The organism is Roseomonas alba (genome assembly GCF_019430885.1).
Taxonomy (GTDB): Bacteria; Pseudomonadota; Alphaproteobacteria; order Acetobacterales; family Acetobacteraceae; genus Neoroseomonas; species Neoroseomonas alba.
The window spans coordinates 114,116-169,380 of sequence record NZ_JAHYBZ010000005.1; the positions used below are offsets into that span (position 1 = coordinate 114,116).

The following is a 55,265-nucleotide window of genomic DNA, read 5'->3' on the forward strand; positions in this document are numbered from 1 at the left end:
GCGGCTCCGACCACGGTGGGCGCCCGGACCGGCACGACGCTGGCTCAGTTCAACGGCGGCAACACCCGGTCGATCAACGTCGGCATCGTGGGTATCCGCCTCGCCTTCTGATCCTTCGGGGTCGAAGCACCGGGGGCGGCAGGGGAAACCCTGCCGCCCTTCCTTTTTGGGGGGCAGCATCAGCCCTCGGCCTGTTTTCCGAAGGGGACCGGCCATGGCGGCCGCCGTCGATCTGCGCCAATGCGTCGCTCTGCATCAGGCAGGCCGGCTCGATGAGGCGATCCACTGCTATCGCCGCGCCTTGCCGCAGGACCGCGGCGGCATCCAGGTCAACCGCCTGCTCGGCCTCGCGCTGTTCGCCAAGGGTGAGGCAGCTCAGGCGCTGACGCATCTTCGTGCCGCGGTCGGCAAGGCACCGAAAGATCCCAATCTGCTCAATGACTTGGGCAATGTGCTGCGCGGCTTGGGCCGCCAGCCCGAAGCGGTGCAGGCCTTCCGCCGCGCCATCGAGGCGGAGCCCGGCTTCGCCTTCGCCCATTTCAACCTGGCCGACGGGCTGCTCGAGCTCGGCCGTCACAGCGAGGCGCTGGAAGCCTATCGCACCATCGCCGCCCGGCGTCTCCCTGGCATCGATGCCGATTTCCACAACAACCTCGGCACCTGCCTCATGGCACTCGACCGGACCGAGGAAGCACTGGCCGCATTCGAGGCAGCGCTGATCGCCGATCCCGGCCACGCTCCTGCCGCGGCACATCTGGGCGCGGCGCTGCAACGCCTCGGCCGCAACCGGGAGGCGGTCGGCTTCCTGCGCGATCGGGTCCAGAAGCGCGGCGCGACGATCCAGTTGCTGACAACACTGGGACAAGGGCTGCTGAACCTCACGGACTATGCGCCCGCCCTCGCCGTCTTCGACGAAGTGACCCGACGCCAGCCCGAGCTCGAACGGGGACTGATCGGCCGCGCCCTTGCGCTATCCGGCCTGCGCCGCTTCGAGGAAGCGCTGTCCACCATCGACCGTGCCGCCATGCGTTATCCGGCGTCGCGATCCGTGCAACTCGTCACCGGAAACATCCGGCTTGCGGCCAAGGATGCGGAGGGCGCAGTCGCGGCCTTCGCGCGCGCCGTGACCCTACCGCAGGGGCAGCACCCCGATGCGGCACAGGCCATGCTGTTGTTCAACCGGCTGCGTCTCTGCGACTGGACGGATTTTGCGGCAACGCGGGATGCCGTCCTCGCCGGAGCGGCCGATGGCAGGCTCCGCTTGCCGCCTTTTGAATCGCTCTGCATCGCCGATGATCCCGCCCTGCATCTGCGCAGCGCCACGACCCATGCGCGGGAGAACCAGCCCGTGCGGCGTTCGGCCCTGCCAGCGCGGCCCGATGGCGGGCGCATCCGCATCGGCTATGTCAGCGGGGAACTGCGCGAACACGCCGTCGGTCATTTGATGGCGCGGCTTCTGGAACTGCATGATCGCGATGCTTTCGAGGTGCATGCCATATCGCTCGGCAAGCTGACCGGCGACCCGGTGCAGACCCGTATCCGTGCCGCGGTCGAGCATTTCCACGACGTCTCGACCATGCCGGATGTGGCGGCGATCGCACATCTGCGCAGCCTCGATCTCGATATCGCGCTCGACCTCAATGGCTATACGGGGGATTCGCGCACTGCCCTTTTCGCTCATGGCATCGCGCCTGTGCAGGCGGTCTTCCTGGGCTATCCGGGGACCATGGGCGCGCCTTTCATGGACTATGTCATCGGCGATGCCGTGACCCTGCCGGAGGGCGCGGAGCGGTTCTACGCCGAGAAGCCGGTGCGCCTGCCCCACTGCTTCATGCCGACCGACAACCTGCGCGAGATCACCATTGCCGGGCTCACCCGCGCGCAGTTCGGCCTGCCCGAGGATGGCGTGGTCTTCTGTTGTTTCAACAACACCCACAAGATCCTGCCCGGTGCCTTCGACAGTATGATGCGTATCCTCGCCGCCGTGCCGGGCTCGGTGCTGTGGCTGCGGGAGGAGAACGCGCCGGCGACGCGCAACCTGAAGGCCGCAGCCGAGGCCCGGGGCATTGATCCGGCGCGGCTGGTCATGGCCGGGCGCGTTGATCACGCCGATCACCTGGGCCGACACGCCCTCGCCGACCTGTTTCTCGATACCCTGCCCTATAATGCTCACACCACCGCCTGCGACGCGCTCGGCGCCGGGCTGCCGGTATTGACGTGCCTTGGCCAGGCCTTCGCCGGCCGCGTGGCCGCGAGCCTGCTGTCGGCGGTCGGCCTGCCCGACATGATCGTCGACAGCGAGGACGCCTTCGAGGCGCGCGCCATTGCGCTCGCCGGGGACCGCGCCGCGCTGGCCGCAATCCGGGCGCGACTGGTGGCGAACCTTCCCGATTGCCCGCTGTTTGACACGCCGCGCTATGCACGGGGCCTGGAGGCCGCCTACCGGACCCTGCATGGGCGGCAATCCGCCGGCGGGCGGCCAGAAGCCACCGATCTGCGAGACATTTCAGAAGGCTGAAGCCTCATTTCCCCGGATCGCCTTTTCAGCGCCACGGTTCCAAGGCTACAACACGCCCCCATGACCCGTGCCGCCCCCCCTCGGCGCCGCCCAGCGGCCCTGTTCGTCGCTCTCGCAGCCGTCACCGTGATCGGTGCGTGCAGTGATTCGAACGAAGTCCGCAACGTTGGCCGGGACGAATACACCTCCCAGTCCGGACGTGATCGTGTGCGAGGCCGACTGACCGGCCAGGATGACGGCATCGTGTTGTTCGGCACGTCGCGGCCGCGCAACAGCGATAGCTCGGATGGCGGCAGCGGCGGCGGCGGGGCCGGGCTCGGGGTGAACGCCTATCTGTGGCGGGCCACCCTGGACACGCTGTCCTTCATGCCGCTGGCCTCGGCCGACCCCTTCGGCGGCGTGATCATCACCGACTGGTATTCGCCGCCGGGCACCTCGACCGAACGCTTCAAGGCGACGGCCTATGTCATGGGCCGGCAGCTTCGTTCGGATGGTGTCCGCATTTCGGTGTTCCGCCAGGTCCGGCAAGGCAACAACTGGACGGATGCGCTGGTGACCCCGGCTACGTCGGCGGAACTCGAGGACCGCGTTCTCGCCCGTGCCCGGGAACTGCGCAGCCAATCGACCGCGGGCCGCTGATCCGCCCCGACGGACGGCTCTATCCGGTTGACTTTCGGCGGCGCCGTTGGCGGACCTTGATGTATGGCGGTGTGTTCTTCCTGACCGATGGCGTGGCCGGCGTCAGGCCACAGCAAAGCCGTGCCGGCACGACGCCATCGTTGCCCCTGTCATAGACCGTCCTGCTGACGCTGCCGATCTTGCCCTTGAGGCCGATGGGCTTTGCGACACCGACGCGACGGCGCCAAAGCCTGTGAGGCCATTCTTGAGAATGGGCCGTCGAACCGGCTTCCGGCGCCATCCATCCCACCGTCGGCGTCTTTCGCCCGCGGCGGCCCTCGTCCGCTCGCGAGCATCCGAAAGGCCGTTAGGGCAGCAGCACACGATGCTGGCGCAGGAAATCCAGCAACGGCAGCAGCGGCAGACCGAGGATCGCGCTGTGTTCGCCCTTCACCTCATCGAATAGCTGCACGCCCGGTCCTTCCAGGCGATAAGCCCCGACCGACTGCGTCACGTGATCCGCCTCGATTGCCAGATAGGTGTCGAGAAACGCCTCGGAGAACGCCCGCATCCTGAGCCGTGGCCGGGCAACATGCTGCCAGATGCGCTGGCCATGACGATGACATACCACCGCGGTCACGAGTTCATGCGTCCGGCCACGCAACGCCAGGAGGTGGCTGCGTGCCGCAGCCACATCCACGGGCTTGTCGAACCAACGCCCATCGCAGACCAGAAGCTGGTCGCAGCCGACCACCAACGCATCCGGATCGCGGCGCGCGATGCGCTCAGCCTTGGCATCAGCGAGGATGAGCGCCGCATCGGCTGGCGGGATCGCCTCGACCTGGGCAGCCTCCTTGATCGCGGCCTCGTCCACCGCAGCAGGGACCGCCTCGAAGCGCAGCCCGGCGGCCTCCAGCACGGCCCGCCGCGCGGCCGAGGCCGAAGCGAGCACCAGACGCGGCTCAGCCGCCTGCCAACGGCTCACGCGCGCCCCGGGGATGCGCCGAGCACGGCCGCAGCAGGATCCTCCGGCGCAACGGCCATGGCCGCATCCTTCCGGCGGGCGTGCCAGGATTCCATCAGTTGCAGGATGGTCGCCGCAGTTTCCTCGATGCTGCGCCGGGTCACGTCGATGACCGGCCAACCGCGCGAGGTGCAGAGGCGCCGCGCCGCGACGATCTCGGCCTTCACGGCCTCCGGATCGATGTAATCCGTCGCATCCTGGCGGACGCCGCCCGCGCCGATGATCTTCAACCGATGCCGGCGAATGTCGATCAGCGCATTCATGTCGATATGCAATCCGATCACCGGACAGGGCGGGTTCTCAAGTGCCTCGGGGATCGGTGCGCCAGGCACAAGCGGAACGTTCGCCGCCTTGATACCGCGATTGGCCAGGTAGAAGCAGGTCGGCGTCTTGGACGACCGCGACACCCCCACCAGCACGACATCCGCATTGCGGATCCCCTGAGTGCCCTGGCCGTCGTCATGCGAAAGCACGTAATGCATGGCGTCGATGCGGCGGAAATAATCCGCATCCATCACATGCTGGGCCGCGCGCTTCTCCTTCGCCCGCTCGCCGATCGCCCCCTGCAGCAGTTCCATCACCGGATCGAGCGGCGAGAAATGGCTGACCCCAAGGCGCCCGCAGGTCTCCTCCAGGGCCAGGCGAAGGCTGGAATCCACCAGGGTGTAGAGCACCGGGCCCGGCTCATGCTCGATGCCTTCCAGCACGCGATCCAACTGCAGCCGCGATCGCACCAGCGACCAGCGATGATGGATGACGTGATGGTTCTCGAACCGCGCGAGCGTCGCGCGCGCGATCGAGTTCAGCGTCTCGCCGGTCGAATCGGAGACGAGATGAAGGTTGATCTGACGGTTCTGCATCGACGGAAGGATAGCGTGAATCACTGTGGATAACGGGGGTGGAATCCGGTGCCGGGACTCCCTGCGGGGACAACCTCTCTGGTTCGGTCATCCATCGTGATCATGGCATGGAATCCGTGACAGGGATGTGCAGGGTGTGGGTATCACGCCGAAAATGCCGACAGCCGCGCTTCCGGAAGGTGGATAGCCGGTGGACAAGTCTGTCGACACCGACGGGACGGGTTGCGTCCCCGTCATCCACAGGCCCTAAAGCCATCCCAATCTTTCTAAGATTCCTCTTTGCTTGTTTAACGGGGGGACATGGAACGCTCTGAACTCCCCGCCCCGGCCAAGCCCCTTCTGCGCGCCCTGACCGGGGAGGCGGTCTGGCCACCGCCCGCCTGGCTGATGCGCCAGGCTGGGCGCTACCTGCCGGAATACCGGGACATCCGCGCTCGCGCCGGGGATTTCATCACCCTCTGCACGACGCCGGAACTGGCAGCGGAGGTAACGCTCCAACCCATTCGCCGCTTCGGCATGGAAGGCGCGATCCTCTTCTCCGACATCCTGATGGTGCCCTGGGCGCTCGGTCAGCCCCTCCGCTTTGCCGAGGGCGAAGGGCCGCTGCTCGAACCGTTGCGCAGCGCCGAGGCCATTGCCGCGTTGAACCCGTCGGCAATCGTGGAACGGGTCGCGCCGATCCTGGAAACTGTCGCCCGTGTCCGCGCCGGTCTGGCGACCGAGGCGCCGCGCACTACCCTGATCGGCTTTGCCGGCGGCTGCTTCACCGTCGCCTGCTACATGCTGGAAGGGCGGGGATCAAAGGAGTTCGCGGCTGCACGTGGCCTCGCCTATGCCGATCCGGCGCTGTTCGGCCGGCTGATCCGGACGTTGCAGGAGGCCACGGTCGAGTATCTCGTCGCGCAGGTCGAGGCCGGCGCCGAGGCCCTGATGCTGTTCGATTCCTGGGCCGGCATGCTGTCACCGGGACAGTTCCGCCGCTGGGTGATCGAACCCACCGCCTCCATTACCCGTGCCCTGCGTCGCCGTTGTCCGGGCGTGCCGCTGATCGGCTTCCCGCGCCTCGCCGGGCCGCTCCTGGCCGATTACGCTGCGCGGGCCGGTGTCGACGCAACGGCCATGGATACGGCGATGGATCCGCGCTGGGCAGCGCAGGCCGTGCCACCTGGCATGGCCTTGCAGGGCAATCTCGATCCCCTGGCGCTGGTGGCCGGCGGGGCAGCACTGGAGGCTGAGGCGCGGTCCATTCTCGCCGCGATGCGGGGTCGGCCCTACGTCTTCAACCTGGGCCATGGGATCGTACCGCAGACGCCGCCTGAGCATGTCACTGCGTTGATGCGGCTGCTGCGGTCGGCCTGATCCGCGGCGGTGGAACTGAGAGGGGTTTTGACCCCCTCAGACTCGCCCCACCAAAGGCCGAAAGGCCTTTGGAAACTAATGGCGGGTGCTCGACTTCAGAGGCAGGACAAGCGGTGCCGTGCCAAGCAGTGCTTCCGCTAGCTTACCGATCAGTGCGGGTCGCGCGCGAACGCTGACGTCGTGCACCCAGGAACACCCCGATGACAGCGCCGATCAGCCCGCCCATCGGCCCCAGGGCAAACACTGCGCCCATGGCGTAGGCGCCCTCGAACTGGCTCACATGGGCGAGTTCGCCATAGATCAGGGCACCGCCGCTGGTGACGATCCAGCCGAGCGCGAAGCCGAGCACCACTCCAAGCAGGATCCACATTCCTCGCCGCTCCTCGTGTCGGGCGTGTAGCGACATGCTGGCGCCTGATTGCCGCGTCTGCCAGCGCAGCATCCGGTTCCAGGGCGACGATCAACCACGTGACGCCATTGGCCGCGGCAGAAGGGGTAGCGAAATCACCAGCAGCCCGTGCCGGCGTGCTGCTGACATGCAAGCACCGGGATGACGGTCCAGGCGATCAGTCGCTCTCGACCGTGGCGAAGGGCGGCTTGAGCCACAGCGCTTCCTTCACCTTGCCCTGGACAAAGGCTGCATGGGCCGCAGCGCGTTCCTCCGGCACGGTGATCGGCCGAGGGACCCAGGCGACGGTCTCGACGGCAGCCAATACCGGACCCGTGCCAGCAAGCGCGGCTGCCAGCTCGAAGCCGGGCTGTTTGCCGCCCATCAGTTCCAGATACACCTCGGCGAGCAGTCGGCAGTCGAGGACAGCGTTGTGCGACGTCCGCATGGAGTTATCGACGCCGAGCCGGCGGCAGAGCGCGTCCAGGCTGTTCGGCATGCCCGGATAGCGTTCCTTGGCCAGCATCAGGCTGTCGATCATTCGGCTGCGGTCAAGTTTCGGCTTGCCACAGCGGATCAGCTCCGCATCGAGGAATCCGAAGTCGAACGGCGCGTTATGCGCGACGATTGGCGCATCGCCCAGGAAGTCGAGCATGTCCTGCGCGATCTCGGCGAATTTTGGCTTGCCGGCCAGATCGCCATTGGTGAACCCGTGGACACGTGTTGCTTCCGAGGGAATGTCCCGCTCCGGATCGACAAGGCGATGGAAGGTCGCACCGGTAGGCAGCAGGTTCACAAGCTCGACAGCCGCGACTTCGATGACACGGTCGCCCTGCGCGGGTTCCAAGCCTGTGGTTTCGGTATCGAGGACGATCTGGCGCATGTGAGCGCGTATATCACCCGGCAGGACGTGCCGCTCGGTCTGCCGCAAAAGAACCGGGACGTGACGTGCTTTCCGGTGCCCCACCAAGGTTACGGGCGGAGCCATCAGGCTTTCAGATCGTTCGAGGCACCGGCTAGGCATGGCAACCGCTGATCAGCCGCGCGCTTTTGCTTTCGCCGCAGAGCGGTGAAGCCATCGGAAACCGCTATACCACGCTGGCGGCCATTCTCGGACCACGATACGCCGCAGCGGGCCGGGACCGGTATGCTCTCTGCCTTACCAAGCGCGCGTTAAGCGCCATAGCGGCTCGCGGCACCGTTCTATCAGTGGTGCACGGCGCCAGGTTGAGGTTTGCAAAGGCCTTACGGCCTTTGCTGGGGTGGGTCCGGGAGGGGCAAAGCCCCTCTCGGCTCTAATTCGAAATGATATGAACACCCGGTAGCAGGCACGGCCGCATTCCAGCACACGACGCAGGCCTTCAGCCAAGACCCCGCACTGCCAGCATCGCCAACAACCCGGCAATCAGGGCCGGCAGCAGCCTCTGCCGCGTCGTCAGGCAGACTGTTACGCCAATCACCAGCCCGACCAGTCGCGCCGGGAGAGGCACGTCCGCCAAAGCACCAGCGGGCGCGACGATCGCCAGTGTCACAAAAGCGGCAAGCGTGGCCTGTGCCACCGCCGTTGCCCAGGCAATGGCGGGATGTTCGGTGGACAGGCCACCGGCCAGCCATACCCCTGCGAGGCGCAGTCCCAGTCCCCCCAGCGCCGTCAGCAACAGGGCGAGGTCAGCGGGAGGCATGACGGCGCCCCAGTAGGAAGGCGATGGTGCCGCCAACCATTCCGGCTGCCAGCAGGGCCATCGACGCAGGCAGGACCAGGGCAAGGCTTGCAGCACCGGCTCCGCACAGGATCGCACGCCGCGGCGTGGGCTCGTTCAGTCCGGCCGCGAGCAGCAGTGCGTAGTAGAGCGGGTTGATGAACAGCAGAGCAGCGCGGGCCTGGGACCCCAATGATTCGGCAAGATGGAAACCTGCCAGCGCCGCGGCGCCTGCCACGACCCAGGATGTCAGCCCGAAGCCGAGGAACCATCCCAGCCGCGCCTGGCGCTCGATGGCGGGCAGGGACCGCATCGCGGCAGCCCAGGGCGTCACCGCGATGAAGGGCACGGCTGGCAGAAGTCGTCCACGGTCGCCAGTCGACAGCATAGGCGTGAGGGAAACTGCCATGGGCAGGAACCGGGCGTTCACGGCCACGGCGCCCATCACGGCGCTGCCGACACCGCCTGCCCAGCCGCCCGCGGCAGCCTGGACGAGGACGAGCTGTCCAGGCATGCCATAGATCCCCCAACAGGCGAGCAGGGCCCAGCCGGGCCCGAGCCCGGCTTCCTGCACAGCAGCCCCGAAGGCGAGGAAGGTCGCGGCCATGGCCACGCCTGGCGCGCCGATGGCCTCGCGCAGGCCGGGAAGGAAGGCGGACGTCATGACACCATGGTGTGGTGGGCCGCGCGCGTAGGAAACCCTGATACCAACGCTCAAGCCGGGGTATGGGCCCTGGCTGTTACCTCGCGGCCGCCTGGCGTGGCACCGAACATGGCCCTGAAGGCGGCACCGAAGGCCGGTGCGCTGGCATATCCGACGGCCGCCGCCACCCGGGCCGGGGGCGTGCCAGCCGCCAGCAGGGCAGCGGCCTCGGCGAGCCGAAGCGCCTGTCTCCAGCGGGCAAAGCCCATGCCGGTTTCGGCCAGGAACAGGCGGCGCAGGGTGCGCGGGCTGGCGCCGCTGCGGGTTGCCCAGTCCTCCAGTGTCAGTGGGCTGGCGGGATCAGCGGACAGGGCCGCTGTCAGGCGCAGCAGCCGGGCGTCGCGCGGTTGCGGCACCGCAATGGGGAGTTGCGGGGCACGCCGGATCTCCTCGAGGATCAGAGTGGCGAGATGTCCGCCCCGGCCATGTTCGTCCCACTCCAGGGGCTCGGCACACGCCGCGAGGATCAGCTCGCGCAACAGTGCCGACACGGACAGTGCCGCCGGATGCGTGGGCAGATCGCGGGCTGCATCGGCGCGCAGGAACAGCGCGCGCATGGCGAGCCCGCGCGGCATGGCCACGGCATGCGGTAGCCCCGCCGGCAACCACAGGGCGCGCGCCGGCGGGACCGTATAGTGCTCGGCATCCGTGGTGACGCGCATGATGCCCGCGGTGGCGTAGAGCAGTTGCGCGCGGTCGTGGCTGTGCCGCGGCACCGTATCGCCTTCCGGGTAGTCGCGGGCATAGGCTGCCAGCGGGCGATCCACGCGGTCCTGCACCAGATCCCGGCGTGGAGCCGGGACCTGGCCGTTTGGCGACAGCAATTGGCCAGACGTTGCCATGTGGCCGAGCTTAGGCTTGCCTCACGTCAAGGGGAACGCCCCGGCGAGAGGAAGAGCCATGACACCGGCCCAGCGCCAGGTGGTGTTCATCAACGCCGCCCATACCTTCACCCACTACTGCCTTCTGATCCTGGCGACCGCGGTGCTCGCCATGATCCAGCAGGAGCCTGCCATTTTCGGAACCGAGTTCGGGCCGGTGCTGACGCTCGGCACGGCCATGTTCGTCACTTACGGGCTCGGGGCCCTGCCGATGGGGTGGCTCGCGGCACGGCTAGGCCGGCACGCCATGATGACGGGCTTCTTCCTCGGGACAGGCTTCTTCATGGCAGCGGCCGGGCTGATGGCCAGCCCGCTGGGCGTCGGCATCGCCCTGGGGCTGATGGGCGCCTTCGCCGCCGTCTATCACCCGATCGGCACGGCCATGCTGGTCGAGGCTGCCGGCGACCGGGTCGGCCGCGCGATGGGCGTCAATGGCGTCTTCGGAAATATCGGCGTCGCCACGGCACCGATTATGACGGCTTTCATCGCCGCGGGCCTGGGCTGGCGCTGGGCCTTCATCATTCCCGGTGCCGTCTGCTTCGTGGTCGGTCTGGCCTATGCACGCGAGCCCGAATTCGACGCGCTGAAGGCAGGCGGCGGCGGGCGGCCCTTCGCGCCGATCCCGCCCGTGGTAGTGCGCCGGGCCGTGTTGATCCTGCTGGCGATCGCGGTGGTCTCGGGCCTGGTGTTCAATGCCTATACGCTGCTGATCCCGAAGCTGATGCAGGAACGTCTTGCCAGAAGCCCCGACCTGCTGCCGGTCGTCGGGCTACTGGCCTTCGTCGCGACGATCTGCGGCGGCGCCACGCAATTCACCGTGGGGCGGATGATCGATAGCCGGACCCTGAAGGCGGTCTTCCTGCCGCTCGGCATCGCTGTCGTGCCGGGGCTGATCGCGCTGTCCTTCCTGGATGGCTGGGCCGTACTGCCGGTCGCCGGGCTGGTCGCCGCGTGTGTCTTCGGCCAGGTGACGGTGAACGAGACCATGACTGCGCGCTACATCGCGCCGGAACTGCGGGCGAAACTGTATTCCATCCGCTTCACCATCGGCTTCCTGGGGGCGGCGCTGGCCTCGCCCCTGGTCGGATTCCTCCACGAGGCGACCGGTTCACTGGCCGTTGCAATGCTGGTGTTGGCGGGTGTCGCCGTGGTGACGCTGGTCTGCGCCTTTGCCTTCCCGGACCGGCCGGAGGAACTGAAGCCGGAGCTTTGGGCCCGGGCGCCGGAATGGCGCGAGGAGACGGCCGCACAACCGGCGGAGTAGGGGCGCACGGGTGGATCGGAGAGGGGCGCCGCCCCTCTTAGCCTCTCCCCGTCAGGCTGCCATGCAGCCTGGCCGCTGGCACTTGGTCCCTGGCAGGGATGTCGCGTCAGGATAACGACATTCGCGCCGGGCCTCGGGCCCTTCGCTGGACGCCGCGGTCGTGGTGCCGCCGTTATCGCAGAAGCGTTGTTCTGGCGGGCACCGAGTAACGGTTTCCAAAGGCCATGGGCCTTTGGCGGGCTTGGCGGCACTGCCGCCAAGGTTCGGAGAGGCGCAAAGCCCTTCTCCGGTCAGCCCCTTTCAGCGAGGTTTACCCGCCCCCGCATGGATTTCGCCGCAGCCCCCGGGGTGCCGCGGCGGCCGGGGCCTGGACCAGCGTGACGAGGCACGGTCCCTGGCCGCGCGTGAAGCGCCAGTCGCTTACGCCATTGTGACCGCGGATGGGTGGCTCGGGGAACAGGGCCAGGGTCGGGGCAGTGCGGGTCCGTGCCAACTCCGCAAGCATTGCCGCGCGGGCCGCCGGATCGGGATCGAAGGGATCCTCGGCGAAGACGGTCGCGGCGAGACGGGGACCGTCGGCGGGCAGCCCGGCAAGCAGGCGGCGGAAATCGCCGAGGCCCTCGGACAGGATGTTGGGACGGGAAGCCTCGCCATGGGCGGCAGGGGCGAAGGCGAGGACAGCGTGGATCAGCTCTGGCCGCTCGGCCGCGATCAGGATGGACTGCCAGGCGCCGCGCGACTGGCCGGCGAGAACAATGCGGCGGTAGCCGGCCTCCCGCAACAGGGGCAGGCCACGGCGCAGGGTGGCCGTGGCGGTGGGGAGCAGATCGTCGGCCGGATCGCGGTCGAAGCGCATCACGTCCCAGCCGGCATCGTTCAACTGGGCAAGGACGCCCGGAGCGCTGCGCCGGCGCTGGTCGACCGTGGGGCCGCCATAGCCGTGGGACCAGATAACGACGCCCTCGGCGGCCTGCGGGCCGTGGCGGAACATCAACGGGGCGGTGCGGAAGGGGCCGATATGGCGTTCGGCGGGTTGGAAGGGAGCGCCGGGACGGGCAGGCACGGTGCCGTCGATGGCAAGGACATGGCAGCTGTTGCCCGGGCCGAGGGCGGAAGCGGCGTCACGGTCGCAGGCCGTCTGCAGCGCGTCTCGGGTCGCCTGCTCCGACTGGCCGCCGCCGACGAAACGCCAGGTGGACCGGCCATCCGGCGTGGTGGCCAGGGCGAAGGCGGCATGGGGCATGGCACCGCGATAATGCAGGGTGAAGCCGGTCACGGTGCTCGTACCGCGGGCGGGGCCGAGGGTCGCGACCGAGAACAGGGCGCGGTAGGCCGCGAAGTCCGTGTTCGGGTCCTGCGCCCGCGCCGGGGCTGCCCACGGCCAGGCCGTGAGCGCCAACCCTAGGAATCCGGCGCGCCAGCGCTTATGCATCCGTCTCCCTTTCGCCCCGCATGGCACGAGACGCGCGCGCGCAATGAACGACAGCATCGCATCCCCCGACAAGGCGGCCCCCCGCTACGACTTCCGGGCCGCCGAGCCTCGCTGGCAGAAGGCCTGGGACGACCAGGCCTGCTTCGCGGTGCCGGACGTGCCGCCGGCCGGGGCAGCCAAGTACTATGTGCTTGAGATGTTTCCCTACCCCAGCGGCAAGATCCACATGGGGCATGTGCGCAACTACACGCTGGGCGACGTGGTCGCACGCTACAAGCGCGCGCGCGGGCATCTGGTGATGCATCCGATGGGCTGGGACGCCTTCGGGCTGCCGGCGGAAAACGCGGCGCGCGAGCGCGGCACGCATCCGGCGAAGTGGACCTACGCGAACATCGCCAACATGCGCGATGAGCTGAAGCGCATGGGGCTGTCGCTGGAATGGGCGCGCGAATTCGCCACCTGCGATCCGGAATACTACGGCCAGCAGCAAAAGCTGCTGCTCGACTTCTGGAAGGCGGGCCTGGTCGAGCGCAAGGAATCCTGGGTGAACTGGGATCCGGTGGACGGCACCGTGCTGGCCAATGAGCAGGTGATCGACGGGCGCGGCTGGCGCTCCGGGGCACTGGTCGAGAAGAAAAAGCTCTCCCAGTGGTTCCTCGCCATCACGAAGTTCGCGCCGGAGCTGCTGGAGGCGCTGGGCGGCCTCGACCGCTGGCCCGAGCGCGTGAAGCTGATGCAGTCCAACTGGATCGGCCGCAGCGAGGGCGCGCGGGTGCGCTTCGCCCTCGCCCAGCCGGTCGAGGACATGACCGAGGTGGAGGTCTTCACCACCCGGCCGGACACGCTGTTCGGCATGTCCTTCCTGGCGGTCGCGGCCGAGCATCCGATTGCCGCCGCGGCGGCCGCGCGCGACGCGAAGGCCGCGGAGTTCGTCGCCGAATGCCGCAGCATGGGCACCTCGGAAGCGGTGATCGAGCAGGCCGAGAAGAAGGGTTACGATACCGGCTTCCGCGTGAAGCATCCCTTCACGGGCGAGGAATACCCGGTCTGGATCGCGAATTTCGTGCTGATGGAATACGGCACGGGCGCAATCTTCGGCTGCCCGGCGCATGACCAGCGCGACCTGGATTTCGCGCGGAAGTACGACCTGTCGGTGACGCCCGTCGTGCTGCCGAAGGGCGCGGATGCCGCCACCTTCGCCGTGGCGAACGAGGCCTTCACCGATGACGGCACGGCGTTCAATTCGGGCTTCCTCGACGGGCTCGACGTCGCCGCGTCGAAGCGGCGCGCGATCGCGGAGCTGGAGACGCTCGGTGTCGGCAACGGCGTGGTGAACTGGCGCCTGCGCGACTGGGGCGTGTCCCGCCAGCGCTACTGGGGCTGCCCGATCCCCTTCATCCACTGCGACGATTGCGGCGTGCAGCCGGTGCCCGACGATCAGCTCCCGGTGCGGCTGCCTGAGGATGTGGATTTCTCGAAGCCGGGTAATCCGCTCGACAACCATCCGACGTGGAAGCACGTCGCCTGCCCGTCCTGCGGCAAGCCGGCGCGACGCGAGACCGATACCTGCGACACCTTCGTGGATTCGTCCTGGTACTTCGCGCGCTTCTGCTCACCGCGCGCCGCGGTGCCGGTGACCAAGGCGGCCGTCGATGCCTGGCTGCCGGTGGACCAGTATATCGGCGGCATCGAGCATGCGATCCTGCACCTGCTCTATTCGCGCTTCTTCTCGCGCGCGATGAAGGAGACGGGGCACCTGTCGGTGGAGGAACCCTTCGCCGGGCTGTTCACCCAGGGGATGGTGCAGCATGAGAGCTACAAAGGTGCTGATGGGCGCTGGCTCTACCCGGAAGAAGTCGACTTCTCCGTGGCGACTGACGGCACGCGCACGGCGGTGGTGAAAGGCGGTAACGAGACCGTGACCATCGGCCGTGTCGAGGCCATGTCGAAGTCCAAGCGCAACACCGTCGATCCCGGCGCGATCATCGCGAAATACGGAGCGGATACAGCGCGTTGGTTCATCCTGTCGGACAACCCGCCCGACCGTGACATGGAATGGACGGAATCCGGCGTTGCCGGCGCCTACCGCTTCACCCAGCGCGTGTTTCGGATGGTGGAGAATGCGATGCCGGCGCTGCCGCCCGCGGGCACGGCACCGGAAGCCGAGGGCAAGGCGTTGCGCCGCGCCACGCACCGCACCATCGCGACGGTGACCGAGGCGTTGGAGACTTTCGCCTTCAACGTCGCGGTGGCGCGTCTGTATGAATTCGCCAATGCGATCGAAGCGGCGAAGGACGCCCCGGGTGGGGCGAAGCGCGAGGCGCTGGAGATGCTGGCACGCTTGTCGGCGCCGATGATGCCGCATCTGGCCGAGGAGTGCTGGTCGATGCTGCGCCCCGGCGAGACAGCCCTGGTGGCGCAAATGACTTGGCCCGAGGCCGATCCGGCGCTGCTGAAGGCGGAGAGCATCACGCTCGCTGTGCAGGTGCTGGGCAAGCTGCGCGCGACCATCGAGGTCCCGGTGGGTGCGAGCGAGGAGACCATCTTCGCCGCGGCCGAAGCCGAGGAGAACGTGCAGCGCGCCATCGCCGGCAAGCTGATCCGCAAGCGCATCCATGTCCCCGGGAGGGTGGTGAACCTTGTCGTCTAGGCGCGCCATCCTTGCGCTGCCGGCCTTCGCGCTGGCCGGTTGCGGCTTCCGCCCGCTCTATGGCCCGCGGCCAAGCGGTCAGGCGACCTCGGGCCTCGAAACCGTGCGCGTCGGGCTGATCAATGAGCGCAACGGGCAGCTGCTGCGCCGCAGTCTGGAGCAGCGCCTGGGCGGGGAAGGCGTCGCCTCGCGATATGATTTGCGCGTCGGTCTCGGCTACGGCATCGAAGTGCAGGGCTTCGAACGCGATGGCACACCGAGCCGTGTGCGCATCACGGCCACGGCGAACTGGTACCTCTATGACAGCGGCGCGGCGCCGCGTCTGGTCGCCCAGGGCATGGCGCGTGCCTTCGATGCCTACAATGTCCCTGAGAACCAGTTCTTCGCCGCCGACGCCTCGCGGGACGCGGCGGAGCGGCGGCTTGTGGATCAGCTCGCGGAGGACATCGTCCAGCGCCTGGCCGCGCGCTTCGAGGCCGGTCCACCCCAGGCAGGCTGAGCGCCGTCATGGCGAAGCTCGATGCCCGGCGGCTGCAGGCCTTCCTGGCTGATCCCGGCGCAGTGCGGGTGGTGCTGATTTTCGGCGAGGATGGCGGGCTCGTGCGCGAACGCGGCGACGCACTCGCACGCGCTGTTGCCGGGGACGATCCTTTCCGGCTGGTCGACATCACGCGCGATGTGGCGGCGAAGGATGCAACGCTGCTGGCGGCTGAAGCCGCGACGCCCGCGCTGACAGGCGGGCGTCGCCTGGTGCGCGTGCGGGATGCGACGGATGGCCTAGCCAATGGCGCCAAGGCGGTGCTGGCAGGTCAAGGCCCCGGGATCGTGCTGCTCGAGGCCGGGGCGCTCGATGGACGCAAGGGGCTACGGGCGGCGCTGGAGAAGGCTGGGCCGGAAGCGGCGGTGATCGCCTGCTACGTCGAAACCGGCGCGGCGCTTGAGGCGTCCATCGGCGCCGTCTTGCGTGACTTCGGTGTCACCGCGGACCCCGCGGCCCTGGCCTGGATGGCGCAGCGCCTCGGCGAGGACCGGCTGGTGATGCGCCGGGAATGCGAGAAACTCGCCCTTTTTGTCGGTGCCGGCGGGCGGGTGACGGAGGACGATGCATTGGCCTCCCTGTCCGAAGGGTCGGCGCTGGATCTCGATGCCGCGCTGCTGGCCGCGACCGAGGGCGATGCACCGCGCGCGGACGCCGCGCTGGATGCGGCCTTTGCCGAAGGTGCCGCGGCGGTCCAGGTTGTGCGCGCCGCCCTGCGACATGTGCAGCGGCTGGAAGTGGCGGCGGCCGCGGTGGCGCGAGGCGCCTCGGCGAAGGATGCGGTGGAAGGATTGCGACCGCCGGTGTTCTTCAAGACTCGTCCGGCGTTCGAGCGCGCACTGCGGCTGTGGCGGCCCGAGATGCTGGCGGCGGCCGGGGCCGCGTTGCTGGAGGCGGAGCGGCTGACCAAGACAACCGGAATGCCCGACGCCACGGTGGCGCGGGCGGCGGTGATGGGGTTGGCGCGTCAGGCGGTGCGGGCGAAACGCGGGTGAGACAGGCCGGGGCGCTGCCCCGGACCCCGCCAGGGCTCCGCCCTGGACCCGCCAAGGGCCCACGGCCCTTGGATCCCGATTTGTGGGCGACGACCTTGCTGCTGGAGGTGCGAGCCGGGGTCCATGTTGGGACCCGCGGCCGGCGCGTGTGCGAGATGATCTGGTGCCAGGTGACAGTGTATAGCGAGCACGGCAACGCTGTGATCGCCTGGGCCGCGCCGGCCGAGGCGGGGTCCAGTTCGGTACCTGCGGGAAGAACTGCCGCGTGCCGGGGGAATATGGATGGGCTGCGGCCGGTAGCGTTTGGGCCGGACGCAGCGTTGCCGACGGAGCCGGGGCCGATGGCGGTAGAGTATCGGCGCCGGGGTCGCTGATCGCGTCGGAACAGGCGTTCCGGGCGGTGGGATCGTTGACAGGTGAATCTGCTCGCTAGATCAATGCTCTGCAGGAAGAGCGTTCCCCGCAGGCGCGGGGATGAACCGACGCCTCGATAGATCCAGTCGAGGGTCAGATTGCGTTCCCCGCAGGCGCGGGGATGAACCGCAGGATGGTTGGCATCGGGACTGCCTTCCCTGGCGTTCCCCGCAGGCGCGGGGATGAACCGTTCGCGGATGCGTCCGTGTCTCCGCGCTGCGTGCGTTCCCCGCAGGCGCGGGGATGAACCGCTGAACGGCGGTCAGTTCGAGGGGCGCCCGTTGCGTTCCTCGCAGGCGCGGGGATGAGCCGGCGGCTTCCACGTGCTTCAGGCGGCTGACCTGGGTGTGACAGCCCAATAGACCGAAGGTCCAGGAAACTGAGTTTCCTGGCAGGGGAGTTCGAGGGGGCGGCGCCCCCTCGTTACGCCATATCCGGATCGAGCAGCCGCAGCACCCCATCGAGCTGATCGAGATCCCGGTAGTTGATGGTCACCTGCCCACCCTTGCCGGCCGCCTTGATGCCGACCTTGAGTCCCAGCCGTTCCGTCAGCCGGCGCTCCAGCGCGGCAATGTCCGGGTCCTGCTTCGCCGCCCGGCGGGTACTGGGATCGCGCGGGGTGGCCGCCGCGAGGGCCTCGGTCTGGCGCACGGACAGGCCCCGCACCACGACCATGCCTGCGAGGCGCTCGGGGTCGTCGGCACCCAGCAGTGCGCGGGCGTGGCCGGCCGAGAGCGCGCCGCCGCGCAACATTTCCCGCACGCGCGGGGGCAAGTTCAGCAGGCGCAGCGTGTTGGCGACATGGCTACGCGACTTGCCGACCGCCTGGCCGAGACCTTCCTGTTTCAGGCCGAATTCGCTGAGGAGGCGTGCGTAGCCTTCGGCTTCCTCGAGGGCGTTGAGATCCTCGCGCTGGAGGTTCTCGACCAAGCCGGCGGCCATGGCGGCGCGATCGTCGAGGTCGCGGATGACGACCGGGACGTCGTGCAGCTTCGCCTGTTGGGCGGCGCGCCAGCGGCGCTCGCCGCCGAGAATCTGGAAATGGCCCGGCGTGCCGGGCTTCGGGCGCACCAGGATGGGCTGGAGGATGCCGTGTTCCTCGATGGACGCGGCGAGCTCGGCGAGCGCGGCGGGATCGGGTGTGGCGCGGGCCTGGAAAGGGCTGGGTTCCAGGGCCTCGATCGGCAGGGTGCGGGGGGCGCCGCCGGGGGTGGTGGCGGGTGGCGGGGGCTGGTTGTCGCCCATCAAGGCGGACAGACCCATGCCGAGGCGCATCGGCTTCTTCATGCGGCGGACTTTCGGGCGCGGCGTTCGCGCTTCAGGAGCTCGGCGGCGAGGTCGATATAGGCCTGCGCGCCGGCTGATCTGTGGTCGTAGAGGATGACGGGCAGCCCGTGGGACGGGGCCTCGCTGATGCGCACATTGCGCGGAATGACGGTGCTGTAGACCTTGGGTCCGAAGAAGGCGCGCACATCGGCGGCGACGAGCTCGGAGAGATTGTTACGCTTGTCGAACATGGTCAGGACGATGCCTTCCAGGTCGAGACGCGGGTTCAGGGCACGTTTCACCCGTTCGACGGTGCGGGTGATCTGGGAGACACCTTCGAGCGCGAAGAACTCTGTCTGCAATGGCACCAGCACGGAGTCCGAGGCGACCAGCGCATTGAGAGTCAGCAGGCCGAGCGAGGGTGGGCAGTCGATCAGGATGATCTCAGTGCCGTTGAGGGCCTCGCGTTGGGATTCGAGGGCGTCGCGCAGCCGGCGTTCCCGATTGTCGAGGCTGACGAGTTCGATCTCGGCGCCGGCGAGTTCCGGGTCGGCGGGCAGCAGGGTGAGATTCGGGATCTTGGTGGGGCGGAGCAGGTCGCGCAGCGGCTTTTCGCCGGTGAGGAGCGCGTAGGACCCCGCGCCACGGTCTTGGCGTGCGATGCCGAGGCCGGTCGAGGCATTGCCCTGTGGGTCGATATCGATCAGCAGCACCCGGCGCTTGGTGGCCGCGAGCGCTGTGGCGAGATTGATCGCGGTCGTGGTCTTGCCGACGCCCCCCTTCTGGTTGGCGAGGGCGATGATGCGCAAGGGGCGGTCAGGCGTCGCTGGCACGGCGGATCTCGCTCAGGCGAAGGATGGTGGCCTCGGGGTCCGTGCGGCTTTCGAACCGCTCGGCTGTGAAGTGCCAGCGCGTGGATGCGCTCGTCAACTCCTGCTCGGCCGTGCGGCCTTTCGGCAGGACTGCGACGCCGTCCTGAGCGAGGAATCGGGCTGAGAATCCCAGCAGGACATCGACCGGCGCGAGGGCGCGGGCCGTGAGCGCGGCGATCGGCGGGAGTGTTGCTTGTTCGATGCGCTGGGCGTGGATCTTCACATGGGAGAGTTTCAACGTGCCGGCGACTTCGATCAGGAAGGCTGCTTTGCGGCGATCCGACTCGACCAGATGCACCTCCCGTTCGGGCAATGCGGCGGCGATGACGATGCCGGGCAGGCCACCGCCCGAGCCGAGATCCGCAATCGCGCCATCCGGTGGCAGCAGGGGAACGATTTGCAGGCTGTCGGCGATGTGGCGACGGTCGATATCGTCCGCTGTTTTGGCCGAGACCAGATTGATGGTCGCATTCCATCGCAGCAGCAGGTCACGATAAGCGGCGAGCCGGGTGTTACGCCCGGCGTCCGGTTCCAGCTCCGGGATGGGGTGTTTCACGTGGAACGTGTCCCGTCCCGCCGCAGCGCCACGGCCAGGGCGGCGATCGCGGCCGGGGTAATACCGGGCAAACGGCCGGCCGAGCCCAGGGTCGCCGGGCGCGCAGCGGCCAAGCGCTGACGCATCTCCGAAGACAGGCCAGGGATGGCCGCGAAGTCGAGGCCATCAGGGATGTGGGTGCGCTCCTCGCGCTCCAGCAGACGCATCTCCGCTTCCTGACGGCGCAGGTAGGGGGCATAGAGCGCCTCTGCCTCAAGCTGCGAGCGGAGCGCTGGCGGCAGATCGCGCAGCCAAGGAAAGGCCGCGTCGACCGCCGCGCTGTCCAACCCGGGCAGCGCGAGGATTTCGAGGACCGATCGACGCTTGCCATCCTGGTTCACCGGGATGTCAGCGGCGGCCAATGCCCCGGGCGTCGCGCCGTCGGCGCGCGCGCGGTCGAGGGCTTCGGCCAGGGCGACTGCGAAGGCGCGGTGACGTGCGGCTCGCTCCGGCCCGACACATCCCCAGGCGGTGCCCTTGTCCGTCAGGCGCAGTCCGGCATTGTCAGCCCGCAGTACCAACCGGTGCTCGGCCCGGGCCGTCAGCATGCGGTAGGGCTCGGAAACTCCATGCAGGACCAGATCATCCACCAGCACACCGACATAGGCTTCGCCGCGTGTCAGCACCCGGTCTGGTGTCGCGCCTGAGGCCCGCTGCGCCGCATTCACGCCGGCCATGAGTCCTTGGGCGGCGGCTTCCTCATACCCTGTTGTGCCGTTGATCTGTCCGGCGAGGAAGAGCCGCGGCACCGCGCGAAGTTCGAGGGCCGGGGTCAGGGCGCGCGGATCGACATGGTCGTATTCGATGGCGTAGCCGGCGCGCAGGATGCGCGCTCGCTCCAGGCCAGGGATCGAGGCGATCATCGCGGCCTGTACCGCCTCGGGCAGACTGGTCGAGATGCCGTTGGGGTAGACCGTATCGTCGTCCAGGCCTTCCGGCTCCAGGAAGATCTGGTGGCGCTCCCGATCGGCGAAGCGGACGACCTTGTCCTCAATGGATGGGCAGTAGCGCGGCCCGACCCCCTGGATTCGGCCACCGTAGACGGCGCTCTGGTGCAGATTGGCACGGATCAGGTCGTGGGTCGCGAGCGTGGTCGCGGTGATGCCACAGACAACCTGACGGTTGGTGATCCGTTCGGTCATCCAAGACAGCGGCTCAGGCGGGTCGTCGCCGGGCTGAGCCTCAAGGACGTCCCAAGCGATGGTGCGACCGTCGAGGCGCGGCGGGGTGCCGGTCTTCAGGCGTGCCAGCGGCAGGCCCATCCGCTCGAAGGCGAGCGCGAGGCCCACGGCCGGGGCATCGCCCACCCGGCCGGCCGGGATGCGGGTTTCGCCGATGTGGATCTCGCCGCGCAGGAACGTACCGGTCGTCACCACCAGGGCGCCACAGCCGAAACGGCGGCCATCGCCGGTGACGATCGCGGCGATGCCACCGTCGGCGGCCAGTTCGATATCCTCTGCGGCGGCGGCAATGATTGTCAGCCCGTCCTGCGCGTCGAGCAGCGCCTGCACTGCCTGGCGGTACAGTCGCCGGTCAGCCTGCGCGCGCGGGCCGCGGACGGCCGGGCCCTTGGAGCGGTTCAGCATTTTCACATGGATCGCCGCTGCATCGGCCGCGCGCGCCATGATGCCGTCCAGCGCGTCCACCTCCCGCACCAGATGCCCCTTCCCCACGCCGCCGATGGCCGGGTTGCAGGACATTTCGCCCAGGGTCTCGCGCTTGTGCGTCAGAAGCAGCGTGCTGGCGCCGCAGCGCGCGGCCGCGGCTGCGGCCTCGCAGCCGGCATGGCCGCCGCCAACCACGATCACGTCGAAAATGCCATCCATGGGCGGGGATATAGGGGAGAAGTCGTTAGCGGGGGAGAGAACTCCAGCTCATCTCCGCCCTCTCCCCAGTTTCTGCCCGCGCAGAGGCGGACGGCGCCGTCACTTGCCGATGCAGAAATCGCGGAAGACGACATCGAGGACCTCCTCGACGCCCACGCGGCCGGTCAGTCGGCCGAGCGCACGCAAGGCGGCACGCAGCGCCTCGGAGGTGAGCTCCGGTAGGGGCGCTGCGGCGGCTTCAGTCAACCAGGCTGCGGCCTCGGTCAGCGCGGCACGATGGCGTGGGCGCGTCAGCAGGGCCGCATCGCCGACGCCGGCGAGCCGCGCGGCTGCCTCGGCGAGGCTGGCGCGCAAGGTATCCAGCCCCTCCCCGCTCCGTGCGGAAATGGCTAGTGGCACCACGCCGCCAATCATCGCCGGTGCTGGCGCCAGATCCGCCTTGTTCGCGAGCACCATGGCGCCCGGCCGTACCCAGGCGAGCGTGCCCTCGTCGGGTGGTACATCCGCCGCGAAGACTGTAAGCACGAGATCGGCCTCCTTGGCTTTGCGGCGGGCCCGGCGAATGCCCTCCTCCTCGATCTCGTCTGCCGCCTCCCGCAGGCCGGCTGTGTCGGCGAGTGTGACCGGCACGCCGGCGAGGATCAGTCGCACCTCCACCACGTCCCGCGTCGTGCCGGCCCGCGCCGACACGATCGCGGCCTCTCGCCCCGCCAGGGCATTCAGCAGGGAGGATTTTCCCGCATTCGGCGCCCCGAGGATGGCGACCATCAGCCCGTCGCGGAGGCGTTCACCGCGCCCGCCATCGGCGAGATGGACGGCAATCTCCGCACCCAGTCTCGCCGCGCCCTCGCGCGCGCGGTTGCCGAGGTCGGTCGGCAAGTCATCCTCGGCGAATTCGATGGCGGCTTCCTGATGCGCGAGCAGCTTGGTCAAGCGGTCGGCCCAGCCGCCATACAGTGCGGCGAGCGCCCCGTCAGCCTGCCGCAGCGCCTGGCGGCGCTGGGCGTCGGTCTCCGCATCGATCAGGTCGGCGACGCCCTCTGCCGCCGTCAGATCCATCCGGGCATTAAGGAAGGCGCGCCGGGTGAATTCACCGGGCTCGGCGGGTCGGGCGCCGAGTGCCGCCAGCGCTGTCCCGACCGCCGTGACCACCGCCGGCCCGCCATGGAGGTGTAGTTCGCCGCAGTCTTCTCCAGTGTAGGATGCTGGTCCCGGGAACCAGAGCACAAGGGCCTGATCGAGCTGTTCTCCGCTTCCCGGCGCACGAAGTCGCCGCAGGCTCGCCATCCGGGGCTGCGGCAGGCGGCCCGCGAGCGTGGCAAGGATGTCGGCCGATCGTGGCCCCGACAGCCGGAGCACCGCCACGGCCGCACGACCGGCGCCGCTGGCCAGTGCGAAGATGGTGTCCGTCGCGGTCATGGATGTTCCACGTGAAACACTGCCGTCATTCCTTGGGCGGCAGCACGTCTCTTTCGGTGAGCATCAGGCGGCGCACGCGACCTCCGCCGATGATGTGTACCTGGAGGATTTCCTCCACATCCTCGATCGTCCTCGGCCGATACCAGACGCCGTTTGGGTAGATCACGATCGCCGGCCCGAATTCGCAGCGTTCCAGACACCCCGCCGTGTTCACTCGGATGTCAGGGATCTTTAGCTCCTTGGCCCGTGCTTTCATGTAATCGCGCAGCTTCTCGGACCCGCGCGCCGCACAGCAACCGCGCGGGTGGGTGTCGGGCCGCCGATTGGTGCAGACGAAGACGTGTGCGGCGTAGAAGGGCGGCGGATCGGATTCGGTCACGCGGGGCGCTCCGGTTCAGGCTCGTCCCAGCATGTAGCGGTGCATTCCGCCCCGACCAACCCGTCACCCCCGCATGCTTGACGAGCCCCCTCTTCAGGGTGTCTGTCGTTGGGGCAACCATGCCGCAACTCTCGCTCCATACCCCGCTGGGGGATCTGACCGTGTCCGAGGAGGACGGCGCCATCGTCGCCCTCGACTGGGGGCGTGGCCGTGACCAGGAGGCGACGCCCCTGCTCAAGCGCGCCCGTGATCAGCTTCAGGATTACTTCGACGGAACGCGGACGAGCTTCGACCTACCTCTGGCCCCCCACGGCACCGCCTTCCAACGCAAGGTGTGGAATGCGCTCTGCACCATACCGGCCGGCGAGACGCGGACCTATCGCGACATCGCCGAGGCGGTCGGCTGCCGCGCCGCGCGCGCGATTGGCCAGGCCAACGGCGCCAACCCCATTCCCATCCTGATCCCCTGCCACCGGGTGGTCGCAACGGACGGCTCCCTGGGCGGCTATTCGGGCGGCGAAGGAGCGGTTACGAAGCGTTACCTCCTTGACCTCGAGCGCGCGGCGCCCGGGGTTCCCACCCTATTCGCGGCCGCCCCCCGGACCGCGCAGAGACGGACTCGCTCTTCATGACCCACGCCATTCGCATCCATGAAACCGGCGGCCCTGAGAAGCTGGTGTGGGAGGACATCCCCCTGCCCGCACCGAAGCCGGGCGAGGCCCTGGTCCGCCACAAGGCGGTGGGCCTCAACTTCATCGATGTCTATTTCCGGACCGGCCTCTACAAGGCGCCGTCGCTCCCCGCGATCATCGGCATGGAGGCCTCGGGCGTCGTCGAAGCGGTGGGCGAAGGCGTGACGGAGGTCGCCCCAGGCGATCGCGTCGCCTACGCCACAGCCCCCATCGGCGCCTATGCCGAGGCGCGGTGCATCAAGGCCGACCGTCTCGTGAAGATGCCGGATGCCATCGGCTTCGAGCAGGCCGCGGCGATGATGCTCCAGGGCATGACGGCCGCCTTCCTGATCAAAAAGTGCTATCCGGTGCAGGCTGGCCAGACGGTACTGGTGCATGCCGCGGCCGGCGGTGTCGGGCTGATCATGTGTCAGTGGCTCAAGCATCTCGGCTGCACCGTGATCGGCGTCGTCAGCACCGAGGAGAAGGCCGCCCTCGCCCGTGCGCATGGCGCCGAGCATGTCCTGCTGACGAAGGACGACGTGCCGGCCAAGGTGAAGGCGATCACAGGCGGCGCCATGCTGCCGGTCGTCTTCGACAGCGTTGGGCGCGACAGCTTCATCACGTCGCTCGACTGCCTCGCGCCTTTCGGGATGTTGGTCTCCTACGGCAACGCATCGGGCCCGGTGGCAGTGCCGGATCTCGGCATCCTCGCGGCCAAGGGCTCGCTCTATCTGACGCGCCCGACGCTTGCGACCTACACCGCGAAGCGCGAGGATCTGACCGACCGCGCGAATGACCTGTTCGCGGTGGTCGCGTCCGGAGCCGTGAAAATCCGCGTCAACCAGACCTTCGCCCTCAAGGACGCCGCCGACGCACATCGGGCCCTCGAGGCGCGGCAGACGACCGGCAGTACTATCCTATTGCCCTGATGAACGGCGGAGAGCCACAGGTGTCATGGGCGCGCAACCCATGTCCCTGCCGCTCTCCAGGCCTCATCCCGTTGGCGGCCTCCATTGATCTTGCAGATCCGTGTCAGTGGGTGGCGCGCTTCAGTCGAAGGACTCTGTGGAACCCACGAGTTGTTTCGTAAAACAAACGACAAAGGGGTATGATATGAGGCCGCGGGGAGACTGCCGCGTCGGCAATCAAAGCACGCAGGTTCAATGCGACTAAGCGCGTCTCCGAGCGCGTGGCTTGTGTGCTGCTCGGTGACGGGCCCCGAAGACCCCAAGCCTTTGCCTTTGGTGTGCAGTCCAGCGGGGCGAATCTCGGCCGAATTGGCGTGATCGCTCCGACTCAGTGCTTCTGCCGCCGCCGCATGCTGCGGATCGGAGAGGTTCAGGAATTGGGATGCGGGGTTCCGCTGTTTCCCTGTCGCTAATACAGCCTTCGCTTTTCCAACACCCGTGAAGTCGATCAGAATAATAGGCATCTGCGATCAAAGCATCAGCGGACAGACTGTCGGAATAGCGGACACGAAGACTTGACCCCACATGCGCAGGGACAATTCCAGCAGACTGCCTTCAACTTATTACTCGTCGCTGACGATGCGGCCATCGACGAGATGCACCCGTCGCGTCGCACGCTGTGCCAGTTCGGCATCGTGGGTGACGACCAGAATCGCCCGGTCTTCCTCCCGCGCCAATCGGGCAAATATGTCGAAGACAGCGGCGGCATTTCTCGTATCCAGGTTGCCGGTGGGTTCGTCAGCCAGCAGCAGCACCGGATCGTTCGCCAGGGCGCGCGCGACGGCCACACGCTGGCGCATGCCGCCGGAAAGCTGTTCCGGGAGCTTGTCTGCCGCCGCCTCCAGCCCCAGCGCGGCGAGCAGACTCCGCGCCCGCGCCTGGGCCGCGCCGGGCTTACGCGTACCGAGACGGCGGATAGGGATCAGCACGTTCTCCAGCGCCGTGAACTCCGGCAGAAGGAAGTGGAACTGGAAGACGAAGCCAAGCCGCGCCAATCGCAACGCCGCGAGTTCCGGTGCCGACAGGGTCGCGGTGTCGCGGCCTTCCAGTAGGATGCGGCCGCGGCTTGGCCGATCCAGCAGGCCCAGCAGATAGAGTAGCGAGGATTTTCCGGAACCCGACGGTCCGGTGATGGCGACGAATTCACCCCGTTCGACCCGCAGGTCGATATCGGTCACCAGGGTGACGCCTTCGGGTAGGGTGCGGCCGACGCCTTCGGCCGCGAGCAGCGGCATGCATGCCATCACGCCGCGCCGCGCACGATCTGCACCGGATCAAGCCGCGCGGCCCGGCGCGCCGGGATGACCGCGGCCAATGCAGCCGAGGCAACCGCGAAGAAGGACGCCACGGCGAAGATCCGCCAGTCGCGCGCCAGCAGGAAGCGGTCATTGCCCGCCGGCGTCTCCGTTGCGAAGCGCACCTGGGCCAGGCCCTCGATCATCAGTTGGCCCAGCAGGCAGCCGAGCGCGGCCCCCAGGAAGCCCGCGATCAGCCCTTGCACCAGAAATAGGCGCTGGACGTCGCCTTCGGTGAAGCCGAGCGACTTCAGGATGGCGATGTCGCGCGTCTTCTCGAACACCACGGTCGAGATGATGTTGTAGATGCCGAAGGCCGCGACCAGAAGGATCGCCCCGGTCACGCTGTACATGATGGCGTTCTGGATGACGAAGACGGTGAGGATGTTGCGGTTCTGCTCCTCCCAGGATTCGGTACGCTCGCCGAAACGGTCCTCGATCTCGCGGGCGAGCGGTTCGGCCCGCGTCACATCGGACAGGCGCAGCAGGATCTGGTTCACGACATTGGAGCGGTCCTGCAGCACCTGGTTGACCTTCAGCAGGACATAGCCCGAGGTCTGATCAAGCGTGGCCAAGCCCGTATGGAAGATGCCGACGACCTTCATTTGCAGGGACACGCCCCGCGGCGAGATGGCAACCACCGTATCGCCCATCTGCACGCCGAGCCGCAGTGCCAGGCTGTCGCCGATGATCAGCCCATTGGCCGTGGCCCGCAGATCGCCGAGCCGGCCCCGCAGCATGTCCTTTTCGATGTTCGAGACGCGGGCGTAGCGCGTCGGGTCGATGCCGGTGACGGTGATGGAGACGTCGCGCGCGCCATAGCGCAGCAGCGCCGCGCCGGTCAGGATCGGGGCCGCCGCCACGCCTGGGATGGCTTCGAGGACGGCGAGCTTCTCGCCCGCCGAGCGGATGCCCCGCACCCGGTCGATCGGCTTCACGCCGTTGATTTCGACAGCCCCGCCCGGCGTCGCGAGCTCGGCGGCCTGCGGGGTCGGATGGCGGGTCTCGTCCTTGATGACGATGTGCGGCTGCACGTCGATCACCTGCTGGATGAAGTAGATCTGGAACCCGCGCATCATCGCCGCGATGGCGACGAAGAACGCCACGCCGAGCGCCACGCCCAGCACCGAGACCAAGGTCTGCCGCCGCCGCCGCGACAGCATGCCGCGCGCCAGGTCGAGGATCAGTCTCATGGCCGCAGACGGACCGTCTGCCCATCGGCCAAGGTTGCCGGCGGGTTCAAAACCACGGCCTCGCCGCGCGCCAGGCCGCGCAGGATCTCAACCGCGCGGGGACCCTGGACACCCACCTCGACGGGGCGGTGTTCAACTGTCTCGCGCCGCACCACGAAGACACGGCCGTCACGCACGGCGGCAGGGGGCACCAGCACGGCATCGTCGGTCCGGCGCAGGACGATGTTCGCTTCCACTGTCATGCCGATCATCAGGGGGGTGTCGTCGGGCAGGGTCAGGCGCACGCGATAGGCCTTGCGGGTCGCATCGCCCTTGGGGGTGATCTGGCCGACCGTGGCGGTCAGCACCTGCCCGGTGAAGGCATCGGCACGCAGGAGAACGGGCTGGCCTTCGCTCACCTGGGCGATGTCTTCCTCATCGACCTCGGCGGTGATGCGCAGGGGGCGAAGCTCGCCGATCCAGAAGAGGCTGGCGGGGGTATCGACGACCTCACCGACCTCGACATCCCGCCGCAGCACCACGCCGGCTGAGGGGGCGCGGACGATGTAGTCGTCCAGGCGCCGGCGCGCGGCCTCGGCCGAGGCCCCGACGGCACGGGCTTCCGCCTCGGCGCGATCCAGGGCCGAGCGGGATGCGATGTCACGGGTGACCAGGGTGCGGGTGCGGGCGAGTTCGTCCTCGGCGAAGCGGGCGCGGGCCTCGGCTTCCTCGACGCGGTGGCGGGCTTCGCGGTCGTCGAGGCGTGCGAGGGGCTCTCCCTCCGCGACGCGCTGGCCTTCCTGGACCATGACATCCGTCACGCGGGCGCGGACGGCGGGCCCGACGCGGGCCCAGTGGACGGGTTCGACGCTGCCGGTGGCATAGACCGCGCGCAGCGCGGGGCCCGTGGTCGCCATCGCGATGGCGACCGCCGGTGGCATGATCCACCAGAGCCAGCTCCCTCCGGCGGCGAGCAGACACAGGATGAGGAGAAGGATCCGGCGGCGCATGGGGCGGCATGGGTAGCACGGGCGGGGGCGATCGCGGCGAAACGAAACACACGGTTGCGCGCCGGGCGCCCCGAGGGTAGAGAGCCCCCCGCCTAGGCGGTGCGGCGACGCATGGCCGCGAAGGGGCCGGCATAGCTCAGTGGTAGAGCAACTGATTCGTAATCAGTAGGTCCGCGGTTCAAATCCGCGTGCCGGCACCAGCTTAATCAGAGGCTTGGATGCCTCTAATGTCCGAGTTGGACCTTCTCCGACGTCTCGCGGACCGAACCGCGTCACGGCGGTGTGGCAAAACTCCATGAAGCGGAAGATCCGAGCAGCTCGACGCCAGATCGCCCTGTGGCGCCACTCGGTTCGGCCGCATCGAGCGGCCCCTGTCATCCGCTCCCCGTGACGGCAAGCGCTCTCGGTCTGCATAACCTTCCCACGGGACGGCGCCACGTGCGCCCGCGGCACAAATTCGGCGGGTTACGCCGCAATGCAGCAGTCCGATTAAGAGTTCCAAAACCTCAGCCCGGTTGAATGGCGATCGTGACGACGGTGCATCCCGGCATCGTCTCATCGGAACCATGGACCGCCATCGTCGTGACCCCGTCAGACCAGATCGTGCCCGGTGATGGGCGGGCGTCGCCCTATGCCGCGGGCCTGCCCATGCTGCGCGATGCCATCACCGGATCGCGGCAACTGCTGATGCCGGCGCTGGGCTTCGCCGCCGGCATGGCCCTCGCTGGTGCACTGGTGGGGGTCGGTCATCTCCGCGCCCGCCCGGTGGATGCGATCGACGCCGGGCAGGAAAGCCTGCAGACCCGCGTCGCACGGCTTGAGGCGATGGTCGACGAACTTGCCGCGGCAACCGACAACGCCGTGGCCGCATTGCAGGCATCGGACCAGAACGTCACCGCGCGGGGGCTGGAGAACAGCCGCTTCATCGCCGCCGCCCTGCTGTTGCAGGCAGCGGTCGCGACGCCGCGGCCCTGGCCGCGCGAATACCAGGCGATGGTGACGCTCGCTCCGCCGGGGGCTCTGCCGCGGCCGCTCGCGGAAGTGCTGCTGAGCCACGCCGCGCGCGGCCTGCCGACCGAGGCGGAGCTGCGCGAACGCTATGCCGCGCTGATGCCGCAGCTCATCGAGCGTGCACCGCGCGACGCCTCGCTGGTCGAGCGCAGCTTCACCGCCATGCGCAACGCCTTCGCGGGCGTCGGGCTGGCGGCGCCACCGGCGGCGACCGACCAGGAACAGGCCATCGCGGGCGTTGCGCAGCAACTGCGTCGCGGCAACCTCTCGGCAGCGGTTGTCGATGCCGGGGCGCTACATCCGTCGCTGCAGCCGCTCCTCGCGGGCTGGCTGGCGCAGGCCGGCGCGCGGCTCGCCGTCGAGCAGGCAGTGCAGGAGACGTTGCTCCGGGCCCTGACTACCCCGCCGCGGCCGATCTGATGCGCCGCCAGCCGCCGATCCCCGCCCCTGCCCGAACGGAGGGTTCCATGCGCCGCCATCTTCTCGGCCTGATCGCCGTTCTGCTTCCGCTTTGCGCCGGGCCGGTGCGCGCCGAACCCTCCATCACGCTACGCGAGCGGCTGGTGATGGTCAGCTCGGCCTCCTCCACCACGCTGACGCGGCTGCTCGTGCGCAATTTCGCCGAGCGTTTTGCAGGCGTCCCCGCGCCCCAGGTCGACACCATCAGCGCCGCCCGCACGATCGAGGCCTTCTGCAGCGGCGTTGGCCCGCAGACGCCGGATATCGCCATCGTCACGCGACGCATGCCACGCGCGATGATCGAGGTCTGCGCCGCCAACGGCGTGCGCGACATCATCGAGGTGCAGCTCGGCCTCGGCGCCGTGGTGATCGCCGGGCGGCGGGGCGACGCCATGCCGGGGCTCACCGCACGGCAGATCTGGGAAGCGCTCGCCGCCGAACGGCCCGAGGACGAGGATTTCGGCCCCAACCGCCAGCGGAGCTGGTCGGACATCTCACCGACCCTGCCACACACCGAGATCCGCGTGCTTATTCCCTCGGAGGTGGCGGGCACGCGTGCGCTGTTCGACGACCTCGTCATGGAAGGCGGCTGCCGCAACGTCACCCGCGTGCGCCTGATTTTCGATGCCGCCTATCGGCGCAGCAAGTGCATCACGACGCGTACCGACGGCCACGCCATCACCCTGCATGGCGATGAGGTGGTGCCCGCGCTGCTCGCCGCGCCGCCAGGCACGCTCGCCGTCGTCAGCTATGATCAGCTTGTGGCGAGCGGCGGCAACCTGATCGCGCTGCCGCTCGACGGCGTGTCGCCCAATCCGGCGAGCATCGGCAATCTCGACTACGAGCACGCTCGCACCTTCTTCCTCTACGCCAAGCGCCAGCATGCGCGGCAGCAGCAGGGCGTCGGCGTGGTGCGCGGCATCCACGAATTCCTCGTCGAGAGCACCAGCGAGCAGGCCGGTGGCCCCGGCGGCTACCTGACCACGGCCGGGCTCGTGCCGCTCGGCCCGGCGGAGCGCGCCGCCCAGCGCCGCATCGCCGAGCAAGGCCGACTGATGTCCCGCTGACCTGCCCCGCCCGGATCGGAACCCCCTACGCCATGCATGCCAAGGCCCTCCTCCTCGCCGCCGCGATCGTCGCGCCGTTCGCGGCGGCCGCGCAGATCGCTCCCCTTGCCGGCGCCACGCGCGTCGTCGTGCCGACGCCGCTGCAGGACCTGCCGTCGGATGACGACGTGTTGGCACGGGCCGAACGGCTCTGGAGCGGCATCATGGACAGCCTCGGCTTCAGTTTCGGCACGGGCAGTTCCTTCGCGCAGCAGCACAGCCTCGCCGCGCGGCAGCAGACGCGGGATGACTTCGCGTGGCTGATGGACATCGCCGGCTACAAGCTGAAGGAGATCGAATCCTCCGTCTCCCTGCTGCCCGGACTGTCGCTGACCTTCGGCCAGGCGCGCATGCTGACGGAAAGCGACCGCGAATATGTCGAGCGCACGCTCGAACGCCATGCGCGACGCAATCCTGGGCCGATCTCGGCCATGCAGCGCACCATCGTGCGCGGCATCATGGATGCGGGGGAGCTCGGCGGCTTCTCGGTGGACAAGGTCGAGGTAACGCTGTTTCCGCTGCCGCAGGTGCGCTTCCAGCTCGCCCCGGCCGATGCGCCGCTTGGCATGGAAGCGAGCCGCATCATGCGGGCGATCGACCGTCTGAACCAACGCGTCACGGCGCTCGGCGCGCAGCAGCAGCAGAGCGGGCCGGACCATGGGCGGCGAATGTTCGACCAGCCCGACGCCAATGCGGCGCGGCTGCTGCCCGCCGCCGCCACCATCCTCCACTGATCACAACCACCTTCCGCGCCAGGACGGCGCAGCGCGTGAAAGGCAGAAGGCCCGATGATGGCAACGGACCAGACGCAGCGGCAACGCTTCGCCGAACTCGTGAAGCTGCAACTCCAGGGGCGCCGCTTCCTGGAACGGGACCAGGAGCGTCGGCTGCTCGAGGAAGGGCTGACCCGCTATGGCCTGACTCTCGAACAGGCAACGGGCGTGCTGCGCAGTGCGGCGGAGCATGACTCGATCGCGCTGGAGGGCGAGCTCGGCACCTCCTCTCGCGAATTGCTGCGCACGCTGTCGGACAAGCGCAGCCGTGTGTCGCGGGACGACTTCAAGCGCGCGGTCGCCTTCTACCGCGCCCGCACCGGCGTGCCGGAGGCGGATGCGCAGAAGCGTGTGAAGCGAATGATGGAAGAGCTCGATCTGCGGCCGAAGCCGACCGGGCGTGTGATCCGATCCCGCCGCTGGTACCGCGCGATCAACAGCTGAACCCAGGGACTGAAGGAAGCGAATGATGCGAAAGATACTGACCGTTCTTGCCGTGCTGCTCGTCGCGCTGCCGGTCGCCGCGCAGTCGCCCGGGCGCGCGCCAGCCCCCGCGCCGGCGCCGGCCCCTGCACCCGCGGCGCCGATGGCCGCGCCAGCGCCGGTGGTGCGCGAGGTCGCGCCGATCATCAGCATCCAGACCCTGCCGCACATCTCGCCTGGGCATGCGGTGGCCCTCGGTACCGGCCTGTTCGTCGGTGCGCTGGCCGGGTCCGCGATGATCCATGGCGGGGCGCTCGCCACGGTTATCGGCGCCGCGGCGGGGCTGACGGTCGGCCATTGGTACTGGACCGAGCGTCACGACGACGCCGACTGATCCCTGAGCCGCTCCGCGGGTCGCGCAGGATGCGCGGCCCCCCGCCTGTCAACCGATGCGCCGCGGAGGATCCCGGCCTTGGATATCCTGCTTCCCCACGAACTCGCCGCGCTGCCGACCTGGATCGGCATGACGATCTGCATCGCCGTGCCGGTCGCCCTGGCGTTGGTGCTGGGCCGGATCATGTATGCGCTGTTCACTGCCACCGAATTCCAGGCGAATGCGGTGGTCGGCGCGGTCAAGTACGGCTTCGTCGTCGAGATCTATGCGGTGGTGGCGGCGCTGACGCTCGTCGGAGCCTGGGACATCTTCCAGACGGCCCGCGACACGCTGCAGAAGGAGGCGTCGGGCCTCTACATGCTGGCGCTCGCCGTCGATACCTATGATGGGCCGACCATGGTCGGCACACGGCAGGAGATGCGCGCGGCCATCCGCGACTATGCCGGTGCCGTGACGCAGCGGGATTGGCCCGCCATGCAGGCCGGTGTGCCATCCGGCGGCTCCGACGCGGCCTTCCAGCACATGACGCGCGTCTTCCTTGACGTCGAGGGCGAGCGCAACGCGCAGCAGACGCTGCAACAGCAGACCAGCAACTGGCTTGCCCAGGTGGCCGAGGCGCGGATCGCGCGGCTGTCGGTGCAGTCGCGCACCCTGTCGGGACTGATCTGGATGCTGGTGCTGACGGTCTCGGTTGCCGTCATTGCCTTCCAGTGGTTCTTCGGCGGCGCGAGTGCCGCGATGCATGTCGCCATGGCGGCGGTGATCGCCGTGATCGTGGGATCGGTGCTGATCGTGTCGATCAAGCTGGCCTTTCCCTATGTCGGCGACCCACCGCTGCTGACGCCGGCGCCCTTCCTCGCGATGATGGATCTGCGCTGATGCGCCGGGCCGCGTCAGTGCGAGGCGGCGTGGTGCGGGCGGTAGCGCCAGCGCTGGAACAGCACCAGCGCCAGGGCGATGATCCAGACATTGAGCTGCGCGGCGAACCAGGCCGTCAGATGCGCGGTCCATTGCAGCAGCAGCGCGATGTGCAGGGCGAGCAGCAGGAAGGCAAAGTAAGCGCGGCGCTGGGCGCGGCCATGCCACAGCCCCTGCGTCATGATGGCGCCCTGCACCAGGCCGAGCAGACCGATCCAGCCGGTGAACGCGGCGAGGCCGTCGAAGGCCAGCATGAGATCCGGCAGCGCCTGCAGCGTCGAGAGCTGCGGCAGGGCGTGGCGACCGAGCAGATCCAGCAGGCTGATGGACCAGGGCCCGTCGCCGGCGAAGATGCGGTCGGGCAGGAAGTAATCCGTGTGCGGCTCGGCGGCGACCAGCGCGACGCCAAGCGCCGTGCCGGTGCCGAGGGCGAGGAGGCGCAGGATCGGCACTGCTTCCGCGTCATGCGGCGCGGTCATCTCGAAGCCCGCAATGCCGAGCCGCAGCAGGGCCACCGCGAAAGCCACCGCGAGGAGTGCGGCGAAGGTGCCGCCGAAGATGTCGCCGAAATCAGCCATCATGGGCGTTGGATAGGCCGGCAAGGGCTAATGCGCGGTTCATGGGCGCGTGCGGTGGGGGAGTGGAGGGGTTCTGCGCCTCCGAAGCACGCTGCAAAGGAGCGAAAGGGCTTCGTGGTTCGTCGCCTGCGTCCGCTGTGGAGCCGAGAGGGGCTTTGCCCCTCTCGGACTCACCCCAGCAAAGGCCGAAAGGCCTCTGCAAACCTCAACTTGGCGCCGAGCACCACGGGGAGAAAGGTGCCGAGGCCCGTTCTTGCGCACGAAGCGCGCTTGGCGGGCGCAGCATGCCTGCCCCGCTCCGTGCCGACAGATTGCGTTCCAAGTGCTCCAAGCACTTGGCGGGTTGGTTCGGAGGGGCAGAGCCCCGCTGATCTCCACCGTGGCAGAATGCGCCTCGCCCTCGGCCTCGCCTTGCCGCTGGTCTTGGCAGCGATGACGGCGCGGGCCGAGACGGTGGCGGTGCTGCTGCCGGGTGGCGCCTGCCAGCTCCGCATGCTGCCGGAGGGCGGCATTGCCATGGAGACCACCGCGCTGGCCGCGGAGTCCGCCGCCCTGACCGGCCTGTCCGCCCGCCTGTTCGCCGATGCCGCGACGATGCGCCTGGGGCCGGCGCGGGAGGCGGTGCCGGGCTTCGGCGGCTGGGCCTATGGCTGGGTGCAGAGCTACGTCACCTCCTATCGCAGCCTGGCGCGCGGGGTGGTGAGTCTCACGCATTCGATCACCACCGAGGAGGCCCTGCCTCAGGCCTCGCGCATCGCCGAGGAAATGGCGGAACCCGTCCGCGCGGAATTTCGCGCGCGGGTGCTGCAGCCGTCGCTCGGCGATGGCGGCTTTGCTGCCGATATCGCGCATGTTGGCCGCGTGATGGACGCTGCCTGGTCGCGGGCGCTGCGGGACAGCGCCGTGCGGCTCGCCAATCATCCGCCCGCGACGGCGGGCGCGACGGCACAGGGGGTGCTGAACCTGGCCGCCGCCGCGAAGCCGCTCGCGCCGGATCTGGAGGCGGCGGGGCCGGCCGACCCGATGACGATGCTCGCCCAGGACGGCGCGGATGGCGGGACCGTGTTCCTGCGGTCGATGCGGCCCATGGCGGCGCGGCTGGGGGCGGTGGCGATCCGGCTCAGCGAGGCCGGTTCGCTGATCGCGGCCGGTGGCGCCTTCGGGGCGGCGCTGGGCGGCATTCCCGGCACGATGATCGGCGTCGCGGGCGGCATCGGGGCGTCCTGGGGGCTCGACTGGGTCATCAGCCGGGTCGACGCGACGCTGAACCGTGCGGGGTTCGAGGCGCAGGCGCTCGAGGCGTTGGCCCGCGCCGAACACCGTCTGGCCACCGAGTCGGCCGAGGCCGCCGCGACCATTCTCGCCGCGCGGATGGCCGCGCTCGGCACCCAAGGAGACTGCCGATGACCGACGCCCCCGAGGACGGGACGGTCGCTCGCGACTGGGTCCGCCTCGCCACCTTCGCCTGCGCCGCCTTGTCCTGTGCGCTGTCCGCGGCGTGCCTGGTCGTCGTGATGGGCGGCGTGTCGCCGCAGGTCACGACCGCGGCGCATGCGGCGACGCCGGCGCGGGCGGAACCGCTGCCGCCGGGCAATACGCCGCATGTCCTGGTCGCGGTCGAGTTGCTGCTGCCGCATCTGCCGCGCCCGGCCCCGTTCCCGCGCAGCTTCGCCACCGCCGTCGCGCTGGCCGCGGGTGATGCGGAAGCGACGCGGTTGCTGCTGCCGCTTGCCGCCGCGGCGGCGGATGGCGCGCCGACGCTGCGCCAGCTCGCCGAGGATTTCGGCCCCGCTGCCGACGCGCTGGTGCTGGCCGAGATGGGCTTCGGCCCGGATGCGGGCTGGTTCGCCCGCCGCACGGCGCGGACGATGCGGCTTGGGGCGGAATTCGGCGCGGCGGGGACGCCCGGCCTCACGGCATTGCGTGACGCGGCGGAACGGCTGGCGGAGGAGGATGGGCCGGGAGCGGAGGCCGCGCTCGCGCCGCTGCCACAGGGTGCGGCGCCGGCGCTCGATGCGTGGCGGGCGCGGCTGGCGCGGCGGCTCGCGGCGGATGCGGCGAGGGTGCAGCTTGCCGAACTCGCCATGGCCCGTGCGCAGGGGACGTCGCGATGAGCGCGGAACGCTTCGACTGGCGCGGCGTCGTTTCGCGCGCGCTATTCAGCCTGTTCGTCGTGCTGGCGGTGTACAACCCGTCCGGGACGTCCTTCGTGCACTGGGTGCTGGAAGGGTTCGACTGGTTTTGGCTGAAGCTCGCGACCGGCGCGCTGCTGGCGACCATCTGCATGATGCTGTGGACCACCACGGTCGGCGTGCTGGGGCGCCGCGGCATCGCGCTGATCGTCGCCTTCTGCGTCGGCACGGGCATGACGGGGCTGCATCTTGCGGGGCTCAGCCTGTTCGCCGGGGATACGCTGCTCATCGGCGTGCTCGTCAGCCTGGCGGGGCTCTTCACCGTCGGGCTCTGCTTCTCCCATCTGCATCACCGCCTCGGCGGCATCATGCACACGCAGGAGGTGCCGAAGTGACACCCGCCCCCAACCAGGCACCGCCGCGCAAGGCCGATGCCTTCCTGGTAAGCTGCATCGACCCGCGACTGACCGACGAGACGACCTTCCTGATGGCGGCACTCGGGCGCACGGATCGCTACAGCGAGATGCGGATCGCGGGCGCGGGGCTCGCCGCGGTGGACGAATCCCGCCCGGCCTGGCGCGCCGCGCTGTGGGAGAATCTGGAGGCTAGCCGGCAGATGCACGGCGTCTCCAAGGTGATCTTCCTCAATCACCGCGATTGCGGGGCCATGGCGCTGTATACGGGCCGGCGGCTCGCCGACGATCCGGCCGAGGAGCTGCGCCAGCACCAGGCCGTGCTGGAACGCGCCGCGGCGGCGGTGCGCGCGCGCTATCCGGACATGACGGTCGAGATCAAGCTGATGGACCTCGACGGCAGCGTGCAGGTGCTGCCCTGCGCCGTCTGCGCGGCGGCCGCTTCCGGCGGGTTGCGGGCCGAGGCCGTGCAGGACCCGGCCGGCCGTAGCATCGCCGCGATGGCGGCGTCGGGTGGGGCGCAGATCGTGCCCCCGGCCCCGGAAACCCACGAAGCCGATCCCGCCGGCTTCCGGGAACTGGTCCGGCTGCGCGTGGTGGATGGGCTGCAGGATCCGGAGGCGGAGCTCGCCCTGCTGACGGAAGGCGTGACGCGGCACGGACTGAGCGCGGCCGATGCGCGCGGCATCCTGGATGCGGAATCGCAGCGGCGCGGCGCGGCCACCGGCGCGGCGGGGGCGCGGGAGGCCACGGCCTTCCTGCGCGCCCAGGCCGATGCGCGGGGACGGGTGTCACATCAGGACGCGACGCGTGCCGCGGCGCTCTACCGGGCCCTGACAGGGCGCCATGCTTCGGAAGCCGAGGCCGGCCGGCGCGTCGCCACGCTGCTGGAAGCGGAAGGCCTGTCGCCGCGGCCCGAAGGGCTGCTGCGGTCCACGACGTGGTACCGGCGGATGGCGCAGGCGTGACCGCCTTCAGGCCACGGTGATCGTCGCCCCGGCCATGCGCGCCACATCGACGATACGGGCCTGCATCGCCATCAGCGGGCGGTTGTCGATCAGGCTGAACATGAAGGCGTTCTCGGCGAAGGCGTCGCGCAGGTAGTGGCCGGTCGGCGCCGGCGCCCCGGCATAGGTGAAGCGCAGGAACTGCACGAGCAGCAGCGAACGGACCATGTGCACCGCGACCAGGCGACGCAGCAGGATGGTGGTCTCGATCTCCCGCTCGACATGGGAGAGCAGGTTGACCCCGGTGAACCACGGCCCGTACCGGGCAATGGTGACGCTGTCGCGGTACAGCAGGAGATGACCGCCCATGCCGTGCAGCGCGGCGAGGCGCGGGCCGCGGTCGGTGGCCTCGGCGCTCATGCGCTGGGCCGCCGGGGCGGGCGTCCGGTGCGGCGGCGCTGGTTGGGAAACGCGACATGCATGGCGGAGCCTCCGGGGAGCGGAGGCTGGCATGGCCGGCTTCACCAAGCGGTTAGCGGCGAGGTCGGGTCACTTTTCGGTGTCGAGTTAATCAATTCTATACTATTCCCTGCCCGTGGCGCGTTAGGCGTGCAGCACTCCCCGCCCTGGGGGGCCGGAAAATCCGGTGCCGCCAGGGCACGCCAACCCCGGGCAGACCGCATGCCGATCCGCTTTCCGCCGCCGCTCACCTGTGCCGGCCTGGTCCTCGCGACGGGCCTCATCGCCGCGCCGGCCCAGGCCGCGCAGGACCCGCTGGAGGGCGTCAACCGCCGCATCCATGCCTTCAACCAGGGTGTGCAGGCCTATGTGCTCGGGCCTGCAACGGAGGCCTATCTTGCCGTCACCTCACCCGGCTTCCGCACCGGTGTCGCGAATGCGCTGAGCAACCTCGGCGAGCCGGTCACTGCAGTCAGCAGCCTCGCGGCCGGCGACGTCACGCGTGCGACCAATGCGGTGATCCGCTTCGGGATCAACACCACGCTCGGCCTGGGCGGGGTGAACGATGCGGCCGGACCCCTGGGCTTCCCGCGCCGGCCCTTCGGGCTCGCCGACGCGGCCTGCGCCTGGGGCGTGCCGCGCGGGCCCTATCTGGTGCTGCCGGTGCTAGGGCCGACGACGCTGCGCGACGCCTCGGCCATGGCGACGGGCGTCGCGCTGCTGGCCCAGGCGGTCGGGCCCGAGGCGGTGATCGGCTGGCGCACCAGCGAGATGTTCGTCTCCTACAGCGGCATTCACCACGAGCTGCGGCGGATCGACGCCGAGGCGTTGGATGCCTATGCGGTCCATCGCAGCGCCTATCTCCAGCGCCGCGCCGCGGCGTGTCCGGGCGACATGCCGGAAGAGGAGGAAGAGGAGCAGGCGGCCGCGCCCTGACGGACAGTTGCCGTGCCGAGAAGGCGTTCGCGAAGGTGCTCGGGACGGACCGCGCAGCTACGGCGAGCGCCGACGTCACCGTGATCCGATCGATCCTTTGCTCCGGGGCGACAGTCCGGCGGGGCGGCCCTGTGTCGATCTCCCTGCCGGTCTGTGACGAGCGGGCGGCGGCATTCAGGTGGAGGCGCCACTACGCGTCAACCGGAGCCTTTGCGATCCGGCGGGCGGTCGCCATGAGCAGCCGCGCCGCCCGCGATACGGCCCGGCCACGCTGGATCACGGCTGCGGCCCCGACCGTCAGACGCGGGCGCAGCGGCAACAGCCTCAGATCAGCGGGCAGGCCACTCATGGCGCCATAGGGATCGACGATCGCGATCCCGGCACCGGCGCGCACGAGCGATAGCGCCACGGAGGTCTGGGTGACCTCGACGGCGATGCGCAACCGCAGCCCCTCCGCGGCAAAGGCGGCGTCGACGAGATCCCCGAGCGGCAGCCCCCGCGGTACGCCGATCAGCGGCCAGGCGGGCAGGTCATGGACCGTCACGCTGTCGCGCTCGGCCAGCGGATGCGACGCCATCACCGCGCAGACCAGCTCCGTCTCGTCGAGCGTGACGAGCTGGAGATCGGGGACCACGCTCGGCGTCAGCACGAAGCCGAGCTCCACGCGCTCCCGCACCACTGCGTCGATGACGCCGAGGTTGTCCATCGTCTGCAAGGCGACATGGATGCCGGGCCGTGAGCGGCGAAAGGCTGCGATGGCACGCGGCAGCAGATGGTCCGCGAGGGCCGGCGTGGCGGCCGCTACCACGGAACCGACATTTCCCTCGCGGATGCCTTCGATGAGCCGGTCGATGCGTGCCAGCCCCTCAAAGACCCGATCCATTTCGGCGAGGATCACGACAAGCTCCGCGGTGGGATGCAGCCGTCCGCGGCGGCGCGCGAAAAGCGGGAAGCCCGCAGCGGCCTGGCATTCGCGCAACATCATGCTCACCGCCGGCTGCGACACGTTGAGCGCGTCGGCGGCCGCGGTCACGGTCCCGTTGCGGGCGGCCGCGCGAAGAACTTCGAGCTGGCGGTATGTCAGGTACATCAGGACACCTTATATTCTTATAAGGCAGATGGCGTTGAGCTTATCCTCAGGGCCGCGCAGGATGGCTCGGCCTAGTCCGGCAGATCCCTCGCCAAAGGGGGACGGGGCAGGCAGGAACGTCGATGCGCATCACCTCCGTCGAAACCTCCGTCGTCGCGCTGCCCTTCACCATGGGCGGCCCGCACCCGCCCTTCGCCGGCCGTCCCTGGGACCGGCTCGAGATCCTGCTCGTGCGGGTCGAGACCGAGGATGGGCTGGTCGGCTGGGGGGAAGCCTTCGGCCATGCCGCCATCCCGGCAACCAAGGCCGCGCTCGACAGTGTCGTCGCACCCCTCGCGATCGGCCGTGATGCGCGTGCCATCGAGCCGCTGACGCGCGAACTGATGCATGCGACGCATCTGCTCGGCCGCAACGGCGCGCATCTCTACGCCATCTCTGGCATCGAGATCGCGCTGTGGGATCTGCTCGGCAAGCGGGCGAACCAGCCGGTCTGGGCGTTGCTCGGCGGCCGACAGCGGGACAGCTTGCCAGCCTATGCGAGCCTGCTCTCCTACGCGAACGACCTGCCGTTGGTGGCGAAGAATACGGCCGAGGCGCGCGCCGCCGGCTACCGTCACATCAAGCTGCATGAAGTGACGCGCGAGGCCGTCATCGTTGCGAAAGAGGCGGCGCCCGACGCGGCGATCATGCTCGATGTGAACTGCGCCTGGACGCCGCCAGTGGCGCGCGACATGGCGGAATCACTCGCTGCGGAGGGGCTGTATTGGCTCGAAGAGCCGGTCTGGCCGCCTGAGGACGCTGCGGGCCTTGCCAACCTCCGCCGGCACGGCATGCGGCTTTCGGCGGGGGAAAACACCGCCGGGCTCTTCGGATTCAAGACGCTGGTCGAGGCGGGCGCCATCGACATCGCCCAGCCCAGCGTGACGAAGATCGGCGGCATCGGTGAGATGCTGCGCGTGTTCCGTCTGTGCCAGGCCCATGGGGTCGAGGTGATCCCGCACTGTCCCTATTTTGGGCCAGGCTTCGTCGCCACGCTGCACATCGCCGCCGCGCTCTGCGAGCGGCCGCTGGTCGAAGTGCTGTGGCTCGAGATGGAGGCCAATCCCTTCGACCCCTGGGTGCGTGCGCGGGACGGCCAGGTGGCGGTGCCGCAGGGTCCGGGTCTCGGCTGCGACCCGGACCCCGCGATCCTCGCGCGATATGCCATGGCGCCGCCGGTGCGCACCGAAACGAGGTTCGCCGCATGAAAGTCATCGCCGTCGAGACGACGCCGATCCTTCTGCCGCTCGACAAGCCGCTCGGCAGCGCGCTGGGGGCCATCGCGAAGTTCGGTGTCATCCTCGTCACGGTGCGGACCGATGCCGGCATCAGCGGCGAGAACCTGATCTTCACCCTGCACGACAGGCGCACGGCGGTACTGCGCGGGATGGTGGACAGCCTGGCCGACCTGATCGTCGGGCGCGATGCCGGCCACATCGCCGATTTCTGGGCGCGCGCCTGGAAGGACATCAACTTCATCGGCCACCAGGGCGTAGCGGTGATGGGGATTTCCGCCATCGACGGCGCGCTGTGGGACGCGCTGGGCAAGGCTGCGGGGATGCCGCTCTATCGCCTGCTCGGCGGGGCACGGAACCGCGTGCCGGCCTATCACTCCGGCGGGCTGTGGCTGTCCCATTCCGTTGAGGAGCTGGTCGAGGAAGCGCAATCCTTCGTCGCGCAGGGCTGGCGCGCGATGAAGATGCGGCTCGGGAAGTCCGATCCGGCCGAGGACGCGGCGCGGGTGCGCGCCGTGCGGGACGCGATTGGACCGACCATCGCGCTGATGGCCGACGCGAACCAGGGCCTGACGGAAGCGCAGGCGATCCGCCTCGGGCGCATGATCGAGCCATACGGCCTGACCTGGTTCGAGGAACCGCTGCCCTGCTGGGACCTTGAGGGTCTCGCACGGGTCGCCGCCGCGCTCGACACGCCGATCGCCAGCGGCGAGACGGAATATACGCGCTATGGCTTTCGCCGCATGCTCGACCAGCGTTCGGCCGACATCCTGATGCCGGACCTGCAGCGCGCCGGCGGCGTCAGTGAATTCATGCGCGTGTGCCACATGGCGCAGGGCCATGACATCGCCGTCTCGAGCCACCTGTTTCCCGAGACCAGCATCCAGTGCCTCGGGGCGCTGTCGAACGCCCTCTACCTCGAATACATGCCGTGGTTCTCGCGGCTCTACAACGAAGCCCTGGAATTCGATGCGGGTGACGCGTTGGTACCGGAACGGCCGGGCTGGGGCTTCACCCTGAACCGCGACTACATCCGCCACCTGCAGGACTGACCGCCGGCGCGGCGGCGCCAGGCGACAAGGAGGGAACGAAACCATGAAGATCACCCGTCGCGCACTCGCCCTGGGCGGCACCGGCCTTGCGGTCGGGGCGTCGCTGTCCCGTCCCGCGCTGGCGCAGAACGAGCCCATCCGTATCGGCTGGCTGGCCGCGCTGACCGGACCGAGCTCCGCCCCGGCCGTCGGCTTCAATCGCGGCGTGCTGTTCGCGGCCGAGGCGCTGAACGCCGCCGGCGGCGTGAAGGGCCGACGCATCGAAATCATCACCCGCGACACCCAGGGCGATCCGACCAAGGCGGTGAATGCGACGCAGGAGATGATCAGCCAGCTCCGCGTCAATGCCATCTGGGGGCCGACCAATTCCGGCGAATCCCTCGCGGTCACGGCCATCATGGCGCGCGCGAAGATGCCCAACATCCATCCCTGCGTCGTCGATACGCTGATCGACCCGCGGCGCTATCCGAACGCCTTCCGCATCTCGCCTTCGAACACGCAGTGGGACGATGCGGTGCGCAACTACTGCATGCAGCGCATCAACGCGAAGAAGGTCGCGGTGATCGGCGACACCACCGGCTATGGCGTCAGCGCCGCCAACGCGTCGGTCGCCGGCTTCCAGCGTGCCGGGGCGGAGGTGGTCTACAAGGCCAATATCGACGCCACCCAGCCCGACATGACCCCGGACATGCTGCGCGCGCGAAATGCGGGTGCGGAAGCCATCGTCATCTGGTCGGTCACCACCGGCATGATCGCGCGCATGCTCAACACCCGCGCGACGATGAACTGGGACGTTCCCTTCGTCGGCCATCCCTCCCTTTCCTCGGGCGAGATCGGCAGCCTGATCGAACGTCCGCAGAACTGGGAGAAGGTCTATGCCATCGGCTACCGGTCGTGTTCGCGCGATGCTGCCGGCAACTTGCCACCCCGCACGGCGGAGCTGGTGCAGCGGCTGTCCGGCAAGGTGAACCTGCAGGACACGCTGTTGTGGTGGGTTGCCTGCGCCATCGACGCGGTGAACCTGGTGGCCCGCGCCGTGGATGCGACCGGATCGACGGCGAACGAGGCGATCATCGGCAACTGGAACGCGACGCGCGAGTATCCCGGCTTCTATGGCACCTACACCTGGTCGCCCACGGAGCATAACGGCTACCCCACCGATGAGGTGGTGATGTCGGCGGCCAATACCGCGCGTGACGGGGCGTTCGCCCTCGCCCCGGGCTACTGAGCGGAACGACGCGGGATGCTTGCTTCCATCATAGCCTCGGGCCTTGCCGTCGGCGCGATCTATGCGCTGATCGGCATCACCTACAACACGATGTTCGCCACCTCCCGCGTCATGAGCTTCACCGCCGGGCAGCTCGGCATGCTCGGCGGTGTCTTCGGGTCGCTGTTCATGCTCCGGCTCGGGGTGCCGCTGCTGCCGGCGCTGCTGCTGACCCTTGCCTGTTGCGCGCTGGTCGGCGTGCTCACCGAGATCGTCGCGGTGCGCCCGGTGCTGAACAGCCTCGAACAGCATCTCTATGTGCTGACCACCCTCGCCGTCGCACTGCTGATCCAGCACACGACGGCGATGGAATGGAGCACCGAGCCGCAGCCTTTCCCGCGCCTGACCAATATCGGCTCGGGAGTCCTCGACGAGAAATACTGGCTGCCCGTCGCGGCCTGCGTCGTGACCATCCTCGGGCTCGAGTACCTCTATCGGCGCACCCTGGTCGGGCGCGCCTTCGTCGCCATCGCCGAGGATAATTTCGCCGCCCGGGCGCTCGGCCTGCCGGAACGCAACCTGCGCATGGCGAGCTATGCCCTGGCAGGCGCGATAGGGGCGCTGGCCGGCTTTGCGGGCGGGCAGTTGCTGCTGGCCTTCTTCGCCAACGGCCCGCTGCTGAACTTCTACGGCTTCATTCCTGTCGCGCTGGGCGGGCTTGGCAACAACCGCGGTGCGGTGATCGGCGGCATCCTCCTCGGCCTGTTCCAGCAGGCGGCGAACTTCCTGGTGGGCGGGATCTTCTCCTCGGTCGCGGTCTTCACGCTGTTCATCATCGTGCTGCTGGCGGCGCCGCAGGGCATGTTCGGCGCGCAGGCGGCGCGGAGGGTATGATGAGCGCGACCACCGATACCGTGCCGCTGCGCGCGGGCATCCTGCCAAAGGTTGCCGGGCCGCTGTCGCCGCTCTGGCCGTTTCTGCTGCTGCTCGCCATCGCGGCCGCGGTGCCGCTGACGGGCAATGCCTATTGGGGGCTGATCGCGACGCGCATGGCGATCTACTGGGTGCTCGTGACGGGGCTCAACCTGATCGTCGGCTATGCCGGGCAGCTCGCGATCGGCTATGTCGCGCTGTTGTCGGTGGGGGCCTACACCACCTCGGTGCTTGCGGCGGGCAATGTGGCCGCGCCACTGCCGGCCTTCGCCGCGCTGGGCTGCGCAGGGGTGGTGGGCGCGGTATTCGGCGTCATCGTCGGCCTGCCGGCGCTGCGTCTGCGGACCTTCTACTTCGCCATGACGACGCTCGGCTTCGCCACCATCGTCAATCAGATCACCCTGGCCTGGCAGGATGTCACGGGCGGCGGCATCGGCATCACGGGGCCGGAGATGCCGGCGCCCTTCGACACCACTTGGGGGCTGCTGTATCTTTGCCTCGGCTTCGCGGTGGTCTGCACCTGGCTGACCGCCAATGTCGCGCGCAGCCGCTTCGGTCGGGCGCTAGTCGCGGTGCGCGACGCCGAGGTCGCCGCCGAGGCCTCGGGCATCCGCAAGCCGCGCCTGCTCGTGCTGGTCTTCATGCTCGCGGGCGCGCTGGCGGCGATCGCCGGCGGGCTGTTCGCGACGCTGCAGACCTACATTACGCCGGACGCCTTCACCTTCGACCTGTCCCTGCTGTTCTTCATCGCCATCCTGATCGGTGGGCGCGGGTCGATTCTCGGGCCGCTGCTCGGTACGGTTATTCTGACCCTGTTGCCAGAGATCGCCGCGCCGCTCGCCTCGTGGTCCACCTCGCTCTATGCGGTGCTGCTGCTGGTGATCGTGCTCGCCATGCCTGGCGGCATCGCGGCCATGATCGACCCGCGCAGCCGGCGGAAACTGCCTGCGAACCGCGTGATCGCGCCGCGCGCCGAAGCACTCGACACGTTGCTTGGCCAGCGCACCGTGCCGGAGCCGATGCGGCTGTTGGGCATCGTGCTGGCCTTTGGCGGCGTGCGTGCGATCGACGGCGTGGACCTGACCGTCGCACCTGGCCAGGTGCATGGGCTGATCGGTCCCAATGGCAGCGGCAAGACGACGACTCTGAACGTCATCTCCGGCTATTATCGGCCGGAATCCGGCGGCATGGCGATCGGCGCCGCGCCGCTGCCGGCCGGCGACCCCGAGGGCCGGGCCGCGCTGCGCATCGCGCGGACCTTCCAGACGCCGCGGCTGATTGGCGAGGCCTCGGTGCTCGAAAACGTCATGATCGGCGGCACTGTCGATGGCACGGCAGGCTTCGCGGAGGCGCTGTTCAGCCTGCCGCGGCAACGCGCTGAGGAGCGCGACCTCGAGGCCCGTGCGCGGTTGGCTCTGGCCGCGGTCGGCCTCGCCGATCTTGCCGGTGCGCGCGCCGACCGGCTGCAACACAGCGAATTACGTTTCATGGAGATCGCTCGCGCCCTGATGCTGCGGCCGTCCTTCCTGCTGCTCGACGAGCCGGCCGCGGGACTTTCCACCGAGGAGATACGCCGCCTCGGCGCACTCGTCCGGGCCATCAGCAGGCACGGCACGGGCGTTCTGCTGGTCGAACACCATGCCGACCTCATTTTCGACATCTGCGACCAGGTGACCGTGCTGAATCTGGGCAAGGTCCTCGCAGCGGGTACGCCGGCCGAGATCCGCGTGCACAAGGAGGTCGTCAGTGCCTATCTCGGCGCCTGAACGCAGCCTGCTCGCGGTGGCGGGCCTCGAATCCGGTTACGGCAAGATCGCCGTCCTGCATGGCGTGGATCTGCGCATCGGCGCCGGCGAGGTCGTGGCGCTGCTCGGCCCGAACGGCGCGGGCAAGACAACGCTGCTGCGCGCGCTGTCGGGGTTGCTCCCGGCCACTGCGGGCAGCATCACCTTCGATGGACAGGACCTGTCGCGCTCGAGCCCGCGCGAGGCGGCGCGCGCCGGGTTGGTGCATGTCATCGAGGGGCATCGGGTCTTCACGCAGATCTCGGTGGCGGACAACCTGCAGCTCGCTGGCTACGACCTGCCGCGCGGGGAGCGCGCCGCGCGGATCGAGGAGGCGCTGGCCTACTTCCCCGAGATCGCCGCCAAGCGCCACGATCGGGGCGGTGCGCTCAGTGGCGGGCAGCAGCAGATGCTCGCCGTCGCGCAGGGGTTGGTGCGGCGTCCCCGCCTGCTGATGCTTGATGAACCCTCGGCGGGGCTGTCGCCCGTGCTGGTGGACCGCGTACTCAGCGTGGTGGCGGAGCTGCGGGCGACGGGGACGTCGGTGCTGCTGGTCGAGCAGTTGATCGAGAAGACGCTTGCCGTCTCTGATCGCGTCTATGCGCTCGCCCAGGGGCGCATCGTGCTGGAGGCCGGCGCGACGGAGGAGGACCTGCCGCATCGGCTGGAGCGCGCCTATTTCGGCCAGGAGGTGCCGACCGCGCTTCACGTTTGATGCCGGCGCGCTTGGACGGCGCGTCAGCGCCGATGTGGGGAATGTCGCGGCCGACGGATCGGGACGTCGTCGGACCCCGCAGGACTTCGCCCTCGGGTTCCCGTTGACGGAAGGCATCATCGCCGGCGACCGCGAGTTGGTGGATATCAAGGTGCTGTCGGCCTGCCACGGTATGGTCGTGGGCGTGACAGTCACCCATGAACGCTTCGCGGCGCCCCTGTCACGGCGACGGAATCTGGTCGGGCGGACAGGTAGCGGCCCGTGCGGCAAGGGGAGCCTGGATCAGATCCGGGACGCCAGCGATAGAGGCTCGCCTCCGAAACCCCCCGCCCGCGGCAGATCTCCCCCACCGTCCAACCTTGCGCCAGTTCCATCTCAGCCTGCCGCTGCAGCCCAATGATCTGCGTCGCCGTAGTGCCTGTCTTCGGCATCCACGCCTCTTTCCGAGACCGACAACTCTCTCATCACTGACGCATCCCCTTCAGGGGAGAAAGTCATTCAACCGACCTACCGAACCGGGGTGCCGACGCTGGCCGGCGCCATCGACCCGCAGATCGACCGCAAGAGCCTTCGCCGGGCGCAACAGAAGCCACCGGAACGGCTCAGGCGCGGGAATGCATGCTGATCGGGCGCGGCCTGCAACAGCACGGCGATGAGCCGCATACGATCGCCGCGCGCGATGTTCATGCGCGCCACCGAGATCGATCCATCCTTCGCCGCTCCCTATGCCTGGGCGGCCTTCACCCTCATGCGGGTCGTCACCTTCGGCTGGAACGCCGCACTGCATGGTGGCGGCGCCGAGGAGGCGGGGCAGCCCGCCGCCACCACACCTGCGCCGGCGGCCGGAAGCGGCAGGAGACGCAGCAGGCAACGGCGTTCATCTTGGTGTTCGATCATCTAACTCTCCGCGACGGGCGATTGGCGCCCGGCCGTTTCATGGAGAGGTTTCTGCGCCACGCGACCGTGGCGCACATGACCAGATCCTCGTGACGCGCGCGTCACGTCGATACGGCAGAGATCAGCGCAGCATCACGGCCGCCTCCGGGGAGGGTGTCTCTGCGCCCGGCTTGTCCGCACGCCCCAGGACCTTCGCATCGCCTATCGGCCCAGTGCGGAGTGCCTGAATGCACACCGGCTCCCGACGCTAGGCGGAGCGCGGAAAACGTTGGAGGTTTATCGCGGATACTACGGCGAGGATCGCCCGCATGGCGCGATCGGGCAGAGGCCTCCGACTGCGTTGCGGAACCAAGGTGGCATCGCCAGCCAGCCACCGTGAAAAGGCCCGGAAACTCCAACTCCGGGCGCTCCAACAATCGGGTTCGGACCATACGAGCCCGGGCTCCAGCCATCAGCCGCGGAGCAATGGGGCTCAGGTCACATTCTCACCGGTGAGATCAGCTTTTACCGTGACGACGAACCATCCCCCACAGCCCAGCCCAACGCCGGAACTCTTCTGCCACCGGCCAGGCCCCGGAACCGGCGGTTCAAGACGGCTACTGCACAAGCGCAGGACCACTGCAGGACGCTCGCATAACAAGACGCGTCGGAAGCACGATACGCCGTGATGGCGCTTCGTCTCCTGCAATCCTCTCGACCAGGATGTCGGCCGCAACTCGACCCTCTTCCCGACCGTCCCAGCGTAGTGCCGAAATGCCCGGTGCTATGAGCGCGGCGAAATCGGAATCGCCCATGCTGATCACCGACAGGTCGGCTGGTATGGATAGCCGCCGATGGCGTACCGCGTGCAGCAGGCTGATGAGCTCCTGCGCGCCGATGATTATGGCGGTCGGCCGACATGGCTGTTCGAGCAAGGCCAGTGCGTTGTCGACCGTAAAGTCACCCGGGCTTTCCATCGTATGCAGCATAGCCGGCGCCGCATCGACGCCATTGACTGCATAGGCCCTGAAGAATCCCTGCTTTCGCTCACGCCCGGGCCAGTTGGACAGGCCGCTTGCCACCAGTGCGATGCGCCGATGCCCGAGCCGGAGCAAATGGGACGTTGCCTCGAAACAGCCGCCGGCCTGATCGGTCAGCACGCTGTCGAAGCCGCCCTCCGCGATGCGCTCGAAGAGCACGACGGGGAACCTCAGGCCCTGGAGCGCGCGGGCGAGGGCGGGATCGTCCTCCCGACCCAGCGTCATGATCAGGCCATCCACCTTGCGCTGCTGGAAGAAACGCAGCAGCTCCACCTCGCGTTCCGGCCGGTCCGCGGTATTGGCCAGTACCATCGTGTAGCCGGCCTCGCGCAGCCGCTCCTCGGCGCCGGCGATCATGGCGGTGAAGACCGGGTGCGAGGCGAGCGGAACGGCGCAGCCGATCACCCGCGTCTGGCGCAGGCGGAGGCTCTGGGCGGCTCCATCGGGCACGTAGCCGAGGTGCTGCACGGCCGCGAGCACCGCCTCACGTGTCGCCGGCAGGATGCCAGGATGGCCGCTCATCGCGCGGGAGACGGTGCCGATGGACACACCCGCCGCCGCGGCGACGTCCCGGATCGTGATCCGCCGTCCTAAGGTCGCGTGGGAGGTCATGGTCGCGCACATGACTCAATCATATCGCACGAAATACGGGCAGAAAAACGTTTTTATGTCGGGATACGATTTGCGCTTGCGTGGTCTTGAGGCAGCGCATTAGCCTCCCTGCATCCTGAACCCGCGAGCCTCAAGATCGCATCAGGATAGCGCCAAAGCGGCAATTAAAACGTTTTTCCGATCACTCCGCGGTCTTCCCGCGGTCGGATTCCGTCGAAGAACGTTGCGCGAGCAACTGCTGCAGGGGTGCGCCATGACCGAGCCGACGATCGATCCCTTCGAGTTCGAGCTGTTCAAGAACGCGCTGCTCTCCGTCGCGGACGAGATGGCTCTGACGGTGCATCGCACGACCTATTCGGCCGTGCTGCGCGACAACCTCGACTACTCGACCGCCTTCTTCGACGCCAAGGGCCGGCTCGTCGCGCAGGGTTTCTCGCTGCCGGGCCATCTCGGCTCGATGCCGACCGCGCTTGCCGCGATCATGCGCCGCTTCGGCGATACGATGAAGCCGGGCGACATCTTCGCGCTGAACGATCCCTTCGACGGCGGGATGCACCTGCCGGACCTGTTCGTCTTCCAGCCCATCTTCATCGATGGCGTGCTGATGGCCTTCGCCGGGTCGATCTCCCACCACACCGACATGGGCGGGCGCGTCGCCGGGTCGAACGCGGCGGATTCCACCGAGATCTACCAGGAAGGCATCCGCGTCCCCGTCCTGCGCATCTTCGATGGCGGCGTGCCGAACGACACCTTCTTTGCCTTCATCGAGAAGAATGTGCGCGTGCCCGCCAAGGTCGCCGGCGACATCCGGGCGCAGCTCGCCGCCTGCCACATCGCCGATGCCGCCTTCCGCGAACTTTGCGCGCAATACGGCCCGCCCAAGGTGGAGCGGCTGATGGCTGAGCTGCTCGACTATTCGGAACGCCTGGCCCGCGCCGAGATCGCGAAGCTGCCCGACGGTGTCTTCACCTTCGAGGACTGGCTCGACGATGACGGCATCGAGCGCGGCAAGCCAGTGCCGATCAAGGTCGCGATCGAGAAGCGCGGCGACAGCATCCGCTTCGACTGGACCGGATCTGCGCCGCAGGTTAAGGGCGCGCTGAACGCGACGCTGTCCTTCGCGAAGTCGGTGTCCTACTGCGCGCTGATCTCGATCATCGACAATGCCGCGCCGAACAATGACGGCGTATTCCGCGCGGTCGAGGTGGTGGCGCCGCTCGGCACCATCGTGAACTGCACCCTGCCCGCCTCGGTCGCGGCGCGCGGCCTGACCGGCTTCCGCATGATCGACGTGGCCTTCGGTGCGCTCGCGAAGATGGTGCCCGACCGTGTCTTCGCCTGTTCCGATGGCGGCAATTCCAACATCTCGATCGGCGGCTACTACGCCGACAAGACGCCCTACATTTACTGCGACTTCACCTGTGCCGCCTGGGGTGCGCGCCCCTGGGCCGACGGCATCGACGGCAATTCGAACATCTTTGCCAACATGGCCGGCCAGTCGGTCGAGGTGACCGAGGCCGAGCAGCCCGTGCTGATCGAGGATTACGAGATCCTGGCCGATCGCGGCGGCGCGGGGAAGTACCGCGGCGGGATGCCCTACCGTCGCACTTATCGCTTCCTTGAGGAGGAGGCGAGCCTGTCGGTCCGCTCCGACCGTCGCGACATCCGTCCCTACGGTCTCTACGGAGGGGCACCGGGCGCGCCATCCTTCAACTACATCACGCGCGCCGGCGGGCAGCAGGAACTCTACCCGTCGAAATTCTCCACCCTGCTGCGCCGTGGCGACGTCTTCGTGCATGAGATCGCCGGCGCCGGCGGCTGGGGGGATCCGCTCGAGCGCGAGGTCGCCAGGGTCATGAAGGATGTCCGGCAGGGCCTGGTCTCGGTCGCGGCAGCGCGCGACCTCTATGGCGTGATCCTGTCCGCGAACGGCACCTCGGCAGATGAGGCGGCGACGGCCACGCAACGGGCGACGCTGCGCAAAGCGCGCGGCTGGACGGAAGCGCCCTTCGTGCAACGCGAGGAGATCGCGCCGCTCGCCGCGGCGGCGGAGTGACGGCCATGAAGAACATCCGCGTCGGCGTCGATATCGGCGGCACCTTCACCGACATCGTCATCATGGACAAGACGGGGGAGATCATCACCAAGAAGGTGTCCTCGACCGTCGACAACTACGCCCGCGCCATCAGCACGGGCCTTGCGGCGGCACTTGGTGAGCACGGCCTCGCCGGCGGCGATGTGGCCGAGGTGCTGCACGGCACCACTGTCGCTTCCAACGCGATCCTGGAGATGAAGGGCGCGCGCACCGGGCTCATCACCACCAAGGGTTTCCGCGACGTGCTGGAGCTGCGCCTGCTGCGCATGCCGAAGCTCTACGACCTGCATTGGGACAAGCCGCCGACACTGGTCAGCCGCGAACTGCGTCTTGAGGTGACCGAGCGGATTGACGCCAAGGGCAAGGTCCTGGCGCCGCTCGACATGGATGAGGTCGACGCCGTCATCGACCAGCTTCTCGCCGAGAAGGTCGAGGCGATCTCGGTCTGCCTGCTGCATGCCTATGCGAATGACGCGCATGAGATCGCGATCCGCGACGCCATCCGGCGCAAGGCGCCGGAGATGGTGCTCTCAGTCAGCTCCGAGGTGCTGCCCGAGATCAAGGAATACGAGCGCACCTCGACGACCGTCATCAATTCCTACGTCAAGCCGATCGTCGGGCGCTACCTCACCAGCCTGATCGGGGACCTGAAGTCGATCGAGGTCACCTCCCCGCTGCTGCTGATGCAGTCCAATGGCGGGCTAACCCCGGCCGAGACCGCCGCCGAGATGCCGGTGCACATCATCGAATCCGGCCCCGCCGCCGGCGTGATCGGCGCGCAGTCGCTGGCGCGGCGTGCCGGGCTCGACAAGGTCATCTCCTTCGACATGGGCGGCACCACGGCGAAGGCCGCGCTGGTCGAGGACGGCAAGGTATCGCGCGCCGAGGAATATTCAGTCGGCGGCGGCATCATGATCGGCTCGCGTCTGATGTCCGGCGCCGGCTATGCGCTGAAGGTCCCGGCGATCGACCTGGCCGAGGTCGGCGCCGGCGGCGGTTCGATCATCGCCGTCGATGCGGGCGGCGTGCCGCAGGTCGGCCCCGAGAGCGCTGGCTCCTTCCCAGGGCCGGTCTGCTACGGGCTCGGTGGCACCGAGCCGACCATCACCGATGCCAATGTGGTGCTCGGCTACATTAACCCGACGCATCTCGCCGGCGGCAGCGTCAAGCTGGATGCTGCCAAGTCTCATGCCGTGCTGCGGGAGAAGGTGGCGAGCAAGCTCGGCGTCGGCGTCGCGCATGCGGCCTATGGCGCGCATCTCGTCGCCGCGGCGAACATGATCCGCGCCATCAAGGCAGTCTCCAGCGAACGCGGCCGCGACCCGCGCGAATTCGGCCTGGTGGCCTTCGGCGGCAACGGTCCGCTCTTCGCGGCGGGCATGGCGCGCTCGCTCGGCATTCGCACCGTGATCGTGCCGCCCGCGGCGGGCGTCTTCTCCTCGGTCGGGCTGCTCTTTTCCGACGTCGAGTACCACCTCTCGCGCAGCTACCGGCAGGTGATCGGTACGCTCGATACGGCGGCGCTGGTCGCTGCCTGGAATGCGCTGGAGAGCCAGGCGCGCGACAAGCTGCACGCCGACGGCTTCACCGACGCGCAGATCGTGCTCACCCGCACGGCCAAGCTGCATTATCGCGGCCAGGCCTATGAGCTGACCGTGCCGATGCCTGATGGACCGATCACCGCCGAGACGGCCGCGCACCTTGGCGACGCCTTCGGCGACGAGCATGAGCGGACCTATGGCCACCGCGCAGGGCCCGAGGAGCCAGTGGAGCTCGTAAGCCTCAACCTCTCGGCGAGCGGCGAACTCGACACGATGCGCGGGGCCGGCCGCAAGGCGCCGCCCATCCCGGCCGATCCACCCGGCGAGCGTCAAGCCTATTTCGGCACCACCCACGGATGGATGCCGACACCCATCCTGCTGCGCGGGCATCTCGCCGAGCGCGTCTGGACCGGCCCGGTGATCGTCGAGGAATACGACTGCACCTGCGTCGTACCGCCCGGCATGGCGGTTGCTCTCGACGAATACGGCAACATCGTCATCCGCACCGTCGCGGATTGAAGGGTCGTTCCCTTCGACTGGAGCGTGCAACCCGGCGACGAGACCGGGCAGATGGAAGGAAGCGTCCGGCCAGCTTCACCTGCATGAAGGATGGTTGGGATGAATGATCTCCGTTTCGATCGCCGGGGCCTTCTGCGCGGCGGTGCCGCCGTCCTCGGTGCGCTCACGCCCGCCTCGCTGCTTCATGCGCAGCCGGCTGCTGGTTCCACCCTGACCATCGGCATTCCGGGCGTGCCGGCGACGATGGACCCGGTGAACCAGATCAACCATGACTGGATGGTCACCACCCAGCTCATCTTCGAGAACCTCATCGAGTTCGACATCGACGGCAAGCTGAAGCCGCAGCTGGCCGCGGCGCTGCCGACGATCTCGGCCGACGGGCTGACCTATGATTTCACATTGCGGCCAGGCGTGACCTTCTCGAACGGCCAGCCCTTCACGGCGGAAGACGTGAAGTACAGCTTCGACTACCTGCTCAATCCGGCAAACCGCGCCGCGCGCCGCCCGATCTTCGCACGGATCACCGCGGTCGAGGTGGTCGATCCCCTGCATGTGCGCTTCACGCTCAGCGAGCCCTATGCACCCTGGCTCGCCTTCATGACGAAGTGCATGGGCATCTTCGCCAAGGGCTCGCGAGAGGCGAACGGGCCGGACTTTTTCCGCAACGCGCCGGTCGGCGTAGGCACGGGCCCGGCAATCTTCGAGGAATGGCGGGCCAACGAATACATCAGTCTGCGGCGCAACCCGACCTATTGGAACCGCGGCGTGCCGGCCTGGGAGCGCCTGGTCGTGCGGCAATTGCCGGAGGATGCGACGCGCGTCGCCTATATCCGCAGCGGCCAGATCGACATCATGAGCTCCCCGCCGCCGCGCGACTTCGAACGGCTCAAGACGACGAACGGATTGCAGGGCGCGAGCCGGCCGACGCTCGGTGGTTGGTTCGCATTCTATATGGACAACACCAAGGCGCCCTTCGACGACGTGAATCTCCGCCGCGCCGTATCGAGCGCGATCGATCGCGACCTGATCGCCAATCGCGTCTATCGCGGGCTGCTCGATCCCTCGGCCGTCTCGGCGCCGAAAAGCGCCTGGTGGTACCATGCCGAGGCCGACCGCGCCGCGGGCTTCGACCTGGACCGCGCGAAGCGATTCATGGCG

General features: G+C 68.7%; 55 protein-coding genes, 1 tRNA gene and 1 CRISPR repeat array (2 of these 57 running past the window's edge). Of the genes, 34 read left to right on the forward strand and 22 right to left on the reverse strand.

Annotation, left to right across the window (positions count from 1 at the left end):
• From KPL78_RS15130 to KPL78_RS15140, 3 genes are all read left to right on the forward strand, one after another.
• Window positions 1–111, forward strand: partial view of a porin gene (locus tag KPL78_RS15130; protein ID WP_219763818.1) — the final stretch only. It extends 1,488 nt beyond the left edge of the window; the window shows 111 of its 1,599 coding nt (coding positions 1,489–1,599); its start codon lies off the left edge, out of view; it ends in the stop codon at window positions 109–111.
• Window positions 112–214: 103 nt separating this feature from the next.
• Window positions 215–2,518: an O-linked N-acetylglucosamine transferase, SPINDLY family protein gene (locus KPL78_RS15135; RefSeq protein ID WP_219763819.1), complete on the forward strand. Its 2,304-nt coding sequence runs from the start codon at window positions 215–217 to the stop codon at window positions 2,516–2,518.
• A 207-nt stretch (window positions 2,519–2,725) separates the two neighbouring features.
• Entirely contained in the window at window positions 2,726–3,157 is a 432-nt protein-coding gene (locus KPL78_RS15140) for a DUF3576 domain-containing protein (protein WP_369412761.1), read from the forward strand.
• 346 nt (window positions 3,158–3,503) lie between these two features.
• Here KPL78_RS15140 and KPL78_RS15145 read toward each other — a convergent pair whose 3' ends face one another.
• Window positions 3,504–4,121 (reverse strand): Maf family protein, encoded by a 618-nt coding sequence (locus tag KPL78_RS15145; protein ID WP_219763821.1) that lies wholly within the window; start codon window positions 4,119–4,121, stop codon window positions 3,504–3,506.
• The gene (locus KPL78_RS15150) at window positions 4,118–5,020 is read right to left on the reverse strand and encodes a pyruvate, water dikinase regulatory protein (protein WP_219763822.1); all 903 of its coding nucleotides are present in this window, start codon (window positions 5,018–5,020) and stop codon (window positions 4,118–4,120) included. The genes KPL78_RS15145 and KPL78_RS15150 overlap by 4 nt, the downstream gene beginning before the upstream one ends.
• 300 nt (window positions 5,021–5,320) lie before the next feature.
• On the opposite strand from KPL78_RS15150, the gene hemE reads away from it, so the two are divergent.
• A complete protein-coding gene (gene hemE, locus KPL78_RS15155; protein WP_219763823.1) occupies window positions 5,321–6,379 on the forward strand; it encodes a uroporphyrinogen decarboxylase in 1,059 nt (352 codons plus the stop codon).
• Between the two features lie 142 nt (window positions 6,380–6,521).
• On the opposite strand, the gene KPL78_RS15160 is transcribed toward hemE, so the two are convergent.
• The 5 genes from KPL78_RS15160 to KPL78_RS15180 form a co-directional block, all read right to left on the reverse strand.
• Window positions 6,522–6,749, reverse strand: a complete 228-nt coding sequence (locus tag KPL78_RS15160; RefSeq protein ID WP_219763824.1) for a hypothetical protein — start codon at window positions 6,747–6,749, stop codon at window positions 6,522–6,524.
• A 196-nt stretch (window positions 6,750–6,945) separates the two neighbouring features.
• Entirely contained in the window at window positions 6,946–7,650 is a 705-nt protein-coding gene (gene dnaQ / locus KPL78_RS15165; protein WP_219763825.1) for a DNA polymerase III subunit epsilon, read from the reverse strand.
• Between the two features lie 478 nt (window positions 7,651–8,128).
• Complete coding sequence (locus KPL78_RS15170) at window positions 8,129–8,449, reverse strand: AzlD domain-containing protein (protein WP_219763826.1); 321 nt, start codon at window positions 8,447–8,449, stop codon at window positions 8,129–8,131.
• Window positions 8,436–9,131 carry an AzlC family ABC transporter permease gene (locus tag KPL78_RS15175; protein WP_219763827.1) on the reverse strand — a complete coding sequence of 232 codons (696 nt, stop codon included), beginning with the start codon at window positions 9,129–9,131 and terminating at the stop codon, window positions 8,436–8,438. Before KPL78_RS15175 ends, KPL78_RS15170 begins: the two co-directional genes overlap by 14 nt.
• Before the next feature lie 50 nt (window positions 9,132–9,181).
• The gene (locus KPL78_RS15180; RefSeq protein WP_369412762.1) at window positions 9,182–9,937 is read right to left on the reverse strand and encodes an AraC family transcriptional regulator; all 756 of its coding nucleotides are present in this window, start codon (window positions 9,935–9,937) and stop codon (window positions 9,182–9,184) included.
• A gap of 133 nt (window positions 9,938–10,070) precedes the next feature.
• Between KPL78_RS15180 and KPL78_RS15185 the strand changes: the two genes are divergently transcribed.
• Window positions 10,071–11,315 (forward strand): MFS transporter, encoded by a 1,245-nt coding sequence (locus tag KPL78_RS15185; RefSeq protein WP_219763829.1) that lies wholly within the window; start codon window positions 10,071–10,073, stop codon window positions 11,313–11,315.
• Window positions 11,316–11,625: 310 nt separating this feature from the next.
• Here the strand turns inward: KPL78_RS15185 and KPL78_RS15190 are convergent, their stop codons facing one another.
• Entirely contained in the window at window positions 11,626–12,747 is a 1,122-nt protein-coding gene (locus tag KPL78_RS15190; protein WP_219763830.1) for an alpha/beta hydrolase family protein, read from the reverse strand.
• A gap of 43 nt (window positions 12,748–12,790) precedes the next feature.
• On the opposite strand from KPL78_RS15190, the gene leuS reads away from it, so the two are divergent.
• From leuS to cas2e, 4 genes are read left to right on the forward strand one after another with little or no spacing between them, the layout of a single operon-like run.
• Entirely contained in the window at window positions 12,791–15,397 is a 2,607-nt protein-coding gene (gene leuS / locus KPL78_RS15195) for a leucine--tRNA ligase (RefSeq protein ID WP_219763831.1), read from the forward strand.
• Window positions 15,387–15,896 carry an LPS assembly lipoprotein LptE gene (lptE, locus tag KPL78_RS15200; protein ID WP_219763832.1) on the forward strand — a complete coding sequence of 170 codons (510 nt, stop codon included), beginning with the start codon at window positions 15,387–15,389 and terminating at the stop codon, window positions 15,894–15,896. Before leuS ends, lptE begins: the two co-directional genes overlap by 11 nt.
• A gap of 8 nt (window positions 15,897–15,904) precedes the next feature.
• The gene (gene holA, locus KPL78_RS15205) at window positions 15,905–16,930 is read left to right on the forward strand and encodes a DNA polymerase III subunit delta (RefSeq protein ID WP_219763833.1); all 1,026 of its coding nucleotides are present in this window, start codon (window positions 15,905–15,907) and stop codon (window positions 16,928–16,930) included.
• Window positions 16,927–17,304, forward strand: coding sequence for a type I-E CRISPR-associated endoribonuclease Cas2e (gene cas2e, locus KPL78_RS15210; RefSeq protein ID WP_369412763.1), 378 nt, complete (start codon window positions 16,927–16,929; stop codon window positions 17,302–17,304). Before holA ends, cas2e begins: the two co-directional genes overlap by 4 nt.
• A 79-nt stretch (window positions 17,305–17,383) precedes the next feature.
• Window positions 17,384–17,656: a CRISPR direct-repeat array (repeat unit 29 nt; unit sequence GCGTTCCCCGCAGGCGCGGGGATGAACCG).
• A gap of 111 nt (window positions 17,657–17,767) precedes the next feature.
• Here cas2e and KPL78_RS15215 read toward each other — a convergent pair.
• From KPL78_RS15215 to KPL78_RS15240, 6 genes are all read right to left on the reverse strand, one after another.
• Window positions 17,768–18,631: a ParB/RepB/Spo0J family partition protein gene (locus KPL78_RS15215; RefSeq protein ID WP_255569038.1), complete on the reverse strand. Its 864-nt coding sequence runs from the start codon at window positions 18,629–18,631 to the stop codon at window positions 17,768–17,770.
• Entirely contained in the window at window positions 18,628–19,443 is an 816-nt protein-coding gene (locus tag KPL78_RS15220; protein WP_219763835.1) for a ParA family protein, read from the reverse strand. Before KPL78_RS15220 ends, KPL78_RS15215 begins: the two co-directional genes overlap by 4 nt.
• The gene (gene rsmG / locus KPL78_RS15225; protein ID WP_369412764.1) at window positions 19,427–20,038 is read right to left on the reverse strand and encodes a 16S rRNA (guanine(527)-N(7))-methyltransferase RsmG; all 612 of its coding nucleotides are present in this window, start codon (window positions 20,036–20,038) and stop codon (window positions 19,427–19,429) included. Before rsmG ends, KPL78_RS15220 begins: the two co-directional genes overlap by 17 nt.
• Window positions 20,035–21,903 carry a tRNA uridine-5-carboxymethylaminomethyl(34) synthesis enzyme MnmG gene (mnmG, locus tag KPL78_RS15230; RefSeq protein WP_219763836.1) on the reverse strand — a complete coding sequence of 623 codons (1,869 nt, stop codon included), beginning with the start codon at window positions 21,901–21,903 and terminating at the stop codon, window positions 20,035–20,037. The genes rsmG and mnmG overlap by 4 nt, the downstream gene beginning before the upstream one ends.
• Before the next feature lie 99 nt (window positions 21,904–22,002).
• Entirely contained in the window at window positions 22,003–23,322 is a 1,320-nt protein-coding gene (mnmE, locus tag KPL78_RS15235; RefSeq protein WP_219763837.1) for a tRNA uridine-5-carboxymethylaminomethyl(34) synthesis GTPase MnmE, read from the reverse strand.
• Between the two features lie 25 nt (window positions 23,323–23,347).
• Window positions 23,348–23,701 (reverse strand): (2Fe-2S) ferredoxin domain-containing protein, encoded by a 354-nt coding sequence (locus tag KPL78_RS15240; protein WP_219763838.1) that lies wholly within the window; start codon window positions 23,699–23,701, stop codon window positions 23,348–23,350.
• 119 nt (window positions 23,702–23,820) lie between these two features.
• Here KPL78_RS15240 and KPL78_RS15245 point away from each other — a divergent pair, with 119 nt between their 5' ends.
• Together KPL78_RS15245 and KPL78_RS15250 are read left to right on the forward strand one after the other, a co-directional pair.
• A complete protein-coding gene (locus KPL78_RS15245; RefSeq protein WP_219763839.1) occupies window positions 23,821–24,333 on the forward strand; it encodes a methylated-DNA--[protein]-cysteine S-methyltransferase in 513 nt (170 codons plus the stop codon).
• Complete coding sequence (locus tag KPL78_RS15250) at window positions 24,330–25,304, forward strand: quinone oxidoreductase family protein (protein ID WP_219763840.1); 975 nt, start codon at window positions 24,330–24,332, stop codon at window positions 25,302–25,304. Before KPL78_RS15245 ends, KPL78_RS15250 begins: the two co-directional genes overlap by 4 nt.
• Before the next feature lie 602 nt (window positions 25,305–25,906).
• Here the strand turns inward: KPL78_RS15250 and KPL78_RS15255 are convergent.
• Genes KPL78_RS15255 through KPL78_RS15265 form a run of 3 tightly spaced genes read right to left on the reverse strand, consistent with a single transcriptional unit; the run spans window position 25,907 to window position 28,820 of the window.
• A complete protein-coding gene (locus KPL78_RS15255) occupies window positions 25,907–26,578 on the reverse strand; it encodes an ABC transporter ATP-binding protein (protein WP_255569039.1) in 672 nt (223 codons plus the stop codon).
• Between the two features lie 8 nt (window positions 26,579–26,586).
• Window positions 26,587–27,831, reverse strand: a complete 1,245-nt coding sequence (locus KPL78_RS15260; RefSeq protein ID WP_219763842.1) for an ABC transporter permease — start codon at window positions 27,829–27,831, stop codon at window positions 26,587–26,589.
• Window positions 27,828–28,820, reverse strand: coding sequence for an efflux RND transporter periplasmic adaptor subunit (locus tag KPL78_RS15265; RefSeq protein ID WP_219763843.1), 993 nt, complete (start codon window positions 28,818–28,820; stop codon window positions 27,828–27,830). The genes KPL78_RS15260 and KPL78_RS15265 overlap by 4 nt, the downstream gene beginning before the upstream one ends.
• Window positions 28,821–28,945: 125 nt before the next feature.
• On the opposite strand from KPL78_RS15265, the gene KPL78_RS15270 reads away from it, so the two are divergent.
• The 7 genes from KPL78_RS15270 to KPL78_RS15300 all read left to right on the forward strand — a co-directional run bounded on the left by KPL78_RS15270 (window position 28,946) and on the right by KPL78_RS15300 (window position 33,865).
• Window positions 28,946–29,020: transfer RNA gene (locus KPL78_RS15270), tRNA-Thr, on the forward strand.
• Window positions 29,021–29,339: 319 nt separating this feature from the next.
• A complete protein-coding gene (locus tag KPL78_RS15275) occupies window positions 29,340–30,251 on the forward strand; it encodes an MICOS complex subunit MIC60 (RefSeq protein ID WP_219763844.1) in 912 nt (303 codons plus the stop codon).
• Window positions 30,252–30,298: 47 nt separating this feature from the next.
• A complete protein-coding gene (locus KPL78_RS15280; protein ID WP_219763845.1) occupies window positions 30,299–31,357 on the forward strand; it encodes a PstS family phosphate ABC transporter substrate-binding protein in 1,059 nt (352 codons plus the stop codon).
• Window positions 31,358–31,389: 32 nt separating this feature from the next.
• Entirely contained in the window at window positions 31,390–32,130 is a 741-nt protein-coding gene (locus tag KPL78_RS15285; protein WP_219763846.1) for a hypothetical protein, read from the forward strand.
• A gap of 54 nt (window positions 32,131–32,184) precedes the next feature.
• Window positions 32,185–32,613 carry a hypothetical protein gene (locus KPL78_RS15290; protein WP_219763847.1) on the forward strand — a complete coding sequence of 143 codons (429 nt, stop codon included), beginning with the start codon at window positions 32,185–32,187 and terminating at the stop codon, window positions 32,611–32,613.
• Between the two features lie 22 nt (window positions 32,614–32,635).
• Window positions 32,636–32,986, forward strand: a complete 351-nt coding sequence (locus tag KPL78_RS15295) for a hypothetical protein (RefSeq protein ID WP_219763848.1) — start codon at window positions 32,636–32,638, stop codon at window positions 32,984–32,986.
• Window positions 32,987–33,064: 78 nt separating this feature from the next.
• On the forward strand, window positions 33,065–33,865 hold the full coding sequence (locus KPL78_RS15300; RefSeq protein ID WP_219763849.1) for a bestrophin-like domain: 801 nt from the start codon (window positions 33,065–33,067) through the stop codon (window positions 33,863–33,865).
• Window positions 33,866–33,879: 14 nt separating this feature from the next.
• On the opposite strand, the gene KPL78_RS15305 is transcribed toward KPL78_RS15300, so the two are convergent.
• A complete protein-coding gene (locus KPL78_RS15305; RefSeq protein ID WP_219763850.1) occupies window positions 33,880–34,485 on the reverse strand; it encodes a hypothetical protein in 606 nt (201 codons plus the stop codon).
• A gap of 384 nt (window positions 34,486–34,869) precedes the next feature.
• Here KPL78_RS15305 and KPL78_RS15310 point away from each other — a divergent pair, with 384 nt between their 5' ends.
• From KPL78_RS15310 to KPL78_RS15325, 4 genes are read left to right on the forward strand one after another with little or no spacing between them, the layout of a single operon-like run.
• Window positions 34,870–35,889: a hypothetical protein gene (locus KPL78_RS15310; protein ID WP_219763851.1), complete on the forward strand. Its 1,020-nt coding sequence runs from the start codon at window positions 34,870–34,872 to the stop codon at window positions 35,887–35,889.
• Window positions 35,886–36,596, forward strand: a complete 711-nt coding sequence (locus KPL78_RS15315; protein WP_219763852.1) for a hypothetical protein — start codon at window positions 35,886–35,888, stop codon at window positions 36,594–36,596. Before KPL78_RS15310 ends, KPL78_RS15315 begins: the two co-directional genes overlap by 4 nt.
• Window positions 36,593–37,009, forward strand: coding sequence for a DUF6524 family protein (locus tag KPL78_RS15320; RefSeq protein ID WP_219763853.1), 417 nt, complete (start codon window positions 36,593–36,595; stop codon window positions 37,007–37,009). Before KPL78_RS15315 ends, KPL78_RS15320 begins: the two co-directional genes overlap by 4 nt.
• The gene (locus tag KPL78_RS15325; RefSeq protein ID WP_219763854.1) at window positions 37,006–37,995 is read left to right on the forward strand and encodes a hypothetical protein; all 990 of its coding nucleotides are present in this window, start codon (window positions 37,006–37,008) and stop codon (window positions 37,993–37,995) included. Before KPL78_RS15320 ends, KPL78_RS15325 begins: the two co-directional genes overlap by 4 nt.
• Window positions 37,996–38,001: 6 nt before the next feature.
• Here the strand turns inward: KPL78_RS15325 and KPL78_RS15330 are convergent, their stop codons facing one another.
• Window positions 38,002–38,394: a hypothetical protein gene (locus tag KPL78_RS15330; RefSeq protein ID WP_219763855.1), complete on the reverse strand. Its 393-nt coding sequence runs from the start codon at window positions 38,392–38,394 to the stop codon at window positions 38,002–38,004.
• Between the two features lie 261 nt (window positions 38,395–38,655).
• On the opposite strand from KPL78_RS15330, the gene KPL78_RS15335 reads away from it, so the two are divergent.
• On the forward strand, window positions 38,656–39,369 hold the full coding sequence (locus KPL78_RS15335; protein ID WP_219763856.1) for an MlaA family lipoprotein: 714 nt from the start codon (window positions 38,656–38,658) through the stop codon (window positions 39,367–39,369).
• A 190-nt stretch (window positions 39,370–39,559) separates the two neighbouring features.
• On the opposite strand, the gene KPL78_RS15340 is transcribed toward KPL78_RS15335, so the two are convergent.
• The gene (locus KPL78_RS15340) at window positions 39,560–40,459 is read right to left on the reverse strand and encodes a LysR family transcriptional regulator (RefSeq protein ID WP_219763857.1); all 900 of its coding nucleotides are present in this window, start codon (window positions 40,457–40,459) and stop codon (window positions 39,560–39,562) included.
• 122 nt (window positions 40,460–40,581) lie between these two features.
• Between KPL78_RS15340 and KPL78_RS15345 the strand changes: the two genes are divergently transcribed.
• The 6 genes from KPL78_RS15345 to KPL78_RS15370 are packed head-to-tail and all read left to right on the forward strand — an operon-like array spanning window position 40,582 to window position 47,424.
• Window positions 40,582–41,706: a mandelate racemase/muconate lactonizing enzyme family protein gene (locus KPL78_RS15345; protein WP_219763858.1), complete on the forward strand. Its 1,125-nt coding sequence runs from the start codon at window positions 40,582–40,584 to the stop codon at window positions 41,704–41,706.
• The gene (locus KPL78_RS15350) at window positions 41,703–42,785 is read left to right on the forward strand and encodes a mandelate racemase/muconate lactonizing enzyme family protein (RefSeq protein WP_219763859.1); all 1,083 of its coding nucleotides are present in this window, start codon (window positions 41,703–41,705) and stop codon (window positions 42,783–42,785) included. The genes KPL78_RS15345 and KPL78_RS15350 overlap by 4 nt, the downstream gene beginning before the upstream one ends.
• A gap of 43 nt (window positions 42,786–42,828) precedes the next feature.
• Window positions 42,829–44,013: an ABC transporter substrate-binding protein gene (locus KPL78_RS15355; RefSeq protein WP_219763860.1), complete on the forward strand. Its 1,185-nt coding sequence runs from the start codon at window positions 42,829–42,831 to the stop codon at window positions 44,011–44,013.
• A gap of 15 nt (window positions 44,014–44,028) precedes the next feature.
• Complete coding sequence (locus tag KPL78_RS15360) at window positions 44,029–44,886, forward strand: branched-chain amino acid ABC transporter permease (RefSeq protein ID WP_219763861.1); 858 nt, start codon at window positions 44,029–44,031, stop codon at window positions 44,884–44,886.
• On the forward strand, window positions 44,886–46,691 hold the full coding sequence (locus tag KPL78_RS15365) for a branched-chain amino acid ABC transporter ATP-binding protein/permease (RefSeq protein WP_219763862.1): 1,806 nt from the start codon (window positions 44,886–44,888) through the stop codon (window positions 46,689–46,691). Before KPL78_RS15360 ends, KPL78_RS15365 begins: the two co-directional genes overlap by 1 nt.
• Window positions 46,672–47,424 (forward strand): ABC transporter ATP-binding protein, encoded by a 753-nt coding sequence (locus KPL78_RS15370; protein WP_219763863.1) that lies wholly within the window; start codon window positions 46,672–46,674, stop codon window positions 47,422–47,424. Before KPL78_RS15365 ends, KPL78_RS15370 begins: the two co-directional genes overlap by 20 nt.
• Before the next feature lie 191 nt (window positions 47,425–47,615).
• Here KPL78_RS15370 and KPL78_RS30795 read toward each other — a convergent pair whose 3' ends face one another.
• Window positions 47,616–47,855 carry a transposase gene (locus KPL78_RS30795; protein ID WP_369412765.1) on the reverse strand — a complete coding sequence of 80 codons (240 nt, stop codon included), beginning with the start codon at window positions 47,853–47,855 and terminating at the stop codon, window positions 47,616–47,618.
• Between the two features lie 221 nt (window positions 47,856–48,076).
• Between KPL78_RS30795 and KPL78_RS15380 the strand changes: the two genes are divergently transcribed.
• Together KPL78_RS15380 and KPL78_RS30225 are read left to right on the forward strand one after the other, a co-directional pair.
• Window positions 48,077–48,325: a hypothetical protein gene (locus tag KPL78_RS15380; protein WP_219763865.1), complete on the forward strand. Its 249-nt coding sequence runs from the start codon at window positions 48,077–48,079 to the stop codon at window positions 48,323–48,325.
• A 219-nt stretch (window positions 48,326–48,544) separates the two neighbouring features.
• Entirely contained in the window at window positions 48,545–48,700 is a 156-nt protein-coding gene (locus KPL78_RS30225) for an integrase core domain-containing protein (protein WP_408904485.1), read from the forward strand.
• A gap of 217 nt (window positions 48,701–48,917) precedes the next feature.
• On the opposite strand, the gene KPL78_RS15390 is transcribed toward KPL78_RS30225, so the two are convergent.
• Window positions 48,918–49,964, reverse strand: coding sequence for a LacI family DNA-binding transcriptional regulator (locus tag KPL78_RS15390; RefSeq protein WP_219763866.1), 1,047 nt, complete (start codon window positions 49,962–49,964; stop codon window positions 48,918–48,920).
• Between the two features lie 241 nt (window positions 49,965–50,205).
• On the opposite strand from KPL78_RS15390, the gene KPL78_RS15395 reads away from it, so the two are divergent.
• From KPL78_RS15395 to KPL78_RS15405, 3 genes are all read left to right on the forward strand, one after another.
• A complete protein-coding gene (locus KPL78_RS15395; protein ID WP_219763867.1) occupies window positions 50,206–52,008 on the forward strand; it encodes a hydantoinase B/oxoprolinase family protein in 1,803 nt (600 codons plus the stop codon).
• A gap of 5 nt (window positions 52,009–52,013) precedes the next feature.
• Window positions 52,014–54,107 carry a hydantoinase/oxoprolinase family protein gene (locus tag KPL78_RS15400; protein ID WP_219763868.1) on the forward strand — a complete coding sequence of 698 codons (2,094 nt, stop codon included), beginning with the start codon at window positions 52,014–52,016 and terminating at the stop codon, window positions 54,105–54,107.
• 99 nt (window positions 54,108–54,206) lie between these two features.
• Window positions 54,207–55,265, forward strand: partial view of an ABC transporter substrate-binding protein gene (locus KPL78_RS15405; protein ID WP_219763869.1) — the 5' portion only. Its footprint extends 501 nt past the window's final position; only the first 1,059 of its 1,560 coding nucleotides appear in the window; it begins with the start codon at window positions 54,207–54,209; its stop codon lies beyond the right edge, outside the window.

Excerpts from the sequence above, each read along its gene's own strand:
- KPL78_RS15135 (WP_219763819.1), top strand. The coding sequence starts at position 215 with ATGGCGGCCGCCGTCGATCTGCGCCAATGCGTCGCTCTGCATCAGGCA.
- KPL78_RS15150 (WP_219763822.1), bottom strand. The coding sequence starts at position 5,020 with ATGCAGAACCGTCAGATCAACCTTCATCTCGTCTCCGATTCGACCGGC.
- hemE (WP_219763823.1), top strand. The coding sequence starts at position 5,321 with ATGGAACGCTCTGAACTCCCCGCCCCGGCCAAGCCCCTTCTGCGCGCC.
- KPL78_RS15160 (WP_219763824.1), bottom strand. The coding sequence starts at position 6,749 with ATGTGGATCCTGCTTGGAGTGGTGCTCGGCTTCGCGCTCGGCTGGATC.
- dnaQ (WP_219763825.1), bottom strand. The coding sequence starts at position 7,650 with ATGCGCCAGATCGTCCTCGATACCGAAACCACAGGCTTGGAACCCGCG.
- KPL78_RS15170 (WP_219763826.1), bottom strand. The coding sequence starts at position 8,449 with ATGCCTCCCGCTGACCTCGCCCTGTTGCTGACGGCGCTGGGGGGACTG.
- KPL78_RS15175 (WP_219763827.1), bottom strand. The coding sequence starts at position 9,131 with ATGACGTCCGCCTTCCTTCCCGGCCTGCGCGAGGCCATCGGCGCGCCA.
- KPL78_RS15185 (WP_219763829.1), top strand. The coding sequence starts at position 10,071 with ATGACACCGGCCCAGCGCCAGGTGGTGTTCATCAACGCCGCCCATACC.
- KPL78_RS15190 (WP_219763830.1), bottom strand. The coding sequence starts at position 12,747 with ATGCATAAGCGCTGGCGCGCCGGATTCCTAGGGTTGGCGCTCACGGCC.
- leuS (WP_219763831.1), top strand. The coding sequence starts at position 12,791 with ATGAACGACAGCATCGCATCCCCCGACAAGGCGGCCCCCCGCTACGAC.
- holA (WP_219763833.1), top strand. The coding sequence starts at position 15,905 with ATGGCGAAGCTCGATGCCCGGCGGCTGCAGGCCTTCCTGGCTGATCCC.
- KPL78_RS15215 (WP_255569038.1), bottom strand. The coding sequence starts at position 18,631 with ATGAAGAAGCCGATGCGCCTCGGCATGGGTCTGTCCGCCTTGATGGGC.
- mnmG (WP_219763836.1), bottom strand. The coding sequence starts at position 21,903 with ATGGATGGCATTTTCGACGTGATCGTGGTTGGCGGCGGCCATGCCGGC.
- mnmE (WP_219763837.1), bottom strand. The coding sequence starts at position 23,322 with ATGACCGCGACGGACACCATCTTCGCACTGGCCAGCGGCGCCGGTCGT.
- KPL78_RS15245 (WP_219763839.1), top strand. The coding sequence starts at position 23,821 with ATGCCGCAACTCTCGCTCCATACCCCGCTGGGGGATCTGACCGTGTCC.
- KPL78_RS15250 (WP_219763840.1), top strand. The coding sequence starts at position 24,330 with ATGACCCACGCCATTCGCATCCATGAAACCGGCGGCCCTGAGAAGCTG.
- KPL78_RS15255 (WP_255569039.1), bottom strand. The coding sequence starts at position 26,578 with ATGCCGCTGCTCGCGGCCGAAGGCGTCGGCCGCACCCTACCCGAAGGC.
- KPL78_RS15260 (WP_219763842.1), bottom strand. The coding sequence starts at position 27,831 with ATGAGACTGATCCTCGACCTGGCGCGCGGCATGCTGTCGCGGCGGCGG.
- KPL78_RS15265 (WP_219763843.1), bottom strand. The coding sequence starts at position 28,820 with ATGCGCCGCCGGATCCTTCTCCTCATCCTGTGTCTGCTCGCCGCCGGA.
- KPL78_RS15275 (WP_219763844.1), top strand. The coding sequence starts at position 29,340 with ATGGCGATCGTGACGACGGTGCATCCCGGCATCGTCTCATCGGAACCA.
- KPL78_RS15280 (WP_219763845.1), top strand. The coding sequence starts at position 30,299 with ATGCGCCGCCATCTTCTCGGCCTGATCGCCGTTCTGCTTCCGCTTTGC.
- KPL78_RS15285 (WP_219763846.1), top strand. The coding sequence starts at position 31,390 with ATGCATGCCAAGGCCCTCCTCCTCGCCGCCGCGATCGTCGCGCCGTTC.
- KPL78_RS15290 (WP_219763847.1), top strand. The coding sequence starts at position 32,185 with ATGATGGCAACGGACCAGACGCAGCGGCAACGCTTCGCCGAACTCGTG.
- KPL78_RS15295 (WP_219763848.1), top strand. The coding sequence starts at position 32,636 with ATGATGCGAAAGATACTGACCGTTCTTGCCGTGCTGCTCGTCGCGCTG.
- KPL78_RS15305 (WP_219763850.1), bottom strand. The coding sequence starts at position 34,485 with ATGATGGCTGATTTCGGCGACATCTTCGGCGGCACCTTCGCCGCACTC.
- KPL78_RS15310 (WP_219763851.1), top strand. The coding sequence starts at position 34,870 with ATGCGCCTCGCCCTCGGCCTCGCCTTGCCGCTGGTCTTGGCAGCGATG.
- KPL78_RS15315 (WP_219763852.1), top strand. The coding sequence starts at position 35,886 with ATGACCGACGCCCCCGAGGACGGGACGGTCGCTCGCGACTGGGTCCGC.
- KPL78_RS15320 (WP_219763853.1), top strand. The coding sequence starts at position 36,593 with ATGAGCGCGGAACGCTTCGACTGGCGCGGCGTCGTTTCGCGCGCGCTA.
- KPL78_RS15330 (WP_219763855.1), bottom strand. The coding sequence starts at position 38,394 with ATGAGCGCCGAGGCCACCGACCGCGGCCCGCGCCTCGCCGCGCTGCAC.
- KPL78_RS15335 (WP_219763856.1), top strand. The coding sequence starts at position 38,656 with ATGCCGATCCGCTTTCCGCCGCCGCTCACCTGTGCCGGCCTGGTCCTC.
- KPL78_RS15340 (WP_219763857.1), bottom strand. The coding sequence starts at position 40,459 with ATGTACCTGACATACCGCCAGCTCGAAGTTCTTCGCGCGGCCGCCCGC.
- KPL78_RS15345 (WP_219763858.1), top strand. The coding sequence starts at position 40,582 with ATGCGCATCACCTCCGTCGAAACCTCCGTCGTCGCGCTGCCCTTCACC.
- KPL78_RS15350 (WP_219763859.1), top strand. The coding sequence starts at position 41,703 with ATGAAAGTCATCGCCGTCGAGACGACGCCGATCCTTCTGCCGCTCGAC.
- KPL78_RS15355 (WP_219763860.1), top strand. The coding sequence starts at position 42,829 with ATGAAGATCACCCGTCGCGCACTCGCCCTGGGCGGCACCGGCCTTGCG.
- KPL78_RS15360 (WP_219763861.1), top strand. The coding sequence starts at position 44,029 with ATGCTTGCTTCCATCATAGCCTCGGGCCTTGCCGTCGGCGCGATCTAT.
- KPL78_RS15365 (WP_219763862.1), top strand. The coding sequence starts at position 44,886 with ATGAGCGCGACCACCGATACCGTGCCGCTGCGCGCGGGCATCCTGCCA.
- KPL78_RS30795 (WP_369412765.1), bottom strand. The coding sequence starts at position 47,855 with ATGCCGAAGACAGGCACTACGGCGACGCAGATCATTGGGCTGCAGCGG.
- KPL78_RS15380 (WP_219763865.1), top strand. The coding sequence starts at position 48,077 with ATGAGCCGCATACGATCGCCGCGCGCGATGTTCATGCGCGCCACCGAG.
- KPL78_RS15390 (WP_219763866.1), bottom strand. The coding sequence starts at position 49,964 with ATGTGCGCGACCATGACCTCCCACGCGACCTTAGGACGGCGGATCACG.
- KPL78_RS15395 (WP_219763867.1), top strand. The coding sequence starts at position 50,206 with ATGACCGAGCCGACGATCGATCCCTTCGAGTTCGAGCTGTTCAAGAAC.
- KPL78_RS15400 (WP_219763868.1), top strand. The coding sequence starts at position 52,014 with ATGAAGAACATCCGCGTCGGCGTCGATATCGGCGGCACCTTCACCGAC.